This window comes from Flavobacterium sp. J372 (assembly GCF_024699965.1).
In the GTDB taxonomy this organism is placed as follows: domain Bacteria; phylum Bacteroidota; class Bacteroidia; order Flavobacteriales; family Flavobacteriaceae; genus Flavobacterium.
On the sequence record NZ_JAJOMZ010000004.1, the window covers coordinates 2,760,001 to 2,817,671 of the forward strand.

Annotated in this window: 46 protein-coding genes, 2 tRNA genes, 2 rRNA genes and 4 pseudogenes (2 of these 54 only partly in view); 22 read left to right on the top strand and 32 right to left on the bottom strand. The window is 41.8% G+C overall.

The genetic code is table 11. The features are described from left to right. From LRS05_RS13730 to LRS05_RS13755, 6 genes and pseudogenes are all read right to left on the bottom strand, one after another. Window positions 1–495, bottom strand: a 23S ribosomal RNA gene (locus LRS05_RS13730) (it extends 2,380 nt beyond the left edge of the window). A 229-nt stretch (window positions 496–724) separates the two neighbouring features. Continuing rightward, window positions 725–798 (bottom strand) — tRNA-Ala (locus tag LRS05_RS13735). Between the two features lie 202 nt (window positions 799–1,000). Then, a tRNA-Ile gene (locus LRS05_RS13740) sits at window positions 1,001–1,074 on the bottom strand. A 183-nt stretch (window positions 1,075–1,257) separates the two neighbouring features. Next, window positions 1,258–2,775: ribosomal RNA gene (locus LRS05_RS13745) — 16S ribosomal RNA — on the bottom strand. The 16S and 23S rRNA genes sit together here with 2 tRNA genes alongside, the layout of an rRNA operon. Before the next feature lie 679 nt (window positions 2,776–3,454). Then, window positions 3,455–10,543 (bottom strand): T9SS sorting signal type C domain-containing protein, encoded by a 7,089-nt coding sequence (locus LRS05_RS13750; RefSeq protein WP_257868841.1) that lies wholly within the window; start codon window positions 10,541–10,543, stop codon window positions 3,455–3,457. A gap of 276 nt (window positions 10,544–10,819) precedes the next feature. Then, a pseudogene (locus LRS05_RS13755) lies at window positions 10,820–10,894 on the bottom strand (50S ribosomal protein L20); the annotation flags it as partial. A gap of 203 nt (window positions 10,895–11,097) precedes the next feature. Here LRS05_RS13755 and LRS05_RS13760 point away from each other — a divergent pair. Both LRS05_RS13760 and LRS05_RS13765 read left to right on the top strand, forming a co-directional pair. Next, window positions 11,098–11,643, top strand: coding sequence for a DUF262 domain-containing protein (locus LRS05_RS13760; protein WP_257868842.1), 546 nt, complete (start codon window positions 11,098–11,100; stop codon window positions 11,641–11,643). Between the two features lie 396 nt (window positions 11,644–12,039). Further along, on the top strand, window positions 12,040–12,468 hold the full coding sequence (locus LRS05_RS13765; RefSeq protein ID WP_257868843.1) for an HNH endonuclease signature motif containing protein: 429 nt from the start codon (window positions 12,040–12,042) through the stop codon (window positions 12,466–12,468). An 80-nt stretch (window positions 12,469–12,548) separates the two neighbouring features. On the opposite strand, the gene rplT is transcribed toward LRS05_RS13765, so the two are convergent. From rplT to cphA, 8 genes and pseudogenes are all read right to left on the bottom strand, one after another. Further along, window positions 12,549–12,893 carry a 50S ribosomal protein L20 gene (rplT, locus tag LRS05_RS13770; protein ID WP_257868844.1) on the bottom strand — a complete coding sequence of 115 codons (345 nt, stop codon included), beginning with the start codon at window positions 12,891–12,893 and terminating at the stop codon, window positions 12,549–12,551. 95 nt (window positions 12,894–12,988) lie between these two features. After that, window positions 12,989–13,186, bottom strand: coding sequence for a 50S ribosomal protein L35 (gene rpmI, locus LRS05_RS13775; protein WP_257868845.1), 198 nt, complete (start codon window positions 13,184–13,186; stop codon window positions 12,989–12,991). A 122-nt stretch (window positions 13,187–13,308) separates the two neighbouring features. Then, a complete protein-coding gene (gene infC / locus LRS05_RS13780) occupies window positions 13,309–13,830 on the bottom strand; it encodes a translation initiation factor IF-3 (protein ID WP_257868846.1) in 522 nt (173 codons plus the stop codon). A gap of 60 nt (window positions 13,831–13,890) precedes the next feature. Next, window positions 13,891–15,839, bottom strand: a pseudogene (gene thrS, locus LRS05_RS13785) (threonine--tRNA ligase). Window positions 15,840–16,651: 812 nt separating this feature from the next. Then, window positions 16,652–17,020, bottom strand: coding sequence for a hypothetical protein (locus LRS05_RS13790; RefSeq protein ID WP_257868847.1), 369 nt, complete (start codon window positions 17,018–17,020; stop codon window positions 16,652–16,654). Between the two features lie 152 nt (window positions 17,021–17,172). Next, window positions 17,173–17,733 carry a hypothetical protein gene (locus tag LRS05_RS13795; RefSeq protein ID WP_257868848.1) on the bottom strand — a complete coding sequence of 187 codons (561 nt, stop codon included), beginning with the start codon at window positions 17,731–17,733 and terminating at the stop codon, window positions 17,173–17,175. A gap of 75 nt (window positions 17,734–17,808) precedes the next feature. Continuing rightward, window positions 17,809–17,964: a hypothetical protein gene (locus tag LRS05_RS13800; protein ID WP_257868849.1), complete on the bottom strand. Its 156-nt coding sequence runs from the start codon at window positions 17,962–17,964 to the stop codon at window positions 17,809–17,811. Between the two features lie 343 nt (window positions 17,965–18,307). Further along, on the bottom strand, window positions 18,308–20,947 hold the full coding sequence (gene cphA, locus LRS05_RS13805) for a cyanophycin synthetase (protein ID WP_257868850.1): 2,640 nt from the start codon (window positions 20,945–20,947) through the stop codon (window positions 18,308–18,310). 221 nt (window positions 20,948–21,168) lie between these two features. Between cphA and LRS05_RS13810 the strand changes: the two genes are divergently transcribed. Then, window positions 21,169–22,038, top strand: a complete 870-nt coding sequence (locus LRS05_RS13810; protein ID WP_257868851.1) for a cyanophycinase — start codon at window positions 21,169–21,171, stop codon at window positions 22,036–22,038. 107 nt (window positions 22,039–22,145) lie between these two features. Here the strand turns inward: LRS05_RS13810 and LRS05_RS13815 are convergent, their stop codons facing one another. Further along, window positions 22,146–23,411 carry an asparagine synthetase B gene (locus LRS05_RS13815; RefSeq protein WP_257868852.1) on the bottom strand — a complete coding sequence of 422 codons (1,266 nt, stop codon included), beginning with the start codon at window positions 23,409–23,411 and terminating at the stop codon, window positions 22,146–22,148. A 126-nt stretch (window positions 23,412–23,537) separates the two neighbouring features. Between LRS05_RS13815 and LRS05_RS13820 the strand changes: the two genes are divergently transcribed. The 3 genes from LRS05_RS13820 to LRS05_RS13830 all read left to right on the top strand — a co-directional run bounded on the left by LRS05_RS13820 (window position 23,538) and on the right by LRS05_RS13830 (window position 26,283). Further along, complete coding sequence (locus LRS05_RS13820) at window positions 23,538–24,305, top strand: SMEK domain-containing protein (protein WP_257868853.1); 768 nt, start codon at window positions 23,538–23,540, stop codon at window positions 24,303–24,305. Window positions 24,306–24,459: 154 nt separating this feature from the next. Then, window positions 24,460–25,356, top strand: a complete 897-nt coding sequence (locus tag LRS05_RS13825; protein WP_257868854.1) for an AraC family transcriptional regulator — start codon at window positions 24,460–24,462, stop codon at window positions 25,354–25,356. An 87-nt stretch (window positions 25,357–25,443) separates the two neighbouring features. Beyond that, complete coding sequence (locus LRS05_RS13830; RefSeq protein ID WP_257868855.1) at window positions 25,444–26,283, top strand: oxidoreductase; 840 nt, start codon at window positions 25,444–25,446, stop codon at window positions 26,281–26,283. Between the two features lie 33 nt (window positions 26,284–26,316). Here LRS05_RS13830 and LRS05_RS13835 read toward each other — a convergent pair. The 10 genes and pseudogenes from LRS05_RS13835 to LRS05_RS13880 all read right to left on the bottom strand — a co-directional run bounded on the left by LRS05_RS13835 (window position 26,317) and on the right by LRS05_RS13880 (window position 34,822). Continuing rightward, a pseudogene (locus LRS05_RS13835) lies at window positions 26,317–27,199 on the bottom strand (bifunctional 5,10-methylenetetrahydrofolate dehydrogenase/5,10-methenyltetrahydrofolate cyclohydrolase). A 113-nt stretch (window positions 27,200–27,312) separates the two neighbouring features. Beyond that, on the bottom strand, window positions 27,313–28,653 hold the full coding sequence (gene ffh / locus LRS05_RS13840; protein WP_257868856.1) for a signal recognition particle protein: 1,341 nt from the start codon (window positions 28,651–28,653) through the stop codon (window positions 27,313–27,315). A 93-nt stretch (window positions 28,654–28,746) separates the two neighbouring features. Further along, complete coding sequence (locus LRS05_RS13845; RefSeq protein ID WP_257868857.1) at window positions 28,747–29,622, bottom strand: hypothetical protein; 876 nt, start codon at window positions 29,620–29,622, stop codon at window positions 28,747–28,749. Window positions 29,623–29,929: 307 nt separating this feature from the next. Continuing rightward, window positions 29,930–30,367 carry a DUF6526 family protein gene (locus tag LRS05_RS13850; protein ID WP_257868858.1) on the bottom strand — a complete coding sequence of 146 codons (438 nt, stop codon included), beginning with the start codon at window positions 30,365–30,367 and terminating at the stop codon, window positions 29,930–29,932. A 55-nt stretch (window positions 30,368–30,422) separates the two neighbouring features. Then, window positions 30,423–30,980, bottom strand: a complete 558-nt coding sequence (locus LRS05_RS13855; protein ID WP_257868859.1) for a YdeI family protein — start codon at window positions 30,978–30,980, stop codon at window positions 30,423–30,425. Continuing rightward, window positions 30,980–31,666, bottom strand: a complete 687-nt coding sequence (locus tag LRS05_RS13860; RefSeq protein ID WP_257868860.1) for an HAD family hydrolase — start codon at window positions 31,664–31,666, stop codon at window positions 30,980–30,982. Before LRS05_RS13860 ends, LRS05_RS13855 begins: the two co-directional genes overlap by 1 nt. 5 nt (window positions 31,667–31,671) lie before the next feature. Continuing rightward, window positions 31,672–32,382: an acetolactate decarboxylase gene (locus LRS05_RS13865; protein ID WP_257868861.1), complete on the bottom strand. Its 711-nt coding sequence runs from the start codon at window positions 32,380–32,382 to the stop codon at window positions 31,672–31,674. Further along, entirely contained in the window at window positions 32,382–32,753 is a 372-nt protein-coding gene (locus tag LRS05_RS13870; protein ID WP_257868862.1) for a nuclear transport factor 2 family protein, read from the bottom strand. The genes LRS05_RS13865 and LRS05_RS13870 overlap by 1 nt, the downstream gene beginning before the upstream one ends. Before the next feature lie 35 nt (window positions 32,754–32,788). Further along, a complete protein-coding gene (locus tag LRS05_RS13875; RefSeq protein WP_257868863.1) occupies window positions 32,789–33,799 on the bottom strand; it encodes a S41 family peptidase in 1,011 nt (336 codons plus the stop codon). 57 nt (window positions 33,800–33,856) lie between these two features. Beyond that, window positions 33,857–34,822, bottom strand: a complete 966-nt coding sequence (locus LRS05_RS13880) for a hypothetical protein (protein ID WP_257868864.1) — start codon at window positions 34,820–34,822, stop codon at window positions 33,857–33,859. 154 nt (window positions 34,823–34,976) lie between these two features. Between LRS05_RS13880 and rmuC the strand changes: the two genes are divergently transcribed. The 6 genes from rmuC to LRS05_RS13910 all read left to right on the top strand — a co-directional run bounded on the left by rmuC (window position 34,977) and on the right by LRS05_RS13910 (window position 44,301). Beyond that, complete coding sequence (gene rmuC / locus LRS05_RS13885; protein ID WP_257868865.1) at window positions 34,977–36,374, top strand: DNA recombination protein RmuC; 1,398 nt, start codon at window positions 34,977–34,979, stop codon at window positions 36,372–36,374. Window position 36,375: 1 nt separating this feature from the next. After that, window positions 36,376–36,924: an acyl-CoA thioesterase gene (locus tag LRS05_RS13890; RefSeq protein WP_257868866.1), complete on the top strand. Its 549-nt coding sequence runs from the start codon at window positions 36,376–36,378 to the stop codon at window positions 36,922–36,924. 100 nt (window positions 36,925–37,024) lie between these two features. Further along, a complete protein-coding gene (locus LRS05_RS13895) occupies window positions 37,025–38,122 on the top strand; it encodes a hypothetical protein (RefSeq protein WP_257868867.1) in 1,098 nt (365 codons plus the stop codon). Window positions 38,123–38,149: 27 nt separating this feature from the next. Further along, window positions 38,150–40,132, top strand: coding sequence for an FG-GAP-like repeat-containing protein (locus tag LRS05_RS13900; RefSeq protein ID WP_257868868.1), 1,983 nt, complete (start codon window positions 38,150–38,152; stop codon window positions 40,130–40,132). Between the two features lie 101 nt (window positions 40,133–40,233). Beyond that, entirely contained in the window at window positions 40,234–42,072 is a 1,839-nt protein-coding gene (locus tag LRS05_RS13905) for a transglutaminase family protein (RefSeq protein ID WP_257868869.1), read from the top strand. 90 nt (window positions 42,073–42,162) lie between these two features. After that, the gene (locus LRS05_RS13910) at window positions 42,163–44,301 is read left to right on the top strand and encodes a DUF3857 domain-containing protein (RefSeq protein WP_257868870.1); all 2,139 of its coding nucleotides are present in this window, start codon (window positions 42,163–42,165) and stop codon (window positions 44,299–44,301) included. A gap of 44 nt (window positions 44,302–44,345) precedes the next feature. Here the strand turns inward: LRS05_RS13910 and LRS05_RS13915 are convergent, their stop codons facing one another. The 4 genes from LRS05_RS13915 to rpmH form a co-directional block, all read right to left on the bottom strand. Continuing rightward, on the bottom strand, window positions 44,346–44,924 hold the full coding sequence (locus tag LRS05_RS13915) for a T9SS type A sorting domain-containing protein (protein WP_257868871.1): 579 nt from the start codon (window positions 44,922–44,924) through the stop codon (window positions 44,346–44,348). After that, complete coding sequence (locus LRS05_RS13920) at window positions 44,851–45,966, bottom strand: ion channel (protein ID WP_257868872.1); 1,116 nt, start codon at window positions 45,964–45,966, stop codon at window positions 44,851–44,853. Before LRS05_RS13920 ends, LRS05_RS13915 begins: the two co-directional genes overlap by 74 nt. 80 nt (window positions 45,967–46,046) lie before the next feature. Beyond that, a complete protein-coding gene (gene carB, locus LRS05_RS13925) occupies window positions 46,047–48,899 on the bottom strand; it encodes a carbamoyl-phosphate synthase large subunit (RefSeq protein ID WP_257868873.1) in 2,853 nt (950 codons plus the stop codon). 154 nt (window positions 48,900–49,053) lie between these two features. Next, complete coding sequence (rpmH, locus tag LRS05_RS13930; protein ID WP_026979292.1) at window positions 49,054–49,215, bottom strand: 50S ribosomal protein L34; 162 nt, start codon at window positions 49,213–49,215, stop codon at window positions 49,054–49,056. Window positions 49,216–49,383: 168 nt separating this feature from the next. Here rpmH and LRS05_RS13935 point away from each other — a divergent pair. From LRS05_RS13935 to LRS05_RS13950, 4 genes and pseudogenes are all read left to right on the top strand, one after another. Continuing rightward, window positions 49,384–49,922: pseudogene (locus LRS05_RS13935) on the top strand (DUF2892 domain-containing protein). 75 nt (window positions 49,923–49,997) lie between these two features. Continuing rightward, window positions 49,998–50,408: a hypothetical protein gene (locus LRS05_RS13940; protein WP_257868874.1), complete on the top strand. Its 411-nt coding sequence runs from the start codon at window positions 49,998–50,000 to the stop codon at window positions 50,406–50,408. Window positions 50,409–50,410: 2 nt separating this feature from the next. Continuing rightward, window positions 50,411–51,013 carry an alpha-ketoglutarate-dependent dioxygenase AlkB gene (locus LRS05_RS13945; RefSeq protein WP_257868875.1) on the top strand — a complete coding sequence of 201 codons (603 nt, stop codon included), beginning with the start codon at window positions 50,411–50,413 and terminating at the stop codon, window positions 51,011–51,013. A gap of 105 nt (window positions 51,014–51,118) precedes the next feature. Next, a complete protein-coding gene (locus LRS05_RS13950) occupies window positions 51,119–51,817 on the top strand; it encodes a redoxin domain-containing protein (protein WP_257868876.1) in 699 nt (232 codons plus the stop codon). Here the strand turns inward: LRS05_RS13950 and LRS05_RS13955 are convergent. Beyond that, window positions 51,814–52,701 carry a lytic transglycosylase domain-containing protein gene (locus tag LRS05_RS13955; protein ID WP_257868877.1) on the bottom strand — a complete coding sequence of 296 codons (888 nt, stop codon included), beginning with the start codon at window positions 52,699–52,701 and terminating at the stop codon, window positions 51,814–51,816. The two genes, LRS05_RS13950 and LRS05_RS13955, sit on opposite strands and share 4 nt — an antisense overlap. Next, window positions 52,698–53,396 (bottom strand): alpha/beta hydrolase, encoded by a 699-nt coding sequence (locus LRS05_RS13960; protein ID WP_257868878.1) that lies wholly within the window; start codon window positions 53,394–53,396, stop codon window positions 52,698–52,700. Before LRS05_RS13960 ends, LRS05_RS13955 begins: the two co-directional genes overlap by 4 nt. Before the next feature lie 107 nt (window positions 53,397–53,503). Between LRS05_RS13960 and LRS05_RS13965 the strand changes: the two genes are divergently transcribed. The 3 genes from LRS05_RS13965 to LRS05_RS13975 are packed head-to-tail and all read left to right on the top strand — an operon-like array spanning window position 53,504 to window position 55,145. After that, on the top strand, window positions 53,504–54,226 hold the full coding sequence (locus LRS05_RS13965) for a pirin family protein (protein WP_257868879.1): 723 nt from the start codon (window positions 53,504–53,506) through the stop codon (window positions 54,224–54,226). 2 nt (window positions 54,227–54,228) lie between these two features. Beyond that, complete coding sequence (locus LRS05_RS13970) at window positions 54,229–54,513, top strand: GNAT family N-acetyltransferase (protein ID WP_257868880.1); 285 nt, start codon at window positions 54,229–54,231, stop codon at window positions 54,511–54,513. After that, a complete protein-coding gene (locus LRS05_RS13975; protein ID WP_257868881.1) occupies window positions 54,510–55,145 on the top strand; it encodes a class I SAM-dependent methyltransferase in 636 nt (211 codons plus the stop codon). Before LRS05_RS13970 ends, LRS05_RS13975 begins: the two co-directional genes overlap by 4 nt. On the opposite strand, the gene mtaB is transcribed toward LRS05_RS13975, so the two are convergent. Then, window positions 55,146–56,510 (bottom strand): tRNA (N(6)-L-threonylcarbamoyladenosine(37)-C(2))-methylthiotransferase MtaB, encoded by a 1,365-nt coding sequence (gene mtaB / locus LRS05_RS13980; protein ID WP_257868882.1) that lies wholly within the window; start codon window positions 56,508–56,510, stop codon window positions 55,146–55,148. Between the two features lie 109 nt (window positions 56,511–56,619). Between mtaB and LRS05_RS13985 the strand changes: the two genes are divergently transcribed. The 3 genes in view from LRS05_RS13985 to LRS05_RS13995 are tightly spaced (at most 1 nt apart) and all read left to right on the top strand, a layout consistent with a single transcriptional unit that may run on beyond the window. Continuing rightward, window positions 56,620–56,874 carry a hypothetical protein gene (locus LRS05_RS13985; protein WP_257868883.1) on the top strand — a complete coding sequence of 85 codons (255 nt, stop codon included), beginning with the start codon at window positions 56,620–56,622 and terminating at the stop codon, window positions 56,872–56,874. After that, on the top strand, window positions 56,858–57,151 hold the full coding sequence (locus tag LRS05_RS13990; RefSeq protein WP_257868884.1) for a type II toxin-antitoxin system RelE/ParE family toxin: 294 nt from the start codon (window positions 56,858–56,860) through the stop codon (window positions 57,149–57,151). The genes LRS05_RS13985 and LRS05_RS13990 overlap by 17 nt, the downstream gene beginning before the upstream one ends. 1 nt (window position 57,152) lies before the next feature. Further along, window positions 57,153–57,671: the 5' end (the start) of an ABC transporter substrate-binding protein gene (locus LRS05_RS13995; protein ID WP_374707777.1), read on the top strand. Its footprint extends 1,080 nt past the window's final position; 519 of the gene's 1,599 nt are visible here — the first part of the coding sequence; its start codon is at window positions 57,153–57,155; its stop codon lies off the right edge, out of view.

Here is a 57,671-nt window from a genome sequence, read left to right on the forward strand (position 1 = left end):
CCCTCACGGTACTGGTTCACTATCGGTCTCTCAGGAGTATTTAGCCTTAGCGGATGGTCCCGCCAGATTCAGACAGGGTTTCACGTGCCCCGCCCTACTCAGGATACCACTATCCTTTACATTCATTACCTGTACGGGGCTGTCACCCTGTATCGCCCAACTTTCCAGATGGTTCCAGTTCTGTTTGCAAGAAATATCGTGGTCCTACAACCCCAGCATTGCCGTAACAATCCTGGTTTGGGCTATTCCGCGTTCGCTCGCCACTACTTACGGAATCACTTTTGTTTTCTTCTCCTCCGCCTACTTAGATGTTTCAGTTCAGCGGGTTTGCTCACCTATCGGTGTGACATATCTTCAATATGCCGGGTTGCCCCATTCGGATATCTGCGGATCAACTCGTGTGTGCCAATCCCCGCAGCTTTTCGCAGCTTATCACGTCCTTCTTCGCCTCTGAGAGCCACAGGCATCCCCCATACGCCCTTATTTTGCTTATTGTGCTTTCAATTTAGTAATTAGCCACAAGGTTTTAGCCACTAGCAGAACTAGCGTACTTGTGCCTTTTGGCTTTTCACTAAAAAATATTCTTTCTATATTTTTTTCTTGTGTTTTCTTATCGCAATATGTCAATGAACTTTTATCTATTGTTAATGCGTGGATGCGGTTATTCGTGTATTCGGCAAGGCCAAATCAACAAATCAACGCATAAACGAATCAACCAGATTCGTGGAGAATATCGGAGTCGAACCGATGACCTCCTGCGTGCAAGGCAGGCGCTCTAGCCAGCTGAGCTAATCCCCCGTTTTTATAAGTCGCAGCTACCAGTCCCAGTTTGCAGTACGGTAACGTGCTCACTTTAACGTGTAATCACTCAACTTCTAAAATTTCCTTTAAGAATCAGAAAAACTTTTATTTTGTTATAATGTTGAATGTTGTAATGTTTGAATGTTCCGCTCGGAAACTTTAAAACTTTCTAACTTTCAACTTTCTAACTCAAAAGTTGTAGTCCCGGGCAGACTCGAACTGCCGACCCCTACATTATCAGTGTAGTACTCTAACCAGCTGAGCTACGAGACTATTTTTATTCTATTTTGAATTTTAAATTATGAATGTTGAATGTCGGTTGCCCTTCATTTAAAATTCATAATTCAAAATTTAAAATAATTCCTGCTCTCTTTTTCTTTAATATTTTTGAACTAACAGCGAGAGTAAACCCATCTTTCAATCTGAAGAACCTATATAAGGGCGTCATTTCTCTAGAAAGGAGGTGTTCCAGCCGCACCTTCCGGTACGGCTACCTTGTTACGACTTAGCCCCAGTTACCAGTTTTACCCTAGGCAGCTCCTTGCGGTCACCGACTTCAGGTACCCCCAGCTTCCATGGCTTGACGGGCGGTGTGTACAAGGCCCGGGAACGTATTCACCGGATCATGGCTGATATCCGATTACTAGCGATTCCAGCTTCACGGAGTCGAGTTGCAGACTCCGATCCGAACTGTGACCGGCTTTATAGATTCGCTCCTGCTCGCGCAGTGGCTGCTCTCTGTACCGGCCATTGTAGCACGTGTGTAGCCCAGGACGTAAGGGCCGTGATGATTTGACGTCATCCCCACCTTCCTCACGGTTTGCACCGGCAGTCTTGTTAGAGTTCCCGACTTGACTCGCTGGCAACTAACAACAGGGGTTGCGCTCGTTATAGGACTTAACCTGACACCTCACGGCACGAGCTGACGACAACCATGCAGCACCTTGTAAAGTGTCCGAAGAAAAAACTGTTTCCAGTCCTGTCACTCTACATTTAAGCCCTGGTAAGGTTCCTCGCGTATCATCGAATTAAACCACATGCTCCACCGCTTGTGCGGGCCCCCGTCAATTCCTTTGAGTTTCAAACTTGCGTTCGTACTCCCCAGGTGGGATACTTATCACTTTCGCTTAGCCACTCAGTCTTACGACCAAACAGCTAGTATCCATCGTTTACGGCGTGGACTACCAGGGTATCTAATCCTGTTCGCTCCCCACGCTTTCGTCCATCAGCGTCAATCAATTGTTAGTAACCTGCCTTCGCAATTGGTATTCCATGTAATATCTAAGCATTTCACCGCTACACTACATATTCTAGTTACTTCACAATAATTCAAGCCCTACAGTATCAATGGCAGTTCGACAGTTGAGCTGCCGGATTTCACCACTGACTTATAAAGCCGCCTACGGACCCCTTTAAACCCAATGATTCCGGATAACGCTTGGATCCTCCGTATTACCGCGGCTGCTGGCACGGAGTTAGCCGATCCTTATTCTTACGGTACCGTCAAGCCTCTTCACGAAGAGGTGTTTCTTCCCGTACAAAAGCAGTTTACACACCATAGATGCTTCATCCTGCACGCGGCATGGCTGGATCAGGCTTGCGCCCATTGTCCAATATTCCTCACTGCTGCCTCCCGTAGGAGTCTGGTCCGTGTCTCAGTACCAGTGTGGGGGATCTCCCTCTCAGGACCCCCTACCCATCATTGCCTTGGTATGCCGTTACCATACCAACTAGCTAATGGGACGCATGCTCATCTTACACCGATAAATCTTTAATAATCTTGTGATGCCACAAAAATATACTATAAGGTATTAATCCAAATTTCTCTGGGCTATCCCTTAGTGTAAGGCAGATTGCATACGCGTTACGCACCCGTGCGCCGGTCTCAAAGCCCGAAAGCTTCTACCCCTCGACTTGCATGTGTTAGGCCTGCCGCTAGCGTTCATCCTGAGCCAGGATCAAACTCTTCATCGTATATTTTAAATATTTTACGACGCTTGTCCTTCTACAGGTTGTTTAATTTCTTCAAACCTACCCGATTTGCTTACTCTCTCTTTAATGCTGTCAATCCAATATGTCTATGAACGTGTCTTTCTTTTTTTTTTCGCCTCAACGTTGCCGTTGTAAGCGGGTGCAAAAGTACAACTTATTTTTTACCAGGCAAGAATTTTGAAAACTTTTTTTGATTTATTTTCTCATTCCTAATTTCTCAGTAAATAGCTTTGATTTTGCGCTGGCTTCTTTCGAAACCGGACGGCAAAGATAATATCTCTTTCCCTTTCAATCCAAATCTTTTTTCTTAAAAATTTTAAGGTTTTTCCTCTCGCTTGTGGCTCGTGGCTTTTACCTTAATCCTGTCTTTCAATGAGCGCTGCACTTGTTCAATGCGGGTGCAAAAGTAGCGAGATTTTCCAGCTTTCCAAACTTTAAAGGGGTTTATTTTTTACCACGCTTCTTAACTTTTGCTTAACGTATTGAGGCATTGAAGGTTGGAAGTAAAAAAAAAAATTAAAAAATTTGACAGGACATTTGACCCAGTGAAAGATTGGTCAAAATAACCAATTAATTTTCTAAGCTGATATTCTATTAGACTTCTATATTATATAAAAGCCCGCAAAACAATGTACGGGCCTTTACCTACTAACAAATTATTTTAAAAAATTACCTTCTTGCTTACCTTTCCTTTATTTGTATTTACATTTATAATTAGCATCTGCTCTTGTACCTGTAAGCTATCAATACTGTGTGTGAAGCTATTAATACCTGATTTTTCATAAATCAGCCTTCCGCGAACATCAAATATGCTTATGCTTTCAATTGTTGCTGTGCCGGCAGTTATATTAATTGAATTATCTTTCTTATAAACAATTACATCATTAGCTGAAATTGAAGGATTATCTGTTCCCAGCGTACTATCAGGCATATACACAATTTCAAACCTGTCAGTAAACGCTCCGGTTTCTGTTGTGAAAGTGTAGGCTCCGGCTGTAAGTTCATGTACTGTACCTAAAAACTTATCTTTAATATAGATATCCTGACCTTGTGCAAACAATCCATCAACATGGTCTATAGTTATTTTGTAAGTCCCTGCTGCAGCGGTGCGGAATGTAAGCGGCACTACATCGGCGGTTGTGAATGGCAACGCACGGCCCTGTATAATAAACTCTTCGTTGTTTATAGCAGCAGCTAACACGGTCGGGCTGTCTTTTATATAGCGTGCATCTATACCGTAATCTTCACCTGCCGTAGCGCCGTCAATATAACCGGTATACATCTGTGAGAAGAATCCGCTGGTATTGGTAAGGTTGAGCCAGATACCGTGGCTTTCGGGCAATGTGACAACATCATTTGGCGCCTGCCTGAAGAACTGGTTAGCTGTGTCATTGCTGCGCATAGCATTGGTAAATGTAACATCATTGCTTGTGTTGCCTGATTTTACTTTTACTATAAAGCCCTGCCCTGTTCTTAATATACCTGCCGGATTTTCCTGCTCAGGCTCATTATTGCCCACATACTGCCCAGTGCTGTTAATAGTAACGTAAGCCGAATTGATGCTGTTAGGGTTATTTTTCTTTCTCCATATCCACACCGTGCCGTCTATTGTATTCTGGTTTGCCGTAAGGAAAGCCGGGATATTTATTGGAGACGGATAAGGGTTTCCTATCATATTATATCCTGTACTTGCGGTCGATAGTGTTCTGGTTACCGGGCCGTTGTGTGGCACACCTTCAAAAACACCTTTGAAGATGGTTGATACAGTACCATTATTGTAGCCCGGAACACTATTGATACCGTTTGGCATGCGGATAAGGTATCCTGCGCCTCTTGTAAATGTCTGCGCAGCGCTTACAGAACTGAATTGATTAGTAGCGGTATTATACGTAAAGAAACGGTCTGACATTGTTGCCGGAGAAAACTCCTGCAGTGTTTTTGTGCCTGTAACCGGGCTTGACCACATTGTATAATCAAGCCTGTAAAGCGGTGAACTCTCGCGCTCTACAATAATGTTTCCTGAGTTGGCAACATTGGTAAGCTGCAACAGGTTGGCATTGTTTTTCAGGGTGAAGCTTCCGCTATTTACGGTAATTGCACCATTAAGGGTTACTGTTGTTGCAGAAGGTATAACTACAACAGCACCATTATTTACTGTCATGCTGCAAGCTTGTATATCTGCTGTTGCAGTATAGTTACCTGTAAATATAATACCTTTTGTTGCTGTTGGCACACCGTTGCTCCAGGCTGAACCATTCCATGTTGTAGACTCTATAAGTATTTCAACAGGTTGTGTATAAACCGGCGGGCATGATCCGTTTTGTATTACCGCCCTGATGTATCTTGTAGAAGTAAGGCTGCCAATTTCTGCTGAACTTAACGTTGCCGATGTGCTATTGATAAATGTAACTGCAGTGAACTCGGTGGTTAATGCGCGTTCCCAACGTAAAATGCTTCCGGTATAGCCGCTTACAGTTATAGGGTTGGCCGGAGCGCCCGGACATATTACACTACCTGCCGAAAGCGTACCCGCGACCGCAGGGACAGAAACAATAACCTGCGCGTTGGCTGTAGCTGTCTGCCCGTTAGCGTCACGAACAGTTAAAGTATAGTTGTATGTACCTCCAGCTGAAATTGAAGGCATTGCTGTTGATGCCGTACCTAAAGAGTCTGACCACAGGTAGGTATATGGTGCAGTACCGCCCGTTACTTCGGCTGCAAACATTATAGCATCACCCTGGCAATAAGAACCTGCCCCGGCAATATTAATAACGATATTGCTACCCGCTATAGCACTGAAATATGATGTCTGGCCTGCTGTAAGCGTTGCGCCGGTTGCCGTAAGCGTATTTGCTGAAAGCGGGCTAAACTTAACCCATGGGTTTGTAACAGCATTAAATGTACCGTTCAGCTGGGCTGCAGATAATGCCGCCTCTCCCCCTACAGCATCACCTGTTATATAATTACCGGTAATTGTTGCCACTGCGTTGGTTATACCTGTCTGCGTAACATTCCAGTAGCGTGTAAAATAATTAGTTGTATTGTAATTGTTAGGGTGTGTGGCATCAACAACATTAACAGCAACAAAAGCATTATTAAATGTTCCTGAAGTAATATTTACCGCAATTGGCGAATAAGAGGTATTGCTCGTTTTCTCACCAATTGGGAAAAAGTATGAGCCTGTACCTGTATATGGCCTACGTACAACACCAGTACCATCGGCTACAATCATAGTTGATGTTGAGAATGTTCCGGCCACAGCATTAGCGCCAAGCGTAAGGTTATAATTGCCAATGTTGAATAATCCCTGGGTAAGGGTTAACGTACCTGAAATACTTGCATTTTGTGATAGCACCACTTCTCCGAAAGCTTTATTCACCGTAAGGTTACTGAATGCCGGTGCAACAGTTCCGCCTACAGTCTGGTTGTCTACAGAGCCTGCCAGCGTTATCGTAGTTGAAGAAAGGTTTACGGCCTGGTTTGTTATAAAATCACCATTTACATTTAATGCTGAAGGGAATATCGTTCCCGTACCGTTTATTATAAGGTTATCATATGCTGTGGTAACGCCGTTTGGCACAACAATAGTCTGGTTAGTACCAGTATACGCTACACTATTTTGCACTGACCCTACAATAAAGCTGCCCGTTTTGGTAAATGTACCGGCAATGCTCATATAGTTATTTGTAACCGGCCTGAGCGTGGCAAGGGCGCCCACCGTGATGTTGTTAAAAGTTGTTGTACCTGCTATGGTAACATCATTGGCGTCATCAAGCGTGGTTGAAGGGTCATCATACGTGTTTGTAAAAATCACGGCACTTGTACCTGTCCCCGGGTTGAATGTACCATTGTTGATCCACGCACCTGTATCACCATTTATTGTAAGCTGAACATCAGCCGGAGATGTAACAGTTGCACCGGCTTCAATGGTAAGTGTCCTTAACTCAACATTTGGGGCCAGTACAGGATAGTTAGGCCTTCCGCCTGGTATTATAACCTGTGTATTTGCATTTGGTACTGCATTGGGTGTCCAGTTGGCGCTGGTAACCCATGAGTCGCTTACAGACCCGTTCCACACTGAGCCTGTTACCTGCGAGTTTGCCAGCGTAAGCAGCTTATTGCCAAATACTGTATCAAAGAAAGCAATGTTAACGTTGGCAAGTTCTACAAAGTTTTCGGTTGTATCATAGTTTGTACGGCTTTGTTCCAGTACAGCCGGTGGCGATACCTGCACCACCCAGTCAACCAGCCTGTTTTCAGTATTTCCGTTAAGTTCAGAGTCAAGATAATGTGCTTTGATTATCGCTTTAGTACCTGATCCGCCTACTCGTATAAAATCATAGGTACGCAATATACCGTCACTTTTTCCTGCCGGTGCGCTTCCTAATACGGTTTTCATTGTAAGCTCGGTAGGCAATGTACCTGTTGGCGGAAAAATGATTGCTGTTTGTGGGTGACCGAATGTATACAATATATTTGATGAGATTGATATACGCTTGATAATACCGCTTACATCACCCACACCCGTATTTGTGGCATTAGCGCCCATTGTCAAAACATTGTTGCCTGTAGCAAGGCTTCCCGCTGTTGCTGATGGGTTGGCATTTGGCAGGTGCAGCACGCCATTTACTGTGAGGTTGCCTGTTGCCGTTGCTCCTGCTGCATTACTTATTGTTACATTGTTATATGTACCTGCAACCAGTGTTTGCGCAGCTGTTGCGTTAAGTATTACCGTACCGGCACTACCCCAGTTTTTTCCGGAAGTAAACGGTGTTGCCGAAGTATTCTGGCTGGTGACTGTACCGCTGTTTGAAATCGTGGTTAGGTTACCGGTAAGTGTATTTGCACCCATATTCAGCGTCTGCCCCGTATCAACGGTTAAACTTCCGTTTACCGCAAATGCGTTATCTGCCGTTACAGTATTAGCTGTTGTTGTAAGTACGCTAAAATTATTGAACAGGTTGGTTGTACCCGGAGTTGTCTGGTCAAAACTTAATGTTGGGCTAATGGCGCCATTTACAATAAGGTTTGATGATGCGCTGCCCCTAAGCCCGCCGGTTGTTGTATTGGTAACAGTACCGCTTAGCGTAAGGGTATTGGCGCCTATGCTTAGCTTGCTGCTATTCAGGAAAGAGATATTTCCTGCCACACTTACTGCACCTGAAAGATCGGCATTGCCGGCAACAACAAACGTCTCGGCATTTCCTGCAAATGATGCAAATGCTGTGGTAGGGTTTACAACAATTGAAATATCGTCAATAGCTACTTCATCAAACACGGTGCCTGATACTGTTGCACCACTCCACCTTACATAGTAGTAAGCATTTGAAGCCACGCTTAGCCCGGTAAGTGTCACAACTTTATAGTAAGCTTTCCAGCCCGGTACTGCATCTGCGGCAGCAGGCGTAGTATGGTCAAGCGCAGTTACAGCTGTATAGGTTGTATTGTTTGCCGAATGGCTGAAGTTAAGGCTGTTTGACCCTGCAGCATCATTGTACACATATACTTTATAGCCAATGCTTATGCTTGTTACGGTAGATGCTGTCTGGTTCTGGAAACGAAGGGTTACACTGCCCGGCGCAAAATTACCCGTACCCGGCTGGAAACCCAGGGCATAATTGTTGGGCTGCACTTCAAAGGCATAAACGCCGGCGTCAGTAACTCCGCCATCAGAAACTCCGTTTTCATACGAATCGGAATCTTCAATGCTTTGCCCTCCAAAATTAATATTTCCGTCTGCAAAGCCTGCAAAAGCCCAGGCGTTAGAATTAAGTTCTCCCATACCCGGCGCTGTATTCATGCCTCCGCCTGCAAATGCGCTGTTATTTACACCTTCAACAGATGCATCAAAATCAATCCTGTTTACAACGTTGGCATTATTTATCTGCAATCCTACAGGGGCATTAAGCGTAAGCCTGCTGCCGGTAGCCGGGATGGTTATCTTATAGTTTTGGGTACCTCCGCTGCCGTTAAAGCCGAAAACCGACACAAAATAAGTGGTTGCAGGTGAAAGCCCGGTTATGGTAACTGTATTGCCAGTGCCGTTATACACTACAAAATTTCCCGTGCCAATTTCTGACCCGGCCCCAAAAGTCGCTGAAGCAGTATAGCCTGTACCATCGGCCGGAGTGGCGTTTACAGCGCTTCCCGCCCGTACCAGCACAAGGTGGTTTGAGCCATTTCCGTTTGTCCACGAAGCAGTAAACGATATTGATGTAGGGTTTGAAAAGGTAAGTGCACTATCAGATGTGGTTGGCTCAGCAGCATATACAGTACCCGTAACGGCGACTGTTTTTGAAGATGCCCCGGTTGAAGCAACTGTAACGTTTCCTGAATATAATGCCGGAGCGGCAGATGCCTTTAAACGAATATAGATAGTGGCTGGTGAAGTAGCAAGTGTTGTACCGGAACGTAAAAGATTTTGTGAATCGGCAAAGCCCGTTGTGGCGCTGGTTTGCGAAATCTCAAAATTTGCCGGTGCTGTTACAACTACATCACTGGTAAGGTTACTGCCTGTAACGGTAAATGATTGTGCAGATGATGCCGTACCGGTTGTAGTAAAAAGCCTCGGGATGGTGTTTGTATTTGTAGAAACTGATGGTACAGCGGGCGGGTCTATAATAAACGTAAGCGGATCTGTCACCGAATTTCCTGTAGCTACAGTTATGGTGGCAGAACCTGCCGATGTTATATCTGTTGCCGGTATTGAAGCCGTAAGCTGTGTTGCCGATACAAAAGTTGTGGTACGGTTTGACCCGTTCCATCGCACAACTGAATTTGATGTAAAGCCGGTACCGTTCAAAGTAAGGGTAAATGCCCCGGTATTGGCAATTCTTGATGTAGGTGAAAGGGATATCAGGTCAGGCTCGGTTACAGCTACTTTAATATTATCAAATGATGCAGACTGATTTGTGCGTATGCCGGCATTCCAGAAAGCGCCCATAAGCGGGAGCGAAGTTCCGGTTGAAGCGCTGTTTACGCCCGAACCTACAAGGGTTAAAGATCCTGTATCCGGATCCTGGAAAGATGTACCATCAATCCTGGCATATACCTGCCAAAGGTTTGTACTTGGGGTATAAACAACTTTATAGCTTAGATATTCGTTACCAATATCTGATGATGCATTGATTGTGGTAAGTACGTTGGTGGATGTGCGAAGCCCTGCCGAATAACGGATGATTCGGATAGGATCTGTGCTGCCAGACTGCCCGAAGATAACCGCATAACCACTGCCGGTAGTTGCAGTTGTACTTGATGTACCCGCAAGGATAAAGGCACTGGCGTAATAGCTTGATGCGGGCCCTGAAGGGTTTGAGCGTGACTGGCGCATGTTGAACGTCCATGTTACCTGCCCAAAGTTTGCATTAAGTATAGGGTTGTACAAATTTGAAAATGCTGTAGTGGGCGTAGATGCTAATACCCAGCCCGCAAGATTTCCGGATGTTGTAGCATCGCCTGTAAGTGAGAGGATACCTGAGTTTATACGTGCCCCGAAGTCGGTGCCGCTTCTCAGCATAGTCCACGTAGGGCTGGTACCCACAGGGCCGTTTACGGTAGTGTAAGACGTACCTCTCGAAATATTGAAATCTTCACTGAAAACGGTTGTCTGGGCAGCTGCCGGTATTGTGGCAGCAGTTGTAAACAGACCGAAAAGATAAGCAGCAGATAAACGCTTTCTAAATTTACTATCAGCAACATTCTGAACAAACCCTGCAAGTTTAAAAAGTCTTTTTAAGTAGTTCATTTCCATATCATTCATCATTTAGATGATACAAAATAAGCTACCCGGGCATAGTAGTTAATGAACTTTAAGATTTACATCGATAAACTGCGCTAAATACTCGGTGAAATGCACTTCTTTAAGAAATATGCAATAAAGATAAATTTTAACATATTCAAATGTAAAATAAACTACCAATTTTTGAATTAATCGTAAAAAACTTACGTGTCATAAAACAAAAACCCGTACATTTCTGTGCGGGTTTCTCAAATAAGTAAGATAAATATATTGTTTATAAAACGTTCTTTATTTAACCTGGTTTACTATCGCAGCAAACGCTTCTGGGTGGTTCATGGCTAGGTCGGCTAGAACTTTACGGTCAAATATTGCAGGCAAAATCTTGAGAAAATCCTAATACATACTAGTTCCTTAATAATAACATTTTTATATACAACGCTCTTTAAGCTAATAATAAAAATATTTGAATGACAATTCTTAGATACTTATGTTAAAAAAATACATTTTTTTATTAGAAATAAATTTAGATTTATACATTAGTCAAAATTAACCATAACCTACCAATTATGTCAGATTTGGAACACCCTAATTTAGTTACAGAGACAATTCAAAATATTGAATCAGATCAGTTTTATGATCAAGAAGACGACTCGTTAGATATTGGAAACGTAGACAGAAAAATTGTATGGCAAGCCAAAGATTTCTCGATAAGAGAATTCCTAAGCATGAGGCAAGATAATGAACTTGCATTACAGCCAGAGTATCAAAGAAATTATGTTGCTTCAGCACAAATTGCCAGCCGTTTGATTGAATCAATTTTACTAGATGTGCCAATACCAGTAATTTATTTGGCGGAAGAGAAAGATGGATCGTATTCTGTGATTGACGGACAGCAGAGATTAACTTCATTTCTTTCGTTTCTGGATGGAAAATTTCCAAATGGGGATGAATTTAAACTAAGTGGCTTGAAAGTTTTATCAGATTTAAATCGAAAAAAATATAATGATTTAGATAAAGACCAACAGACAAAAATTAAAACAACGACTCTTCATTCAATAATAATTAAAAAGAATCAAATGAAGATATCAAGTTTGAAATATTCGAAAGACTAAACACTGGTTCAACAAAATTGAATGAGGATGAAATTAGAAATACTGTATATCGTGGAAACTATATAAAACTTTTAGCGGAGTTAAGTGAAAATTCTACCTTTAACACTCTAATTCAAAAGCCTAACTATAAGAACAGAATGATTTACAGAGGTATGATTTTACGATTTTTAGCAATATCTGAAAAATCATATCTAAATTACAAATCTTCCATGAAACAATTCTGTAACAAAGAGTTACGGGATAATAAGAACATCAGTAAAGAAAAACAGATTGAGTATAAAAATCGATTCGAACATTGCATAGGATCTTGTTAAGACAGTTTTTGGAGACAAGGCGTTTAGAAGATATTTACCCGGAACAGATGCTGAGCCAGGCAAATGGACACAACAACTTAATATGGCATTGTTCGACTTACAAATGGTTGGATTTGTCAACTTCTCTAAAAATGAAGTTCTCTCAAATGCAGATCTTATTAGAGAGGGTCTTCTCCAACTGATGATTGAAGATAATAAGTTTCAGGAAGTGATAGGTTTCAAAACCTCTGATACAGACAATGTCAAAAAGAGATTCAAAACATATATGGATATGCTCGAAAAAGTTATAGGAGACAAATCGTACCAACAAAGAACATTTCCCTATTCTATAAAAGAAGAATTATTTAATTCAAACCCATACTGTAGTATATCAAAACAAAAAATATTGGCGATAGAAGATTCAGAGGTTGACCACATAATACCATATTCTAAAGGTGGAAAAACTGAGAAAGCCAACGCTCAGTTAGTATTACGATATTTTAATCGAGCGAAGAATAATAAAGTGGAATAGTATTAAATCAAAAAACCCGCACATTGCTGTGCGGGCTCTTTTAAATAAGTAAGATAAATATATTGTTTATAAAACGTTCTTTATTTAACCTGGTTTACTATCGCAGCAAACGCTTCAGGGTGGTTCATGGCTAGGTCGGCAAGAACCTTACGGTTCAATTCGATACCTGCACCTTTTACTTTACCCATAAATTGAGAATAGCTCATTCCGTGAAGCCTTGCACCTGCATTAATACGCATAATCCAAAGTGCGCGGAAGTTTCTTTTCTTTTGTTTTCTGTCGCGGTAAGCATAAACCATTGCTTTTTCTACCGCGTTTTTGGCTACTGTCCAAACGTTTTTACGACGGCCAAAGAAACCTTTGGCCTGCTTCAATACTCTCTTTCTGCGAGCGCGTGAAGCTACTGAATTTACTGATCTTGGCATAATTTTGATGTGTTTTGTAGCAGGCGTTCCGGTTTGTGCGGAAACTTAAATTGGCCATGCTCCAGGGTTATTACTTGTTTTAACCGAACAGCGGCTTAGATTAATCTTAACTGCTGTTTTACGCTCTTCTCATCTGTTGGGTGAACCAGTGCAGCATGAGTAAGGGCAAGCTTACGCTTCTTCGATTTCTTTGTCAGGATGTGACTCTTGAAAGCGTGCTTCCTTTTGATCTTACCAGAGCCAGTCACTTTAAAGCGCTTTTTGGCACTGGATTTAGTTTTCATTTTAGGCATTTTCTTCCTGTATTTTAATTTATCTTACTTACTTATTTTTGTTGTAAAGTTTTAATGTTGATTGTTTCAAAAGTTCCGTTTGGCAACTTTCAAACATTTTAACTTTCAACATTTTAACTCAATTATTTCGCTTTCTTTTTAGGTGCGATGAACATGATCATCCTTTTCCCTTCAAGTACCGGCATGCTTTCTACCTTTCCGAATTCTTCAAGGTCCTGCGCAAGCCTCAGCAGCAATATCTGCCCCTGGTCTTTGTAGATGATTGAGCGCCCTTTAAAGAATACAAACGCTTTAAGCTTAGAGCCTTCCTTCAGGAATTTCTCTGCATTCTTGCGCTTGAACTCATAATCGTGCTCGTCTGTCTGCGGGCCGAAGCGGATTTCCTTTACAGTAATCTGCGTTGACTTGGCTTTCAGCATCTTATCACGCTTCTTCTGCTCATAAAGGAACTTCTTATAGTCCATTATTTTGCATACGGGCGGTGCGGCATTGGGAGATATCTCCACAAGGTCAAGCTCCTGCTCTTCTGCCCATTGCAGCGCCTGAGACGTCTTGTAAACGCCCGGCTCAATATTCTCGCCCACAAGCCTTACTTCCGGTACCCGGATAAGCTGGTTGATCCTGTGAGCGTCTTTCTTTTCCACGCGGGGCTGTGGCCCCCTGTTGTTTCTTATAGCTATGGCTTTAAAAATTTAAATTAAACCTTAAAATTGTTTCAGTGTTTTGTCTATTTCCTGCTGTACTACAGCCGCAAATTCTTCAACCGTCATGCTTTGGTTACTCTTGCCGGCATCACCGTGGCGGCGAACAGAAATCGTCCCGTTCTTCTCCTCTTCCTCGCCTACAATCAGCATAAACGGCAACTTCTGCACCTCGGCTTCACGTATTTTCTTGCCGATAGTCTCGTTGCGGTTGTCAATTAGGGCGCGAATGTCGTGATTTTCCAGCAATTGTAAAACTTTTTTAGCATAATTTTCATATTTCTCGCTAAGAGACAGCACGATAGCCTGCTCCGGCATAAGCCAAAGCGGGAAGTTACCGGCAGTATTCTCAAGCAAAATCGCTATGAAACGCTCCATTGAACCGAAAGGCGCACGATGTATCATTACCGGCCTATGCAGTTCATTATCAGCGCCTTTGTATGTTAAATCAAAACGTTCAGGCAGGTTATAATCTACCTGGATTGTACCCAGCTGCCATTGGCGGCCAAGGGCATCTTTCACCATAAAGTCGAGCTTAGGGCCGTAAAATGCAGCCTCACCGTACTCAACTACCGTGTTCAGGCCTTTGTCTTTCGCAGCGTTAATTATCGCATTTTCAGCCTTTTCCCAGTTTTCATCAGAGCCGATATACTTATCGCGATTCTCCTGGTCACGAAGCGAAATTTGTGCGGTAAAGTCTTCAAAACCAAGCGATCCGAAAACATAAAGCACAAGGTCGATCACATTCTTAAACTCAGCATCCAGCTGGTCCGGCGTACAGAAGATGTGCGCATCATCCTGAGTGAACCCGCGTACACGTGTAAGTCCGTGAAGCTCACCACTTTGTTCGTAACGATATACGGTTCCGAACTCGGCATAACGCTTCGGCAGGTCTTTGTAGCTCCATGGCTTGGTATTGAATATCTCGCAGTGGTGCGGACAGTTCATCGGTTTCAGCATAAACTCCTCACCCTCAGCAGGTGTAGATATCGGCTGGAAGCTGTCGGCGCCATATTTTGCGTAGTGGCCTGATGTTACATAAAGTTCCTTCGAACCGATATGCGGCGTTACAACCTGCTCATAACCAGCCTTTTTCTGCGCTTTTTTCAAGAATTGCTCCAGCCTGTCGCGAAGTGCAGCACCTTTTGGCAACCATAAAGGCAGCCCCTGCCCCACTTTGCTGCTGAACGCAAACAGGTCAAGTTCTTTACCTAACTTCCTGTGGTCGCGGCGTTTAGCCTCTTCCAAAAGCTCAAGATATTCGGTAAGGTCTTTTTGTTTCGGGAACGATATACCGTAAACGCGAGTCAGTTGCTTGTTGTTTTTTCGTCGCCGCGCCAGTAGGCCCCCGCTACGCTCATTACCTTGAAAGCCTTGATAATGCCTGTGTTAGGTATGTGTCCGCCACGGCAAAGGTCGGTAAAAGTAGAGTGGTCGCAGAAGGTAATTGTACCATCTTCGAGGTTTTCAATCAGCTCGGTTTTGTACGGGTTTTCTTCTTTTTTATACATTTCAAGCGCCTCAGCTTTTGTAGCCGAACGCATCGTAAACTCATGTTTATCACGGGCTATAGCGAGGAATTTATCTTCAATGGCTTTAAAATCTTTATCTGTAATCTGGTGGCCGTTAAAGTCAACATCATAGTAAAAACCGTTGTCAATCGCCGGGCCAATAGTAAGCTTCACACCCGGGTAAAGCTCCTGTAAAGCCTGAGCCATAACGTGAGAGCTCGAGTGCCAGAAAGCCTTCTTGCCTTCTTTGTCATTCCATGTAAAAAGTACAAGCGAACCGTCGGTCGTCAGTGGGGTTTTCGTCTCAACGGTGGTACCGTTAAATGAAGCGGAAATAACATTCCGCGCCAACCCTTCACTAATGCTCATCGCGACATCAAGCGGAGTTACGCCTGCGTCGAACTTTTTAACCGAACCGTCCGGCAATGTAATATTTATCATTTATTTAAGAATTTACAAGTGGCAAAGATAGCAGAAAGCAACTTCAATTACAATAGCTATTTCATTAGAAAATCAAAGGGATTGAGGTAAGCTGTTACAGCAAATTTTAACGTTTATAATTCACTACTTTTTACTGCTTTCAATTGCCAAAAACACTACATTTTCTCATGATACGCAGCCTTTGATTTTCAGTATGTTACATTTTATAGTTTTCTGAAAAGTAACTAACAATGAAATTTGCCTGCTCACTTCCGGTTTTGAGGTGCAGCATAACCATTTTCCTTAACAGTTTTTTATGTTAACGAAATAATCGATGAACGGTGACTTTTTGAAAGGGTTTTGTAATGATGGTTCTGATGGATGGTCGTAACTTTGCAGTCAGGTATTTGGTTTTGGGTTTTAGGTCTTGAGTCCGTTGAAAGTTTTCAAAGTTTTGCAAAAGCGTTCTTTGAAATACTGGAAAAAATTAGCAACACAGATTGAACAGATCTAACAGATGTTCAGGATTTAAAATCTGTGTCAATCGGTTAAATCTGTTTAATCCCCGGCTGTACCATTCGGGCATGTACGTTCCCGGCTTAACGGCACAACGCCGCCTTGACCTCGTCCTGCGTTTTAGCTTTCAGCACTTTGTATTGGCGTGACTTCGGCCCGAATTCGCACGTACGGCATTGCTCTACATTTTTGTCTTTGATGTATTTAATGGCTTTGTCGTCATGAACATAGGTGCGGTATTCATGCTTTTCAATACAGCCTTCACATGCAGGGCCGCCCTCTGTAAACTCGTAATTAAAGATAAGTTTTCCGTTATCTTAATAGTAGCCTTCTCTGGCATACACGTCGCCTACTGTGCCGAAATCAACCGCTACTTTCACCAGCTCGCCGTTATCATAAAAGTAGTCTACCATCATCTTTTCGTCGCACATAAACTCGTAATGCTTCTTTTCAAGATTGGCAGTGTTGATGTACTCCACGCGTTTGCGTATAGTGGCAATAGGGTCGGTTGGGGTTTCGGAAGCCTCGTCTAACACCGGACTCTCCGCTTCAGGATCGCTGTCCATTTTCGGAGGATCTTCCAATGTAACGGTATCGGCAGAATGAGACGCAGTGGTTTCAGTTTTCTTATTGTCATTGCAATGGATAAACAGCATAAGCAATGGCATCAGCAATAACTTTTTCATGGTAGGGTTTTATCTGATGCCCTAAGTTACAAATGATGTTTTGCAATGATTCTTAACGGAAAGATAAAGTTGCCCAAAATGGAACGTAGATGACGCGGGTTTGGCGGATTTTGATAGTAAGTGAGGTTAGGTTGCCCCTTGAGAGTAACTATTTAAACTGCACTTTCATCAATTCCTAGATAGAAAATAGAATGTGGGTCAACTACATATTTATCGATGTAATAGTAAATATAAAGTTCTTGGCTATATTGATATTTACCATCAACGATATATTTCATGGTTACATAAAAATCTTCTTTTTTAATCGCTGTTATTCCGAATGAAAATTCTTGACTGTTACCTACATCAGTTATTCCTCTTTTGACCAAGCTAAATTTATACCCTCGTGAATCTTCTTTTGAATATTGTGTTATCTGAGCATTAGGGTTTATATTTTTAAAGAATAAAAAATAACTACCAAAGTCTTCATGTATTCTACATTGGATTTGAAGATGAGGAATTTTACTGTCAACATAGCGTTTTTCATTAAGGACTTGTAAATCCCCTAGTTGCTTTGCGATATTAGACAAACTTTTAATTTCCGCTTCGCGTTGCCTATCACGCGCAATCAATTTATAAGCACCAATGATAGCAGCAATCATACCAATAGCAGCAATTATAACTTGTAAAAAATCTGCCCAATTAGGTAATTGGCTGTTATCTATGAGGACCATACATCAAAAAATTTTTAACGAATATAACAATTTAGCCACCTCATTTAGAAATGGCTATCAATTTTCAAAAGGACTTTAATTTAATCTTGCTTCGATTTTCTTTAGCCGCTTTGAAATACTGCTAAGATTATCCTTTATTCCACTTTCTTCAAAGAAAGTTTGAAGCTTAATTAAGGTTTCAGATATTTCCTCTAACCTCCCTAATAATTCTTTTGTGTCCGTTTCGTTCATAATTACAGAATATCATTTTTTATAAAAATAGAAAAAATCTATTAAATATCGGTAATCAATAGCTTTAATTTATAAACATATTATTAACAAATTAGAAATAAGCCCTTTATGAATAAATGATTATTATGCAAATGGAAATTAGCAAATAACTGCCCTATAAGATATCCGTCGAATCCGCGTCATCAGCGTTTCAAAAAAAATCTGTGATAATCTGTTGAATCTGTCAAATCCGTGTTCCTAAAAGAGATTTCTCGACTCCGTTGCACTTCGCTCGAAATGGAAGAACAAAAAAGCCACACTATAACAGCATGGCTTTTCCGGAATTTAGTTTGAATTTGTATTATTAAGCCGATTGCACATGGGCTTCAGCTTCTTTCTCTTCCTTTGCGAGGTGTTCTTTTATCACGCCTATAACATCGGTTATCGCTTCGGTTAGCTCCACCACAAAGTCGCCTTCGTCAGCTATGTTAAGCGCGTGATGCATTGCTTCTTTTTCGTCTTCAATCATTTCATAGGTTATCGCAGGGTTCGTCTGCTTCAGTCCGTCAAGCAGCAGGCGGTTAATATCATCACATGTGCGGCCGCGAAGGTCTTTATCCTGACGGATGATCACGTGGTCAAACATACGCGCGGCAATCACGGCACATTCTTTAATATCTTCATCGCGCCTGTCTCCCACCCCGGCAATCACGCCTATCTTCTTACGGGCCGATACGTTTTTCAGGTAATCTTCAATAGCCTCAAAACCGTGTGGGTTATGTGCATAATCAACCATTACCTTAAAGCGGCGGAACTCAAACAGGTTCATACGGCCCGGAGTTGAATCGGCGCCTGGCATAAAGGTTTTCATGGCAGCGGCAATCTGCATCGGCGTAAAGCCGCTCTTATAGGCCGCCAGCGCAGCAGTAAGCGCATTGGCAATCATGAACTTTACTTTACCACCCTGTGTAAGCGGCACATCTTCCACGTTGATAATGCGGGTGCGGTTGCCATCTTCACATATCGTGATGTAACCGTTTTCAAAAATGGCAACTGTGCGGCCTTTGGCAATAAGCGCCTGTACAATCTCGTCATCTTCATTAAGCGCGAAATACGCCTTGTTACAGTCGAGCTCACGGGCAATCCTGCGGCAATATTTATCTTCAGCATTCAAAATCGCCCAGCCATCTTTGCGCACATTCTTCACCACAATGCTTTTCACTTCGGCAAGGTCATCAAGCGTGTGTATATCGTTAAGGCCAAGGTGGTCTTCTTTAATATTTGTGATTACACCAACATCACACTGGTCATACCCAAGCCCTGAGCGCAGCATACCGCCACGTGCAGTCTCTAACACCGCAAACTCAACCGACGGGTCTCGCAAAATGTATTGGGCGCTAATCGGGCCGGTGGTGTCGCCCTTCTCCATCATCTTACCGTCAATATAGATACCGTCGGTAGTGGTGAAGCCTGTTTTAAAGCCTGAATTCTTAGCGATGTGCGCCAACAGTCGGGTTGTGGTGGTCTTACCATTGGTACCGGTAACGCCGATAACAGGTATGCGGCCGGTATTTCCGTCAGGGAAAAGCATATCAACCACTGGTGCAGCCACGTTGCGCGATTTGCCAATTGTCGGTGCCAGGTGCATGCGGAAGCCCGGTGCGGCGTTTACCTCAATCACGGCCCCGCCGGTTTCAGTAATCGGCCTGTCGAGCGATTCAGCCATCAGGTCAACCCCGCAAATGTCAAGTCCTATAATGCGTGCTACCCTCTCAGCAAGGGCAATGTTATCGGGATGCACAAGGTCGGTCACATCTTCACTATGCCCGCCGGTGCTGAGGTTTGCGGTAGATTTCAGGTAAACAATTTCACCTGAATAAGGTACTGACTCTAGGGTATAGCCATATTTAGCAAGCATGCCTTCTGTATCGTGGTCAACAGTGATCTTGGTAAGCATGTTCTCGTGGCCATTGCCGCGTTTCGGGTCTTTGTTTACCCTTGCGATAAGCTTTTCAATTGAGTCGATCCCATTGCCTTTTACATTGGCAGGTACGCGCTTGGCGGCGGCAACAAACTTATTGTCAACCACCAGCATACGGAAATCGAACCCTGAAATGTATTTCTCAACGATTACATTGTGGCTGTATTTTTGGGCAAAGGCAAGCGCCGGCAGCATCTCATCCCAACTTGTGATATTGATGGTAGCGCCTTTACCCTGGTTGCCATTTAATGGCTTTATTACCAATGGGTAACCGAATTTCTCAGCGGCTGCCATCAACTCTTCTTCGCTGCTGCAGATAGCTCCTGACGGTACAGGAACAGATGAGCGCTCCAGTATCTCCTTGGTTTTCTTTTTATTGCAGGCCAGCTCAACCGCCATTACGTTGGTTTTGCAGGTAGTTGTAGCCTGGAAACGCATTTGCTTAGCGCCGTAGCCCAACTGTATGGTACTGTCAGTCCCGACGCGTATGTGTGGTATGCCGCGCCTTGCAGCTTCAGTCACGATGCTTAGTGTACTTGGGCCAAGGCAGTTATAGTGGCATATCTTCTTTAGCTGTTCAATATCTGCATCAAGGTTATACGGCTCATCATTAATCAATGCTTCAGCAATTTTTACGGCAGCTTTGGCGGCGTAAAGTCCGGCTTCTTCATCAGTATAAGCAAAGACTACGTTGTATACCCCGGTTTCTTTCGTAGAGCGCGTACGCCCGTAACCTACTTCCATACCGGCAAGTGATTGTATCTCAAGGGCTATATGCTCAATTACATGCCCCATCCAGGTGCCAAGCTCCACACGAAGAAAGAACCCGCCGCGGTGCCCCTCGCTGCATTCATGTTCAATCATTGTAGGCAGCATAGCCTGCAGGCGTTCTCTAAATCCGGGAATCTTATCAGTCGGGTAGTTTTCCAGCTCTTCCAGGTCAAGGCGCATTTGTATCAGTTTCTTCCTGTAGCTGCTCCAGATGTTCGCCCCGCGAAGCACCTGCAATTTTAAGATTTTCATTTTGGTTATTATTTAGTTTGGATGTGTGTTGTCCTTTAATCAAAGTTCGCCTATAACAATTGTTAACGTTTTACACAATTATACCGAAACGTTGTATTGCGATATTGATATCACAAATTAACCGGGGGACACTGTTAATTCAATAAACATTAGCAAAACTTTATCAATTTCCTACAAACCACCGATGTAACTTTGATTACACAAACATCAAAATTTAAAAAATGGCTAAAGGAAAACTTGTTATTGTTGGCGGGGCTGAAGATAAGGGTGAAGACAGGCAGCGGTATGACAGTGATATTGCCGTTGATGATTACTATGAGAACGGGATTCTGCGGAGGATAGTTGACGAATCGGTTAAAAAGGAAAAGTCAAGGATTGAAATACTGACCACCGCCTCACTTGAAGCGGAAGAGCTTGGCGATGATTATAAAAAAGCTTTTGCAAGGCTTGATGCCAATAACAGTGATATCATGAATATCACTACCCGGGAGGAAGCCTATGAAGAAAAATTCCTGAAACGCCTGAAAGCAGCCGATATCGTGATGGTAACAGGCGGCGACCAGATGCGGCTTACCAGCATTCTTGGCGGCACGCCTTTCCTCAGCATGCTGCACGACAAATATGAGAAGGAAGATTTTGTCTATGCGGGAAGTTCGGCCGGTGCGGCATCAGCATCAAACAATATGGTTTTCCAGGGGACTACTGAAGCATCTCTCTTTAAAGGAAAAGTGCGTGTCACCAGCGGACTTGGCTTTATCAACAATGTAATTATAGATACTCACTTTGTAACCCGGGGGCGCATAGGGCGCCTGCTGCAGATTATTGTAGGTAACCCGCGCCTGCTGGGCATAGGGCTTGAAGAGAATGCTGCATTACTTATTCACAACCAAAAAATGGAAGCCATAGGCCCCGGCATGGTAATTATTGTAGATGGCCGCTGTATTAAAGACTCTAACTTTAACGATATTGATGATGGCGAGGCTATATCAATTGAGAATGTAACGCTGCACGTAATGAGTAAATATGACATTTACGACCTGAAGAAAGACAAGCTGAACATTGACCACCGGAATAATGATGATGAGAAATAGATTTAATTACGAATTACAAATTACAAATTTCAAATTAGAAGCACCAAATCACAAATATCAAAAGTATATCCGCGCGTAATTCGTAATTCATAATTCGTAATTGTTGACTACGTTTTCAATTTCTTCTTCCTTGCTGCCGGGAAAAGCACGTTGTTGAGGATAAGCCTGTAGCCCGGTGAGTTCGGGTGAAGGTCGAGTACGGTAGGGGCATCTCCTACCCTGTGCTGATAATCCTCAGGGTCATGGCCGCCGTAGTAGGTAAACATTCCTTTGCCTTTGGTGCCGTGTATGTAGCGCGCTTCGCCATTCAGCTTGCACTCACCCATAACGAGTACACTTGATTTTACCTTTTCCCCATCAAAAGCGGTGGTCTGGCCCATAAAGCCTTTAACCAGCTGGGTATGGTTCTGGCAAAGCATAGAAGGTATCGGGTCCCATTTAGCCGAATATTCCATCAGGGTAAAGTAATCACTATCCGGCGGGATGCTCCTTTTCTGGGTAGTGTCAATATCACTGAATTCATAAACTACAGGATTGCGCTCCAGTATATAGTCTTTAAACGCAAAAGATTTACCATAGTCTATAGCCGCCTGGTAGTTTGGCTGGCTCGGGTCTCCGTCAAACATCGGCTCGCAGATGTCGACACCCTCTGCAGCGAGGGCAATATCAAAACTGTCGGTGGCGCTGCACATGGCAAACATAAATCCGCCGCCAATAACGAAGTTGCGTATCTTAGTAGCCACTGCCAGTTTTGCCTCACTCACTTTGCTATAACCCAATTTTGCAGCCAGGGCTTCAGCATCACGCTTTTGCTCAATGTACCACGGCGAGTTACGGTACGCCCCAAAGAACTTACCATACTGCCCTGTAAAGTCTTCATGGTGAAGGTGCAGCCAGTCATACAACAGCAGCGCATCGCCCAATACTTCTTCATCATATATAGGTGTAAACGGAATTTCAGCATAGGTCAAAACCAGTGTCACAGCATCATCCCATGGCTGTTTACCTTTTGGTGTATATACGGCAATCTTTGGCGCTTTTTCAAGCACTACCGTTTCCATGTTTTGGCTCGGACTACTTATTTCGTCAAGGATAGCATTGGCAGCACCGTCGCTCAGTACCTCAAAGCTCACCCCGCGTATCTGGCACTCGCGGCGCACAGCATCAGCATCCGGCAAAAGGAACGACCCGCCTCTGTAATTGAGCAGCCAGCTTACTTTGTAGCTCTTATCAAGCGCCCAATAGGTAATGCCGTAAGCCTTAAGGTGGTTTTGCTGTGTGGACTCATCCATCGGCAGCAGTATCATCGATGCATTGGCAAGCATCGGGGTGACCAATAGTATAAGGAGTATATAAAGTTTTCGTAAAAGCATGCGTAAACAGATTTCTTCAAAGATAGCAAAATTGATGCCTGTAATGATAACTGTGGGATGGGGAAAATATTTTGGTTTCAATTTAATATATTAAGTAGCTTAGACAAATTTTAATCCTTAATAATTATGATTAGCAGCGCAAAATATATTTATTATATTGTAGAAACTATAAATATTTTACGACAAGAAATTATTAGTAAAAATGCACTTGGCTTTGTTGATGAAAATAAATTTCTAGAAGATTTTGTCGCGGAAGTTATAAATATTACGCACGGTTTCAAACTATCAAATCTAAATGAGAGAAAAGCAAATTTCCCAGGTATTGATATTGCAGATGATCAAGCAAAAGTAGGGATACAAGTGACAGCAACAAAAACTAGTACAAAAGTTAAAGAAACCATTGAAAAAGTTTGTAGTAATAAGCATAAGGTTTATGAAACATATAATAATTTAAAAATTTTCATACTTACTGAAAAACAATCAACTTATACGATAAAAGGGATTGATAATACTAAAATTAATTTTAATCCAGAAATAGATATATTGGATTTTGATGACATCTATAAAAAGGCAATGTATTTACCTGTTGGAAAACAAAAGGATTTAACCGATTTTATTTATCAACAAGCACCGATTGTAGCTGCACAAATCGGTATAGATTATTACAATCCGAGTGTTCTAAAAAGAGCCGTACATACAATTGAAACTGAGAATTGGATTTCCACAGACTATGGCGCTGAATACATATATGAACATAATTTTGGTTATATACCCACAGTTACATTAATAAGTAAAAATGGAACGGTAGTTCTAACGAGTCCAATAGTCGATGAAAAATATGTTAAGATAAGAATTGCCAGTAAAACTTTTGAAGGCAAGATATCATTGTCGTAGTAAATTCGTTCCAATGGGTATATTTAAGTTCATCTTTTTAGCTGTTCTTCGACTATATGCATAACGATGGTAATAATGTAATTGTGGCGGATTATATAATAATCATTCAACAAAAGAATTCCATATCTTTGTTTGAAATTTACAATTTAAGGATATGGAACGTGAAAGTATAGCCGACTTTTACAAACAGAAGGTAGTACAAATGCCACCCGATATGAAAGACGGCGTGGGGCATTTTAATGTTTTCCGGATGGAAGACTGTATCAGCACAGGTACCGAGATACGCTATGCCCGCCGAGATTACTACAAGATTACGCTTATACGCGGGCGCAATGTATACCACTACGCCGACAAAAGCATTGAGACCAACGGGACTACGCTGGTGTTCTTCAACCCGCAAATACCTTATACATGGGAGTCGCTTTCCGGTGACACCACCGGTTATTTCTGCATTTTTACGGCATCTTTCTTTACTGAGAAAATGCGTGGCAGCCTTAATGACCTGCCGATGTTCACACTGGGCAACAAGCCATCTTACAGCCTGAATGAAGAGCAGGAAAAGGATATAGTTTCTATTTTTGAAAAGATGCATGATGAGCTGCATTCTAATTATGCTTATAAATATGACCTGTGCCGCAGCTACCTCAACGAGCTGATACATAAAGCGCTAAAGACCGAGCCAACGGAAAGCCTGTATGACCACCCGAATGCCAACTCGCGCATTACATCCATTTTCAATGAACTACTGGAGAGGCAGTTCCCTATTGAGACACCTATGCAGCGCTTTACCCTGCGCTCTGCAAGCGACTTTGCTCAAAACCTGGCCATACATGTAAACCACCTGAACCGGGCTGTAAAAACTACGACAGGTAAGACTACTACGACGCTTATTAAAGAACGACTTGTAGCTGAAGCTGTTGCACTGCTTAAGCATACCGACTGGAATATTGCCGAGATAAGCAACAGCCTCGGGTTTGAAGAGCCGTCACATTTCAATAACTTTTTCAGGAAGCATACCAGCGCCACACCGTCACATTTCCGTAATGTTTGATTTTCGCAATCAATGGTTTGTGTCGCGTAATTTTTGAGGCCTGCCCTGCCCATAACTTTGCATTGTTAAACTTAAACAATCAAAAACATGGGAACTAAAAAAGTATGGTTTATTACCGGAGCATCAAAAGGCTTTGGCCTTGAATTCATCAATCAGTTACTGGCTAAAGGCGATGCCGTTGCAGCCACATCGCGCAGCTTATCGCAACTGCAAACGGCCGCTAACACAACCCACGAGAATTTCCTTCCGCTGGAAGTTGACCTGGTTAACGAGCAAAGCGTTGCCAAAGCGATTGAAGCTACGATTGCTAAATTCGGGCGTATTGACAATATCGTGAACAATGCCGGCTACGGGCTGCTTGGTACAATTGAAGAGCTTACTGATGCAGAGTCACGCCAGAATTTTGAAGTGAATGTATTCGGGTCGCTGAATGTTATCCGCCAGGCATTGCCGCACTTAAGGGCACAAAAGTCTGGGCACATCTTCAACATCTCATCAATCGGCGGATTTGTGGGCGACTTCCCCGGGTTCGGAATCTATTGCGCCACTAAGTTTGCAGTAAACGGTTTTTCTGAATCGCTGGCAGAAGAAGTGAAAGACTTCAACATCAACGTAACTATCGTGATGCCGGGTTATTTCAGAACAAACTTCCTTGAGAGCGATTCGCTCGTGACACCAAAAAATGTGATTGCCGATTACCAGTCAACCCGCGACTCGCAGAATTTCCATCAAAACCAGATGAACGGCAACCAGCCGGGCGACCCTGTAAAAGGTGTGTCGGCAATTATTGAAGCTGCCGGCGAAGCCAACCCGCCGCTGTATCTTTTCCTAGGAAGTGATTCGGTAACTATGGCCGAAAAGAAAATAAACATGCTTTCGAAAGAAATTGATAAGTGGAAAGCGCTAAGCACCTCAACAGATTTCTAAAAATAAAATCCCGGTTTAGGCCGGGATTTTTTATTACTTCATTTCTCGTCGCTGTTCTCTCGCCAATAGCGTATTCTTCAGAAGCATGGCAATCGTCATTGGGTCCAACACCACCCGGAACGGGAGTTATATAAGATGCTTTCTTGCTCACGTTTTCAAAATCGACATCGCCCGTAATAGTGTAGCCTTTCTCGCTGTCGTCATTCACCCGGGTAATGCCTACGTCAATAATTACGGCATCATCCTTTATCATTTCAGCTTTAAGGTAGTTGGGCACGCCAAGCGCCGTGATAATGATATCGGCCTGGCTGGTGATTTGGTTGATGTTTTTGGTATGGCTGTGCGTTAGTGTTACCGTGCTGTTACCGGGGAAACCCTTACGCCCCATCAATATACTCATGGGCCTGCCCACGATATGGCTGCGCCCGATAACCACTGTATGCTTGCCTTCAGTCTTTACATTGTAGCGCTCCAGCAATTCAAGTATTCCGAAAGGCGTAGCCGGAATAAATGTTGTCATATCCAACGCCATCTTTCCAAAATTCTCCGGGTGGAAACCGTCAACGTCCTTACTCGGGTCAACCGCCATTAGTATCTTTTGAGTGTCAATCTGCTTTGGCAAAGGCAGCTGTACGATAAAACCGTCAATATCATCATTCTCGTTGAGGTCTCGAATAACTTTAAGCAATTCGGTTTCACTGGTAGTGCTCGGCATTTTTATAAGCGTAGATTCAAAGCCTACTCTTTCGCAGGCTTTCACCTTGCTGCCAACGTAGGTGAGGCTGGCGCCGTCATTCCCCACAATCACCGCAGCAAGGTGGGGCACTTTTTCGCCGCGATCTTTCATGCGCTGCACCTGCTGCGCTATTTCATTCTTAATGTCTTCCGAAGTTTTTTTACCGTCGAGTAAAATCATTGTAGTTAGAAAGTTTAAAAGTCATAAAGTTAGAAAGTTACTTTACTGACAGGTTATAAAAGTTGTGTTGTTTTATGAATAAAAAAGGGGCGCGAAATCGCACCCCTGTATACTTAAGGCCTCATGCCTTTCATGCCGCCCATCATCCGCATCAGGTTTTTGCCGCCGCCGCCCTGCATCATCTTCATCATTTTGCTCATCTGGTCAAACTGCTTCAGCAACTGGTTTACCTGCTGTATAGAGGTTCCGCTGCCTTTAGATATCCTGTTTTTGCGCTTCGCGTCTAGTATTGCAGGCTTGCTGCGTTCCTGCGGCGTCATACTGTGTATTATAGCCTCAATATGCTTAAAGGCATCATCTTCAATCTCTACATCTTTCAGCGCTTTGCCTGCGCCGGGTATCATGCCAACAAGGTCTTTCATGTTACCCATTTTCTTCACCTGCTGTATCTGGTTCAGGAAGTCATCAAACCCGAATTCATTCTTCGCGATCTTCTTCTGTAGCTTGCGTGCTTCTTCTTCGTCGTACTGCTCCTGCGCTCTCTCTACAAGCGACACCACGTCACCCATACCAAGTATACGGTCGGCCATACGGTTAGGATAGAAAACGTCAATCGCTTCCATCTTCTCGCCTGTACCGATGAACTTGATCGGCTTGTTAACTACCGATTTAATTGAAATGGCAGCACCACCGCGTGTATCACCGTCAAGCTTGGTAAGGATAACACCATCAAAATCAAGCCTGTCGTTGAAAGCTTTTGCGGTATTCACCGCATCCTGCCCTGTCATGGCATCCACTACAAAAAGTGTTTCCTGTGGCTGAATGGCTTTGTGAACATTAGCAATCTCGTTCATCATCTCCTCATCAACAGCAAGGCGGCCTGCGGTATCCACAATTACCACGTTGAAGCCGTTTGCTTTAGCATGCTTAATTGCATTCTGAGCAATCTCAACAGGGTTACGGTTACCTTCCTCAGAATAAACCTCAACGCCTACCTGGCCGCCCACTACATGAAGCTGGTTTATTGCCGCCGGGCGGTATATATCACACGCTACCAATAGTGGCTTCTTATTCTTCTTAGTTTTAAGATAATTGGCAAGCTTGCCCGAGAACGTTGTCTTACCCGAACCCTGAAGCCCCGACATCAATATCACGCTTGGGTTGCCGCTAAGGTTTATGCCTGCAGCATCACCACCCATAAGTTCGGTAAGCTCGTCTTTTACAAGCTTCACCATAAGCTGGCCCGGCTGTAGCGTGGTGAGTACGTTTTCGCCCATCGCCTTATCTTTTACCTTTGTGGTAAACTCTTTGGCAATCTTAAAGTTAACGTCGGCATCAAGCAACGCGCGGCGTACCTCTTTAAGGGTATCGGCCACATTCACTTCGGTAATCTTACCGTGGCCTTTAAGTATATGTAACGCTTTATCGAGCTTTTCGCTTAAATTATCAAACATATCAGGTTCATTTAATGAAGCGCAAATTTAAGGATTTGATTTTGAAGTGCCGAACCTTACTGCATAAAAAAACCGGCACATGGCCGGCTGAAATTATTGTACTGGTTTAAACACAAAATCTATAAACGGCACCATTGTATAATCCGGGTCAGGGCTGCCGCCACCGCCATAGAAACGTGACTCATGTATAGTTATGCCTTCGTGTGTAAACGGCAAGTCAATAAACTTAAGCGTACCTACACCCCATCCGTTATCATAATTAGGGATAGACCTTCTAATTGTATATTCTTCACCTGCGGTAAGGTCTACATCTTCTATTGCTATATATTCTACCGCTGCACTTGAAAATGCATGTGTCTCGCTGTAAAGCGCAGTACCGTCAGGCGCGAGTATCTCAATAAGGTATTCAAGCGTATCAGTTTCGCCTTTGTAGCCAATACTGCAAATTGTGCCGTTTGTGTTAACGGTGAAGGTATACTCATGCGTCCATGTATCCATTGTAAATTCTTCAGTACCGGTCTGGCTGTCATAGGCCTGCCTGAAGAGCGTATTGGTTGCATCACATGCACCGCATGCTGCCAGCTGCACGTCAAAAGTATCCCGTAAATTCTGGTTGCCTGTAATGATAACCTCTACACCACCAGAATTGATAAGGCTAAATGGGTATTGTATGGCATAAGTTGTGGTGCCGAGCCCCTGCAAAAACGCAAGCAATGAAGCATCGCTCGTGATTTCAAATGTCTCATCTATCACAAAACCGGTGCTGTATGTAGCAAGCGTAATGGGGTAATCTATGGTAAAGCACTCTACATTTGCCTCTATGTTTTGCAGCAGGAATGTTATTGCCGATTGCTGGTTGAGCGCAAAAGGGTTTTCATTTACTGTAACGGGTGCATCATCTTCTGAACAGGAAGCCAGGAAAGCAATGGCCACTATTGCGCTTAGCGCTATATTTAATAATCTTTTCATAGCATTTGGTTTCAGATACAAATAAACAATTTTATGCTGACACCAAAAAATAAAAACCGGCTTTCGGGGGCCGGTTTTCAAGTACATAAACATCTAATGAACTAAACTTGATTATTAAACAGCTAATATAGCTTTTACCCTACCTATTAAAAAAAAAGCAGACCCACCACAAGCCTGCTCTTAGCACAGAAAAACTAAAAATTAAATCTTTTTCATAACAACCCCTTTTTCTGCAAGTGTATAACAGGCTTGAAAAGAATTACCCTACCTGTAAAATAAAATATTCAAAATAAAGGGTTATATCAGCTTAAACGCGCCTTAAGTCTGCCCGCCAGTTTTGTATGGAGCGCTTAATGGCATCAGGCGTAAGATTTTCTGCAATGGCACGCTGAGTTAATGCTTCAAGTTCATCATCAGGAGCGAAACGCAGCGCAAACAACTGCCCTTCGGTAAGATTTTCTTCAAGAGGCTCAAGTCTTTTACCGGTGGTTGCAAGATAGCGGTAACGCAACTCAGCCAACACCAGCCTGTTTTGCAATGTAAGTGCATAATGCTGCCTAAGCATGAATGCCAGCCATGTTATACAGACAAAAAGTATGGTTATTATTACCCATAACGTCCGCATTGCTTCATCAGAAAATGCTTTATATGATGAAAAAAATATAAGCCCAAGCATTAACGGATAAAATACAAAGTGATGCGGCGGGTACCAACGGATGTGGTTTTTATAACTCTGCTGTGACATAATTTATTTACATTATTTGTTAGTATGCTATTAAACTTATGGCTGTGGCTGTGGCCTACAGCCTTCTCCCCTCTTTACTGGCCTGCAGCAACTTTAAAAACCGTGATTCTTTGGTTTCGTCTTTTTTTGCCGATATAATGCCATGCAAAACTACTTTGCGGTATGACGGCGCCTGCTTCATAAAAAATTTATACGCTGCCTTTTCTTTTTTGAAACGCTTTTCCATTTCCGGCGGAAGCACAGGGTCATCTTTTTGCTCAAAAGCATACACTCGCGATTTTGATTCAGTGCGTTTTTCGTATGCGGCTTTACCCATTGGCCATACCAGCCCTTCAGCCAACAGCTTTTCCATCTTGGCAATGTTTACTGCGCTCCAAATGCTGTTGGGCCTGCGTGGGGTAAAGCGTAAATGATAACTTTCTTCATCACCCGATTTGCGTACACCATCAATCCACCCGAAACACAGCGCCTGGTCTACACTCTCGGGCCAGGTAATGCTTTGCTTACCTGTGCCTTTTTTATAGAAGCCCACAAGCAGTTCCTTCTCTGTTTCATGGTTCTTTTCAAGCCATTTCCTGAAATCGGCAGGTGTTTTAAAGAACTTTGGCTCCATTACGAAAGAAATGACGCTACTTCAGTTATCCGCTCTGCCTGCTTAAAGTTGGCGTGTTCAATCTTATGGTCTATATGCTCATGCGCCCATGTGGTGTGGAACGGAATATGGCATGCGTGCCCGCCAATCTGCAAAACCGGCAACACATCACTTTTAAGAGAGTTACCTATCATAAAGAACTCTTCCGGCCGAATATCGAGGCGCTTTACCAATTTTTGGTAGTCTTCCTGCTGCTTATCGCTCATTACCTCAATGTGGTGAAAATAATGGCCCAGGCCGCTGTCATGCAATTTTTTGTGCTGGTCTTTAAGATCGCCTTTTGTAGCAACCACCAATTTATATTTTCCTTGCAATGACTGCAATACATCTTCTACACCTTCAATCAGTTCAATAGGCTTGTCGAGCATATCTTTACCATAGTCTAATATCTTGCTGATTAACGGCGCAGGTATGGTTTCACCTGAAATGCGTATGGCAGTCTCAATCATGCTGAGTATGTAACCCTTAATACCGTAGCCATACAGCGCAAGGTTTTCAATTTCGGTCTTAAAAAGCTCTTTCGCTACCCTGCTTGCAGGAAGGTATTCTTCCATAAGCTGGCAAAACTGCTTTTCCGTATCCTGAAAATAAGGCTCATTCACCCATAGGGTATCATCTGCATCAAATGCAATTACTTTTATGTCCATATAAATTATTTTGGCAGGTACAATTGTACTGCTCCTTTTTTAAATTTCAGTTCATCAACGTGACCCATTTTAGCCTTGTCTTTTGTTATAAGGTGAAGATGCATATAGGTGTCGTGATGGGTGAATACCGACTGATGATTGCGCGAATAAAAACCCACAACAATAACCTGCTCATCATCCAGTTTATAACTTACCTGCCCTTTGTGCGCATCATCCGGATTTTTTACAACAGCGCCTTCAGGGAGGTTTACAACGTGTATTGAAGCTTCATCAGCCACACCCGTCAGCTTAAAAACAAAGGGCTTGTTGGTGCTTTTTGTTACTTCTCCAAGATAATTCTCTAGATCTTTAAGGTTAACTACATTATCCGGAAGCTTTATTTCTTTCCAATCATCAGCATATCCGTGAACAAAAAATGGCGCTTTTACCTGGTAATCTTCAACCACTTTCATTTCGGTGGAAGATTTTACATATGATGTATAGCACTTTCCGTCAATGATCATGATTTCACCCCGAAGGCCTTCTATCGGGCCCAGACCATAAAGATGTTTTTTGTTTGCTATGGTGTCAAGCTGTATTGCGCCTTTCAGCTGCCCGTTCCACATCACATTTTTCATTGCACCTGTAACAATTACAGATGATTTTGTGTTTTGTGAATAAGTGAGCGACCCAAAGAAAAGGCAGGCCATTAAAACTAAACCCGACATAAACTTCATTAGTGCAGTATTTGTGTTGAGTGTGCCGAAATTACTTTCCAGCCATCTGAAGTTTTTTGCCACACCCTTGTAAACCGGAAAATACCCACCAGCGTTTCCCCGAAAAATGATCCGCTTATTTCCTTACGCACAGATACTACAGCCACATCGCCAAATTCGGTGATATGTTGCTCGCTTATTGCAATGTCAAAAATCTCAACGTTTCCCTCTCGGTGCGCATTAAGGTCTTCTTGCTTAGTATAAAGCTGGCCGCTGTGGCTGGTAAAGATGAGGCGGTCGTCAATTAGGGCATCAAGCTCGTTTACATTGCTTGCTTTCATCGCATTGATGAAGCGCTCTTCAAGACGGATAATATCGTGCTGGTGAAACATTTTTTAAATTTTATATCTAATGTAGAAAATAAAATTTACTTTTTAAGCCATTTTATTGCCGCTTTAACCGCGTTATCTTCTGCGAGGTCATTAAAAGAATTATTTTGTACCACAAGTTCATCGGGCATTACATATTCCGGCAATGCTTTCTTATTCTTATCTCCCAGAAATGAGGTGGATATCAGGAAGTAGGACTGATTTTTATTGAAAACAAACCCATTAGTTGAGTTAGCCCTTCCGGCAGATTTTTCCCCAAAAAGTTTAGAATTACCACGTTGATGGAAAACATTAGCAACACCCTCCGCAGAACTTGCAGTACCGGGGCCTATAAGCACTGCTACTTTAGCTGCTGCGAGTGTTGTTGCCTTACTATTGATGTTAGCTTGTTTAATACCGTCAATATAAAAATCTCCGTCGAGAAATGATGACGGTTCTTCAGCCTTGCCATTACGGTCTATATAATAGGTCACAATACCATTTTTGAAAAATGGCGCTAGCCCTCCCAGCATCGGGCGTATGTTACCACCTGCATTAAGGCGGAGGTCTATTATCCAGCCTTTAGGATTGTTTTTTAAAAGTGCTGCAATTGAATTATTAACTAAATTTGCAAGCTCATCTATTTGTGCTTGTTTTTGCACACCCATAAAGGGTATGTTTATGTAAGCAACATCACCTATCATCTTATTAAGTACCCGGGGGCCTTTAGCAAGGGCAGCACGTAGTGAATCTGTAAAGCGTGCATTTAACTCTAGGTCTTCAATTTTGTACTGGTCGTTATAAGAATAGTAAGCCGCATGTTTATCTCCTACGGCATTAAATGCAATCTTAAGTGCGTCAAATATCTCTGTGTTATTTTTTGCTGTAGCTGCCTTAGCATAAATTTGTTTTTCAATTTTATTCCAGTTTACTTTTTTACTGTATAGTGAATGATTACGCAGTATTGTAAGTGAGCTGTCAATATATGTGCGTGTGGTGTCTGCAAGCTGAGCACTTGTGCTTACGCTCAGTAAGAAGATAGATATAAATGCAAAAATGTATTTATTCATTGGTAATAGCCATAACACCTACAAATATATAAGTTTTGTGCGGCACAACATATCATATCATTTAATGCTTAGCCGACCAATACGGTTGCCGTAGCTGTTTACAAGGCCTCCGCTATTGTCAATGTAAATATTGTTGTTGAACTTATCGCTCAGCATAAATTTATAGCCGTAACGGTCACTCTCTTCAAGCGAGCCCAGCAGGTAGATATTATCTTTAGTTACCTGTACAAAGTGCGCTTTTTTGGTGATGAAATAACGCCCAGTTGGGTCACCTGTAAGGCTTACCTCTCCGGCAATATACTTTTCATCAAGAGCCAGCTTTTCCTTCACCGGTTTTTGTACTGTCCGTGCAGGTGCAGTAGTACGTTTCGGTGTTGTTCTTGCTGCAACGGCCGGACGCTGTGTAATAACATCTATTGCAGATGGAGTAACACCGCCGCTACCCGCATTGGCCCATCCGGTCTCAATAGATGAAAGGCGCAGGTGCTTGGCCGGGTGCGTATGAGAACCTTTCATTGAGGCAATCAGCGACATGGCGGCCTGGGCATCTTTAAGTGATGCGCCCATCTTCCTCAGTACAAACCCACTGAATTCATCTGCCTCGAGTTCGGTGGCCGGGCGGCTGCCTTCACTGCCCAATGTGTGGCCGTTTAGGTGATGCCCTATCTCGTGGGCAAGTATGCTTATGGCGGCCCAGTTTGTCCCGGAAACGGTATTAACCGTATTCATAAACTCCGGATTGTAAAGTATGTAGCGCTTGTTTTTGATAATTACCGCAGCAGCATTGGGAACATTGGCTGCACGTAGCTCGAAGTTGGCGCGCAGGCCTATAACCGACATAATATTTTTCACTACCGCCTCCGCAGTGTTATCGGCTTCATATGCTGTAATGGTGTTTTCTATAGTTTCGCCATAATAGCTGCACATAGCATCATATTTGGCAGATGCGAACATTTTTTGTGCCGAAGCCGGCAGTATACAGCATAAAGCTGCAATAACGATACAGATTTTAATGCTTTTCATATGTTATCAGGATAATATTAAAAGCCATAGTACCTGGCTTATAAACTGATAACGCAAACGGAGTGCCAAAAAGTATTACGTTGATAAAGTGACTGCGCGTTAATTTCTATCTGTTAGAAAATTTTCTATTTTTACATTTTCAAATTAATTTCAAATGTCAGACAACATCATAATATTACTCGCCTTTATAATCGCTCTAGCCATTGGCGTCTTCATTGGCAAAGCAATTTTCGCAGCAAAAGCCGCTTCAGAGAAAAAAGTGCTCGAAGAACGCAACAACAGCCTGCTGCAGCAAATAGAGCAACAAAGGCAGCAAACCGCATCTGAAAAGCTTATTGCCGAGAGGCATTACCAGCAACAGGAAGAAGACCGCGATAACCTGCGTATTGCAAAAGAAGCGCTGGCTTTACAGTTGGCGAAGAAAGAAACTGATTTTGAAAACCTGTATGAGCGCATGCGGGAGCAGCGTGAAGAAACGGAACAGCTTCGGGAGAAATTCACTAAAGAATTTGAAAACCTGGCCAATAAGATACTTGAAGAAAAATCTAACAAGTTCACAGAGCAGAACCGTGAGAATATGAAGAACATACTTTCACCGCTTCAGGAGAAAATACACATGTTTGAGAAAAAGGTAGAAGATACCCACAAGGAAAGCATAGACTACCATGCTGCGCTGCGACAGCAGATACTCGGGCTTCGCGACATGAACGAACAGATGAGCCGTGAGACGCTAAACCTTACCAAAGCCCTAAAAGGCGATGCCAAAATGCAGGGCAATTGGGGTGAACTTGTACTGGAGCGCGTGTTAGAAAAGTCAGGGCTTGAGAAGGGCCGTGAATACTATGTGCAACAAAGCCACCAGACCGAAGAAGGAAGCCGAATTCAGCCGGACGTTGTGATAAACCTGCCCGATGGGAAGAAGATGATTGTGGACAGCAAAGTTTCGCTTGTAGCATACGAGCGCTTTGTAAATGAGGAAGATGAATTGCAAAAAGCGCTCCACCTTAAAGACCACGTATCCTCCATAAAACGCCATATAGACCAGCTTAGCGACAAGAACTACCACGACCTGTACCATATTGAAAGTCCTGATTTTGTATTGTTATTCATACCGATGGAACCTGCATTCGCCTGTGCCCTAAACGAAGATGTATCGCTGTACAATAAGGCTTTTGAGCGTAATATTGTTATTGTCACGCCAAGCACATTGCTTGCTACCCTGCGAACTATTGACAGTATGTGGAGCAACCAGAAACAGCAGGAAAATGCCTATGAGATTGCCCGCCAGGCCGGAGCACTGTATGACAAATTTGAAGGCTTTATTAACGACCTTACCAAGGTTGGCAATAAGATGCGCGATGCCCAGACAGAGTATCAAAACGCGATGGGCAAACTGGTTGACGGCCGCGGCAACATTATCACAAGCATTGAAAAATTGAAGAAGATGGGCGCTAAAGCAAAAAAAGCCCTGCCCGAAAATATACTGAACCGCGCTATGCAGATGGAAGAGGAAGATGTAGCGATGGATACTGATAAACTACTGAACCAGTAAGATGGAAGAGAAAATTTATAAGAAAGTCAGCGCATCAAAAGTTACTATAAGTGAGCTTATGCTGCCCTCACACACCAACTTCAGCGGAAAGATACACGGCGGCTACATCTTAATGCTTATGGACCAGATAGCCTTTGCATCGGCATCAAAATTCTCGGGAATGTACTGCGTAACGGCATCGGTAGATACTGTTGATTTCCTAAACCCGATTGAAGTAGGCGAAATTGTAACTATGAAAGCTTCTGTAAACTATGTAGGCAACAGCAGCATGATTGTTGGCATTCGCGTAACATCTGAAAATATCCGTACAGGTATGGTGAAACATTGCAACTCATCTTACTTCACCATGGTGGCAAAAGATGATAATGGAAAGAATGCCATGGTGCCGCGTTTGATACTTTCATCATTAAATGAAGTGCGAAGATTTTACAATGCATTAAAGCGCATAAACCTTAAAAAAGAGAAAAACCTTCACGAAGAAACATTTGACCATACCACCGGGGAAGCGCTTGAAGGCCTGAAAAATCACGACATCAGGCTAAATTTATAATACTCATTTACAGCAAAATAACTTTTTCTCTTACTTTGTAAAAGGTAGGGTGAAATATTTTATATTTGTTATCATTTCATTAAAAAGTTGCGATAACAGTATGAAACAAAACTATTTTTTAAGGAGTTTATTTATATTATTACTATTCACTGCTTTTACATCATGTAACGATGATGAAGGATATACTCCCGTACCTGAACCACCGGTACAGGTTTCGCCCGTTGATGTTAACCTTGCCAATGTGCCTTACCCCACGCTGTCACAGTACAAATTTTTTACGGGCGACATGAAAAATATGGAGCCTGCTTACAAAGTGATTCCGTATGACCTGAACAGCACGCTTTTTACAGATTATGCCCACAAGAAAAGATTTGTATGGATGCCGGCCAATACATCTGCAACCTACAACGGCGATGCCAATGTGCTTGATTTTCCTAACGGTACAGTACTCATCAAAAACTTTTATTATGATAACGTACAGCCTGAAAACACCAGGAAAATTATTGAAACGAGGCTGATGATAATGAAAAATGGCGAGTGGATATTTGCAAATTACCTGTGGAATGATGCCCAAACAGAGGCAACGCTGGATATGGCCGGTAAAAATATAGAACTGGCATGGATAGAAAACGGCGTACCAATGAACACCACTTACCGCATACCCAGTGGCAATGAATGCTTTACCTGCCATAAATCAGATGAAGTTCCTTCAGCTATTGGGCCAAAACCGCAAAATTTAAATAAATCATATACATACAGCAATGGCAGCGCCAACCAGCTGTCTCGCTGGATACAGGAGGGTTACCTCAACACTGCCCCGCAAAATATTACATCAACAATAGACTGGACAGATACTTCTAAATCTCTGGATATGAGGGTAAGGTCTTACCTTGATATAAATTGTGCCCATTGCCATAAAGAGGGGGCGCATTGTGATTACAGGCCTATAAGACTGGCATTTAATGAAACTACAGACCCTGTAAATCTTGGTGTATGTGTTGAATTCCAGCAACCCGTGGGGCAGGGCCAGTCACATATTATAGCGCGCGGCGTGTACCAGCGCTCCATGATGTACTACCGTATGAACTCAGTAGAAGATAATGAGCGCATGCCGCTTATGGGCCGCAGCGTGAAGCATACTGAAGCACTCCAGATGATGCAGCAATGGATTTCAGGCCTAGGAGAACCGTGTCCTTAATAAATAAACAACCAAACACCAAACTATATGAAAAGATTATTACTTATACTGTTTTGCCTTTGCACTGCAACAGGTTTCGCCCAAAACACATGCCAGACAGCCCTGCCTGTAACAGCAGGACTTGTAAATTCAGCCACTTTGCAGGCAGGCAGCCAGGTACCTACACCTGTATGTACAAGCGGCCAGCAAAATTCACCTAACAAAGGTTCGTGGTACACTTATACTGCCACCCAGACTGAAAGCGTTACTGTAAGCACAGATTTAGAAGGATATCCTAAAGCAGATACACGTGTACACATTTACAGCGGTACTTGTGGAGCTCTTACATGCGTGGCTGGTGATGATGACAGTGGCACGAATTTTACTTCTGTTGTAACATTTAACGTTACTCAGGGAGAAACATATTACATCGCGTTTGATAATAACTGGACAGTAACTAACTTTTATTTTAGCCTTACAACCGGCGTACAGCAGTCACTTATCCTTACAGGATCATACAAAATATGCGTTGTAGACATGAATGGTGATTTTCTTGATGACCTGGTAGGTGTTCATAACAATAAAATTCATATACTGTATCAAAATACTGACGGGACATTTACATCTGCGATGCTTGATACCCCCGGAAATATCACTAATATGCCAAGCTGGAGTATGGCTGCGGGTGATTATAATAAGGATGGCTTTAATGACTTATTACTAGGCGGCGGAAACGGGGCCACACTTTTATTGAGCAATAGTAACGGTACTGCTTTTGCAACAGCTCACAACACGCCACAATATGTTTTCTCGCAGCGAACCAATTTTATTGATATAAATAATGATGGCCATCTTGATGCTTTTGTATGCCATGACGTAGCACCAAATGTATATTTTAGAAACAACGGCTCAGGAGGGTTCACATTCCATCAAGGAGGACTGGGCGATGTTTCCAACGGAGGCAACTACGGTTCTATATGGGTAGACTATGACAATGACGGCGACCAGGATCTCTTTATAGCTAAATGCCGCGGAGGAAACAACGTAGCTGCCATAGATGAGCTGCACCGCAATAATGGCAACGGTACCTTTACAAATGTGGCTACAACAGCGGGTTTTGCAGATTATCACCAGTCATGGTCGGCTGCATGGGCAGATTTTGATAATGACGGTGATATGGATGTAATGATAGGGGCCAGCTCAACCTCGGGCGGATCACACAAACTGATGCGTAACAATGGCGACGGTACTTTTACCAATGTGACTGCGGGATCGGGATATGATACATTTACATCATTAAGCCAGGAACATTGTGCCCATGATTTTAATAATGACGGCTTTGTAGATGTTTTTGGAGGCGGAAACAAAATAATGTACAATAATGGGAATATGACATTTACTCCGGCAACATCATTTGCAGCAAATGGTGCAGTAGGAGATTTAAACAATGATGGCTTTCTCGACTTTCTTAACGGAAGTACTGTAAAATTTAATCCCGGCAATAATAATAACTGGATAAAACTTAACCTGAAAGGAACTACAAGCAACTCAAACGGTATTGGCGCACGTGTTGAAATATATGGAATATGGGGCAAACAAATACGTGATGTACGCAGTGGTGATGGCTTTGAGTTCATGAGCTCACTAAACCCACATTTTGGTATTGGCACAGCAACTGCAATTGAAAAGGTAATTGTAAAGTGGCCATCAGGTATAGTTGATACAATAATGAACCCGGGTATAAATCAGTCACTGCTTGTTACTGAAGGCGCTACGCTTGGTTTGGGTAATAATACAGGCAGCGCTTTTATGGTATATCCTAATCCTGCAAAAGATTTTATAGAGATACAAGGAAATAATACTGCAGATATTACTAAGGCACAGATTTATGACCTGAATGGTAAACTTGTATTGTCAGTTAAAGTTGATAATCCCAGAATATCTGTACAAGGCATTTCAAAGGGTAATTATATACTAGTTTTACAAGATAACACCGGTAAACAGCATACGCAGAAAATAGTAAAAGGCTAAAAAACTTCTTTCAATAGAATCCGCTGCTATAGCAGCGGATTTTTTTTCTTAATAAATTGTTAAAAAAAGTAAAATGGCATACCTTGCGCCTTTTTACACTAATGAAAATTAAGATATTAAAATTCGTTGTTGCCATACTGATAGGCTTACAACCTCTGTATGCACAAAAAGATATTGATCCTACCCCGGAAGATATCGCACTTGCAAAATCTTTACATGATAAGTATCCAAAAAATGAGGTCGCTATACTCAGCGACATTGAAATAGTTTCATTCGGATTTGATGATAAAACTCATAATGTAACGGTTAATCATACTATTAACAGCCGTTTAATGAATATAGGCCATCGCGCAGATATTCATAAATATGAATTTTACAACAGTGAATCTGAAGTGAAAGAATTGAATGTTAAGTACCGTAATGGCAAAAAAGCGAAGTTCAAACTTAACGATGAATTTCATACAACTAATGATATATTCTATAGTGACTATAGGGTAAAATATATGGAAATTGATTTTCCTGTACAGGGATACACCTATGATTATGAAATGGTTAAGCATTACAAAGATGTAAAATATTTCACTTCAGTTTTTTTTAATAAAGAGTATCCCATCGTTAAAAAAGAAATGGTAATCATAGTGCCCGACTGGCTTACAGTAGAAATTAAAGAGTTTAATTTCAGCGGTCACACTGTTGACAAAAAAGTAATTACAGATACGAAAACAAAATCTTCTAAATATATCTTTACGATTACAGATCTTCCGGCAATAGCCAAAGAAGAGTCAGCTCCAGGGCCAAGCTACACATATCCGCACCTTCTTTTAATCGCAAAATCATTTAATAAAGGTGGAAAAACAACAACCCTATTCAACTCAACAGCTGATTTATATAAATGGTACAAATCATTGGTAAACGACATTGATGAAAAACCTGAACAACTTAATGATAAGGTTAAAGAACTTACAGCCAATGCTAAAAGTGATGAAGAAAAAATTAAAAATATCTACTATTGGGTACAAGACAATATAAGATATATTGCTTTTGAAGACGGATTGGCCGGTTTCCGGCCTGATGCCTCACAAAATGTTTTCAACAAACGCTTTGGTGACTGTAAGGGTATGGCTAACTTAACAAGGCAGATGCTCAAGGCTGCCGGGTTTGATGCACGCCTTACATGGATTGGCACTAAAAGAATTGCTTATGATTACACTATTCCATCGCTATGCGTTGACAATCATATGATTTGCACAGTTATAAAAGGCGGCAAACGCTATTTTCTTGATGGAACAGAGAAATATAACTCTTTTGGGGAATATGCTGAGCGCATACAGGGCAAAGAAGTTTTGATTGAAGATGGCGACAGTTTCATAATTGATAAAGTTCCTATTGCAGCTGCATCACATAACAAAGAAATTTACAGTGCTGATTTAAAAATTAAAAATGAATCACTTACAGGTGTTGTGAGCAATTTTATGAAAGGTGAAAGCCGGGCCTCTTTTTTATATGGCTACAACAATATTAAGACTGACAAAAAAGAGAACGCACTGGAATACTATCTTTCAGGCGGTAATAAAAACTTCGTGGTATCAAATATCCGGACATCAGATTTATCAAACAGGGATAACCCTATTAAACTTGAATATGATGCCACCTTTAAAAATAAAGTGTCTTATTTTGACGATGAAATTTACGTAAATCTTGATTATAGAAGAGAGTACAGCAGCCTTGACTTTAAAGAACGTAAAAGCGATTATGAGTTTGATTATAAGGAAGATTATGAATCTATAATAACACTTGAAATACCTGAAGGCTATAAAGTTACACAGTTACCACAACCTTACGTTGCAGATAATGGCAATTACTATATAAAAACTTCTTACGAGGAAAAAGGCAAGGCCATTGTTTATAAAAAGAATTTGTATTTAAAACCGGGGCTATAAAGGTTAAAGAATTTAAAGCGTGGGGAGAATCACTTAACAACCTTAAAAAAAACTATAACGAACAAATTACCCTAACAAAGATATAACCTGATGAAAAATAATTTTATAACGTTGCTACTACTTTTAAGCAACATTATACAAGCGCAAACAAAAGAAGAAGTTGAAGCCAGTGTTTGGCCGAAGAATGATCCATATAGTTCAGTCGTAAAAATACCTGAAAAGTGGAAAAAAGAATCGGCAGTTATTATAATTAAAGATGAAAGGTACAGCTTTGACACATCTATGATGATTAATAACAGTTATATGTCTGTAAGAAAAAGGGTTATGCTTCTTGATCAGGCTGCAGTTAAAGAGTTTTCAGAATTTTCAATTACTGAACGTATTAAATACAAGGTTGTAATCATGTTTGGGTCACATGAAAAGAAAGAGCGCGACCTTATGGGCATAAAGGTGATTAAGCCTGATGGTACAGAAAAACGGATAAATGTAGATGAAGTATCAGTTAAAGCTGATGATAAGATAAAGATTGCTGTTCCAAATCTTGAGCCAGGTGACATTATTGACTATTACTATTATACAAATGTGCCTCCTGTTGCTATAGAAGAGAGATTACTTGCTGATGAATATCCTATAATGAATGCAAAAATTACTTTAGATACTGAAGATAATTTTTTCATAAACTTTAATTCTTATAATGGCGCACCAAAAATTAAATCAGTTCCTGAAAAAGGTAAAAAGCTCAAATATGAACTTGTAGCATCAGATATTGAAAAATATGAGCCTAAAAGATGGTATTATCCGTTTGCTGAGTTACCGGCATATAAATTTCATGCTGTACAAAAACAAACAGGAAATTATGCAAAGCTTGCTGATGCATTTGTTGATAATGTAAAAGAATTAAAGAAAACTGTGTCTAAAGAGGATGTTTTAAAATTCTATGATAATAAATTATGGGCATTGGGTAATATAGGAGAAGTAAAAAAATATATAAAACAAAAAGGATACACTTCAACGGAAGAAAAAGTTGTACAAGCATACTATTTTTACAGGCACATGTACTTTACGAGATATATGGAAGCATTGCTGGCATCTGAAGCAAAAATATTTGATGGTACTGAGCTTTATGGAAACGCACCTATATTTCTTGATGATGAATACAAATTTGGGCGCCATATGATGGCTTTTCTGAAAGAAAACAAAATAAAATATGAAATAATTGTAGCAACTGGCAGAGAGAATGGAGACATTAAAGATCTTTTAATACAACCAAATGTTTTAGTTGGTATAAAAGTGTTGACAGACCAGCCAATTTACTTGCAATACTTTGGTATGTATAATACGCCTGGTACAATTAATTACAGTATTGAAGGTACAGATGGCTATGCATTACAGACTCCGAATTTTGTAAAGGGAACAGCCGTTAAAGACACTAAACTGCCTGTATCTTCGTATAAAGATAATAAGATTACTAATATTGCAACTGTTAAACTTAATGATGATTTTAACGGATTTCATTTTCAAAAAGAATCACTCGTTTACGGGCAATTTAAAGAAGGTGAACAAAAGGAAAAATTAAATTTCACAGATTTTATGGATCAGGACAATGAGAGATATGGCACAAAACCTTTAAAAGACCTAATAAGTAATAATAAGAAAAAAGAACAATTTATTAGGGAATATAATGCGCTTAAAACAAAAATTAAAGATAAGCAGAAGAAAGAATTTGAAGAATCAACCGAAGCTGAATATGGTTTCGATATTGACAACCATTCATTTACATTTGTTGATTTTGGCAGGTATGATAAACTACAGCCATTTGCGTATAACGAAAACTTTACAGTAAATAATAACCTGATTAAATCTGCAGGTTCAAATTACGTAATTGAGATAGGAAAATTTATTGGTGAACAGCTTAAGCTTGATGAAAAAGAAATGAATCGTAAAGAAAACATATATTCCATTTTTCCTCGCTCTTATGATGAACAGGTAATACTTACAATTCCTGATGGATACACTGTATCAGGCATTGATAAGCTTAACAAAAAGGTTGAAAATAATACCGGAGGATTTATAAGCACAGCATCGATAGAAGGAAACCAGCTTAAAATTAAAGCATACAAATATTATGCAAACTACTTTGAACCTACTTCAAACTGGAAAGATATGACTGCTTTCTTAGAGGCTGCATACCAATTTACACAGGAAAAGATTTTATTAAAAAAGATTTAACTGCTAAATGAAGAGCCCCTCAATGAGGGGCTTCTTTATTTTAATTATTTCTTCACAATATTCAAATCTTCCTGCTTTCCACCTGAAGTCACCTTTAATAAGTAAGTACCCTGTGCAAGCCCGTCAATATAAAGCTTTGCATCTGCATTACCTGCATTTGAAGCGTCCATTATTTTTCTGCCGTTTACATCAAACATTTCAATTTTATCGATCACCGCTTCTGCCGAAATATTAATAACATCAGTTGCAGGATTAGGCCATGCACTAAAGGCATTTTTGTTATTTCTTTGAGTAGACGCATTTGCATCTACAGTTATAACGCCTGCCATACCTGCATGAAAAATACATACATATGGGTTTGTACCTACAACATTAAACGTCTTAGAATAAGACAGCCCTATACCCTGCAATGTACCGCTGTCAAAATTTTCCGCGCTTCCGGGTTGTGAAGTTACAGTATGCGGGTGTGCTGTTGTCCACATCCACATTACAGTGTCACCTGGTGCAATTGTTTTACTAAATTGGGCAACACCCGCGGTTGTACCCCAGTTAATGTGATGTGTTTGTTGGGCAAAACCAAATGCAGAAAGCATAAGAGCTGCAATAAGTAATGTTCTTTTCATAATTCAATTTTTTAAAATTAATAGCAATATCAAAGTTAAAAAATTTTAACATACTTATAACATTTCCAAAAAAAATGTACTTAATGAAAATTCCTGTAATAAAAGAATTTATTTTATCGAGATGAAGGATGGTTTTTGTATTATCAGCATTTTCGGTATACATTAATTCGAATTTTGCATCATAAACAATTTCATCAAATGTATACGAAGTGCTTATGCCCACAGTATTGCTAAATAAATCATCAAAGGCTTTAATGTATACCATTACCTCACCTTCTACCGATTTAAAATCTTCGGCAGTAAAGCCGTAAAGCGGGCTTTTCTCGTCAATCGGGTGTACAAGTGTCCAGCTAAGAGTTAAGGATCCTATTTTTTGCATCTGCAGCGGCAAGTTGTAGAACTTATTAACAGCAATATCATTTTCAGTAATGTTCATCCCAAGGGTAAGGCGGGCTTCGGCATCAATAAGGTTTGTATTTTTGTGAGGCGCTGTCCTTAACATTAGCGCTGTACCATCTTTATATGGAGATATTAGCGCATTTTCAGAAAATATAAGGTAAGCCTTCGGCCTGCTGAATCTTCCGTAGAATAAACCTGTAGCTATTGCAAAACATAAGAGTCCGGTCAATGCCTCAGTTGCTGCAAGAGCACTGGTAAGAAATCCGTTGGGACTTATATGCCCGTAACCAACCGTTGTAAAAGTCTGGGCACTGAAAAAATATGCTTTGCCAAATTTTAATAATTCAGAGCCTGAATCATCAATACCATTAAGATATTCAACCCCAATTGCATAATACATCAATGCAAAGACAAAGTTTACAGCTGCATAAAATCCTAACAGTACAGATATAAACTTCCAACCAGGCATGGTAAGCATGGTGTGGTACCAGCTTATCCGGCTGAAGAAGGGCATACCGCGTTTCTCTATATTGGCGCTGCCGTCTTTATTAATAAAGCGTCCGCCATAATTTGACGGATTGGTACCGAAACCAGTTGTATCGCTGGTAGCGGCGTTACTATTTATCTTTTTAAAAAATCCCATGATCCTTATTATGACAAACCAAATGTAGGGGAAATTTTTACCTAAAAATAAGCCCCGCAATTGCGGGGCTTAAGCTATAATTATCTGCTCAGATACATTTTACGTCTTGAGTAAAGTTCATAGAACTGGTCATCCTTCAAGTCGTCGATAAAGAGGATGCTCTCACCTGTCGATTTCATTTCCGGACCGAGTTTTTTATTTACACCCGGGAACTTGTTGAACGAGAACACAGGCTGCTTTATAGCATATCCTTTTAGCTGTGGATTGAAAGTAAAGTCGGTAACTTTATTATGGCCTAACATTATTTTAGTAGCATAATTTACATAAGGCTCTCCGTAGGCCTTTGCGATGAAAGGCACTGTACGTGATGCCCTTGGGTTAGCCTCAATGATATAAACCGTATCATCTTTAATGGCAAACTGTATATTGATAAGCCCTACTGTTTTAAGTGCCAGCGCAATTTTTTTTGTATGGTCTTTAATTTGCTGCATTACAAACTCACCAAGGTTAAACGGTGGCAGCGTAGCATTACTGTCGCCCGAATGCACCCCACAAGGCTCAATGTGCTCCATTATACCAATTATATATACATTCTCGCCATCGCAAATAGCATCAGCCTCTGCTTCAATGGCGCCATCAAGGTAATGGTCCAGCAACAGCTTATTGCCAGGAATATTCTTCAGCAGGTCAATCACATGCTCTTCAAGTTCTTGCTTGTTGATAACGATTTTCATTCCCTGCCCGCCAAGCACGTATGAAGGGCGCACTAGCAACGGGAAGTCAAGTTCATCAGCCAGCTTTACAGCTTCGTCAGCGCTTTCTGCCACACCAAACTTAGGGAACGGAATATTAAGCTCTCTAAGCAGCTCTGAAAAACGCCCGCGGTCTTCGGCAAGATCAAGTGCGTCAAAGCTCGTTCCGAGTATTTTTATACCATAACGGTCAAGCTTCTCAGCTAGTTTCAGGGCCGTTTGACCACCAAGCTGCACAATTACGCCTTCAGGCTTTTCATGGCGGATGATATCATAGATATGCTCCCAGAATACCGGCTCAAAATATAGCTTATCTGCTGTGTCAAAATCCGTTGAAACAGTCTCCGGGTTACAGTTTATCATTATGGTCTCATACCCGCATTCAGATGCTGCCAATACTCCGTGCACACACGAGTAATCAAACTCAATGCCCTGCCCTATCCTGTTCGGGCCGGAGCCCAATACCACCACTTTTTTCCTGTCGCTTACAATGCTTTCATTGTGAACGTATCGTGTACCGTCAGCCTTTTCTATTTCTGCTTCAAAGGTTGAATAATAGTATGGCGTTTTTGCTTCAAACTCGGCAGCGCAGGTATCCACAAGTTTGTAAACACGCTTTATGCCCATTTCTTCACGCAGGTTGTATACCTGGCTTTCCAGGCAGCCCATCATGTGTGCAATCTGCCTGTCAGCAAAACCTTTCTGCTTCGCTTCAAGCAACAATTCTTTCGGGAGATTGTCAACTCTATACGTAGATATCTCTTTCTCAAGCAGGTGCAGCTCTTCATACTGGCGCAGGAACCACATGTCAATCCTTGTAATCTCGTGTATGCGGCTTAGCGGAATACCCATTTGTATCGCATCATAAATCACAAATACCCTGTCCCAACTGGCGTGTGTAAGCTTATCTATTATCTGTTCATAATTTTTGTAGCCCTTACCGTCAGCGCCAAGGCCGTTACGCTTGATTTCTAGCGATTGTGTAGCCTTGTGCAGCGCTTCCTGGAAAGACCGGCCTATACCCATCACCTCGCCTACAGATTTCATCTGGAGGCCAAGGGTACGGTCAGCGCCTTCAAACTTATCAAAGTTCCAGCGTGGTATTTTTACAATTACATAATCAAGCGTTGGCTCAAATAACGCAGAGGTTGATTTTGTAATCTGGTTCTGCAGTTCATCAAGATGGTAGCCAAGCGCCAGTTTTGATGCTATCTTGGCAATTGGGTAGCCTGTAGCCTTTGATGCCAGTGCCGACGAGCGTGACACCCGTGGGTTGATTTCAATGGCAACGATGTCTTCCTTCTCATCAGGGCTTACAGCAAACTGCACGTTACATCCTCCGGCAAAGTTGCCTATGCTGCGCATCATTTTGATGGCCATGTCACGCATCTTCTGGAAGGTAACATCACTTAGTGTCATTGCCGGTGCAACCGTGATACTGTCGCCGGTATGAATACCCATCGGGTCCATGTTCTCTATAGAACATATAATCACCACGTTGTCATTCTTGTCACGAAGCAGCTCAAGTTCATATTCCTTCCACCCGAAAAGTGCTTTGTCTATAAGCACCTCGTGTATGGGTGAAGCTTCAAGGCCGCGGGTAAGAAGCTCATCAAAATCTTCTTTATGATGCACAAAAGCTGCGCCTGTACCGCCCAATGTGAAAGACGGGCGTATAACCAGCGGGAAGCCGAATTCCTGCGCTATCTCTTTGCCTTTCAGAAAAGAGTTGGCTGTTTTTGCAGGTGCTGCAGGTATGCCAATCTTTTCAAGCAGCTGCTTGAACTGTTCCCTGTCTTCAGTAATATTTATAGCGTTGATATCAACACCTATAAGCTTTACGTTAAAGTCGGCCCAGATTCCTTTTTCATCTGCCTCAAGGCATAGGTTAAGAGCAGTCTGCCCGCCCATTGTGGGCAATACTGCATCAATTTCAGGATGGTCTTTAAGTATTTCAATTATAGATTTTGTGGTGAGCGGCTTCAGGTAAATATGATCGGCCATAGATGGGTCGGTCATGATTGTGGCAGGGTTTGAATTGATAAGTATCACTTTTATCCCCTCTTCACGAATAGAGCGCGCCGCCTGAGAGCCGGCATAGTCAAACTCACAGGCCTGGCCTATAACAATCGGCCCCGAACCTATGATAAGAACGCATTTAATAGTGTTGTCTTTCGGCATTGTGTTGTAGTTGTTGTGTAGTTTAGTGTGTTGTATGCAAATTTATTGTTTTAAAAAAGATGCGCTTTGAGGGCGCATAAGTTGTTATCAACAAGATATAAAAAAAGGCGTTACTGAATGAGTAACACCTTTTATATGTTGTAAATACAAAGCATTATTTTTTATGCCTTGGTTCGCTAGACACAGTTAGTTTATGCCTTCCTTTAGCCCTGCGGCGAGCAAGCACTTTCCTACCATTGGCAGAAGCCATTCTTTCCATAAAACCGTGCTTATTTCTTCTTTTTCTTTTCGATGGTTGAAACGTTCTCTTACTCATTACTTTGTATCTTTAAATCTTATTGAAATATCTATTCCTGAATAGCTTTGAAACGGCATTTCCAAAACCGAGTGCAAATATACAAAGCTTTTTTTTGTCTGCAAGTGGTTTTGCAAAAATATTTTTAATTGATTTTGTTACCTTTGCAGTCTCAAAATTACAACCTTTATGTTCAATAAAAATATAAAACTGGTGCTTTTTGTACTGGTTATTGCAACAGCAGTATGGCAGTTTACCGAAGATAACATTGGCAACGGCATATTCCTGATACTTTTTTCACTGATATTCGTACTGCTTTACTTTAAGAATGAAGTCATCATACTTGCTTTCCTTAAGTTGCGGAAACAGGATTTTGAAGGCGCAAAAGCATGGCTTGATAAGATTAAAAATCCTGAGGCAGCACTGGTACGCAAGCAGCAGGGGTACTACAATTACCTGAACGGGCTTATGGTGTCTCAAACTAACCTTAATGCTGCCGAAAAGTACTTTAAGAAAGCGGTGGAGCTTGGCCTTAATATGACCAGGACATGGCCATGGCTAAACTCAACCTTGCAGGCATAGCGATGACAAAGAACCGTAAAATTGAGGCGGAGAAACTATTGAGCGAAGCCAAGAAGCTTGACAAGCAGGGAATGCTGAAAGAGCAGATAGCCATGATGAAGGCGCAGATGAAGAAAGGCCCTCAGGTACAAATGAGAAGATATTAATAAAGACCGCCGCAATGGCGGTTTTTTTGCACTATAATAACCCGAATGTTTATGCGTTATTAAAAAAACTGACCCATGAACAATTTTACCAAATTAATTTACTTACTGTCATTAACCATAATAGCATCATGTGATAAGCCGAAGTGCAAAAACACTAATCCTGTATTTAACTATAATCTTCCGGAAAGTAAAGCATATCAAAAGGAACTGGCAAAACAGTTAACTGTCAGTGATCGGGACAACATTTCCTATTGGCTTGACGGCTATATTGAAGCAAACGGACAAACCTATTTAGTGATAGGAATTGTTGGTGATGATATTTGTGCGCAAGGACATATGCTGGTAACAAATTGGGATAACAGCATTAGCGATATACACCGCACAAAAGGAATAGGTTACATAGGTGCGGAATTTAGCGGTCTTGATTATTCAATTACAAAAGATGGCAGGCTGGTATATAAAAGTCTTGAAAGGATTTTAGATTAACGATGAATCTCTTTTATTCTGATACAAACCCAAACCTACTTCCCTATGACGGTACTGTAATATATTATGGGCCAGTTATCCCGAACGCTGAAGCTAACCGTTATCTCGAGTATCTTCTGAACGACATTGCGTGGGAAAATGACAAAGCCATTATTTACGGAAAACTGATAATCACGAAACGTAAAGCTGCCTGGTATGGCGACAGGCCGTTTGAATATACCTATTCTAAAACTACAAAAACTGCTTTACCCTGGACACCTGAACTACTGGAATTAAAAGATATTGCCGAGAAAACCACTGGCGAAACCTATAACTCCTGCCTGCTGAATTTATATCATGATGGCAGCGAAGGCATGGCGTGGCACAGTGATGCCGAAAAAGACCTTATTAAAGACGGGGCTATAGCCTCACTTAGCTTTGGTGCTGCACGGAAATTTTCTTTTAAACATAAGCAAACTAAAGAAACTGTTTCGGTAATACTTGAGCATGGAAGCGCACTTGTAATGAAAGGTACTACGCAGACTCACTGGCTGCACAGCATCGCAAAAAGTACTAAAGTAAAATTGCCGCGGGTTAATCTTACCTTCCGTACAATTAACATTTAAAATGGAGTGCATTACATACTAATTTTCATATTTGAAAATTAGCGCATTATTCATTAGTTATTAACAAAAAACATTGTACTTTTACTTTGTAAATTAGTTAATAACATGAAACATTTATTACTAATTCTGTTTTTCTTTACATTACCTCTATCATCTTACAGTCAGGGTGACACAATTTTGTTTTCTGAAGCCATCAAGATTAAATTCAAGAAATACAAAAAAGACACTGCCCTCGCCTACCGTAAAGGTGATATTGAAAGAGGTAAATTCCTCTTTGACTCATTAGTACAGCACAGGCTGGCAGGCACCAGGTTTGATGATTTCCAGTTAAAAAAATCAGGCGGGGGCACGCTTAAGCTCAGTAAAGTGCAAAAGCCAATTGTATTGATTACATACGCTTCATGGTGCGTGACTTCAAAATGTGAAATCCAGGCTATAAACCGTCTCGCAAGGGAATACGGCAAAAATGTAAAGTTTGTAGTGCTGTACTGGGACAAAAAGCACAATATGAAAAAGAACTCCCGCAAGTTTAACCGCCATGTTACGGTATGCTATGCTCATGAGAGCTATAAAAATGATGCTCCTGTTGTTGCTGCCTTAAAACATACGCTGGGCCTGCCAACCTCTTATTATATTGACGACCAGATGCGGCTTGTTACAGTCAGGCGGTGCGGATTGCAGCAATACGCAAAAAAAGTGCCCACCAATAATGATGTTGCCATGAATTACAACAGCTATATTGACGGGCTCTCTACTATTTTAATTGACAGGAAGCTTGAAAAAGCGGCTGTTGCTTCAAATTAATAGCCCTGCAGCGGAATTTCAACGGTATATTTTTTTCCGGGTGCTACATTAAGTTTACGGTCTCGCATCCAGGGGTTGTGTATTTTCAGGATTTTGTAGTTGATACCCTGGTCTTTCGCAAAAACAGCAAGGTCTTCTACTGTTGTATCTACATCAACTTTTTTTGTAGGGATAAGCGGGTACATTTCATTAGGCTGTACTGTAAAATTGTATTTGGCAGGATTTTGCATGATTTCTTTCAATGCCAGAATACGGAAAACATAACGTGATGTCTCTTCTGTAAGCAGCAGGTCATAATAGTTCGTTACTCCCTGAAATGTAATCTGCTTGTTTACTCCGCCTGAACCGCCATTATAAGCCGCCGCTGCCAGTGTCCACGACCCGAATTTATTTTTAGCTTCTATGAGGTACTTACACGCGGCCTCTGTTGATTTCTCAAGGTGGTAGCGTTCATCAACAATATCATTAACCTCGAGGCCCATCTGCTTACCGGTTTCGGGCATAAACTGCCATACGCCGCGTGCCCCGGCAGGTGATACTACATTTACAAGTCCGCTTTCAATAACGGCCAGGTATTTAAAGTCGTCAGGCACACCGTTCTTTTTCAGTATCGGTTCGATGATTGGGAAAGCGCGGTTAGCCCGCTTCAGGATAAGTAATGTTGTAGCATGAAGGTTGGCATTTACCAGCAGTTCACGGTCAAAACGCTCCTGTACATCTGCAATATGCAATGGCGCTTTTTCACCTGCAAAATCAATTTCTATCGGGTATTTATATTCAATGCCGGGCGTGGTCGGGTCTGTTTTTACAGCATGTATCAATATCCCGCTTGCGAGAACTATTGAGGCTATCACTCCTACCCTTTTGATAGTGTTAAGTGTCATAATTTCTTTATTTTAAGTTTTTCAATATCTGTTTCTCCTGTAATGATTCCCGGTAAATGCTCATTAAGCCAGCTAAAACGGTTGATGATCATTATATGCGTACCCTTTTTCACAGGTATATAATTTTCTATATACTTAGCAGGGAAAACACCATCATCCGTTCCGTGTATATGTATTACATCCGGGTCAGGCTCGGCCCTGTCCCACTCTATAATCTTTTCAAACGACCAGTCAAGGTATTTCTTATCCCTGAATCCTAAAAATTTTTCATAAAGCTGCAGCCTTCGTTTCACCACGTTATTGCCCGGAAAAAGTTTATTTACCTTCTCAACATTCTGCATTATTCGCGTGGGGAAAAACCTGTACAGCCTTGTTTTCTTCGCAAACCGCATCCGTCTGGGGAACTCCCTGTTTGACTTTACGCTTGAGATGATTATCACCTTTTGTACCTTTATCACTTTACACATTTCCTGCACTACTAATCCTCCCATGGAAACCCCTATCAAAACGGGATTTTCGTGCACAATATACTTCTCGGCAAGGCGCAGGCTATAGTCGCGCAAGGATTCCCCCTTTTCAGGAAGTATCCAATCCATTATCACCACTTCAAATCTATCTTCGGGAAGCTTTATGTATTCAAATATAAGTTTGCTTGAAGCCAGGCCGGGTACAAAATATACAGGTATCTTCTGCATTACAGGTGTTTTAACGCTATGATGTAAGCGATGTCAATTTTTATTCCGAAATTTGTATAAAGTTAGAATTTTTTACCGGAAACCGTTCTTTACCACTAAAAGATAAAATGCGTTCAAGACTATTCCCAAAAAGCGGGCGCGGCACAGCCGACCATGGCTGGCTGCAGGCTAATTTCTCTTTTTCATTCGGGCAGTACTATAATCCTGATATGGTGCAGTTTGGTATGCTGCGCGTACTGAACGATGATACTATTGCAGCAGGCATGGGCTTCGGCACACACCCGCACGATAATATGGAAATCATTACCATACCGCTTGAGGGCGGCCTTACCCATCGCGACAGCATGGGGAGCCATGCCACAGTGCGCTTTGGTGAAGTACAGGTTATGAGTGCGGGCACCGGAATCACGCACAGCGAGATGAACGCCAGCCAGACGGAGAGAGCCAAAACATTACAGCTATGGATTTTTCCCGATAAGCAGGATGTTATTCCACGATACGACCAAAAAGGTTTTGACCTGGAAAGCCATAAAAATACCCTTGTAAATATTGTAGCGCCTGAAGGGAAAGCTGAAAACGGCGCACTGTGGATTCACCAGGATGCTTACCTGCACCTTGGCGTTTTTGATGAAAGCCGGGCTGTGGATTATCAGCTTAAAAGTGAAGGTAATGGCGTTTATTTGTTTTTAATTGAAGGCCAGATTGAAATTAATGGCGAAACGGTAAATGAACGCGATGCCTTCGGAATTGTTGAGTTTGACACCCTCACCTTTACTACAAAAGCGCCTTCAAAAGTTTTGATTATAGAAGTACCAATGCAATACAAATAGCTATGGAAATTAAAGATAATGAGTTTTCACGGAAATTTGAAACGTCTGTTGATGGCAAGCCGCTTTCAATAGAATATGCCATACAGGAACGGAAACTATTCCTTACAAAGATTATTGTACCGGAAGGAGAAACACTTGACAATGAGGTATCAGACTTTATTCGTGAAGTACTGAAGATTGCCACAGAAAAACGCCTGAAAGTTGTGCCGGTACACCCAAAAGCCGCGGCCTTTTTCAGGAAAAATCCGTCATTTAAAGAGATGCTGCCGCCGGGGATACGCTTATGAGTTCATTCCCCTGCCCATTATGCAGTGCTGAGTCACAACCTTATTTCACTGAAAAGGAACGCCTTTTCCTGAAATGTCCGGTTTGCAAAGCAGTTATTACGCATCCTGACAACTTTCTTACGGCTGAAGCTGAAAAAGCACGCTACGAATTGCATGAGAATGACCCTGAGAATGTAGGCTATCAAAAGTTTGTAAGTCCGATAACTTCAGGAATACTCAATGATTTTAGTCATGACCAAAAAGGCTTGGATTTCGGTTCAGGCACGGGTTCGCCTATCATGAAAGTACTGAAAGACAATGATTATGATATTGTGGAATATGACCTTTTCTTTCACAACTATCCTGAATTACTGCGACAGCAATATGACTACATAGCCTGTTGTGAAGTGGCCGAGCATTTTAAAGAGCCTCACAAAGAATTTGCCCTTCTGCGGAACCTTTTAAAGCCCAATGGCAAATTATACCTGATGACAGAGATGATTGACGACAGCAAAGATTTTGCCGTCTGGTATTATAAAAAAGACCCGACGCATGTGTTTCTTTTCCACCCTGAAACTTTTGAATGGATAAAAGAGGAATTCGGTTTTAGAGATTTGAAAATCGACAAGCGGCTCGCTGTACTATCGCTATAGTTACGCGTAGTTCAGCATATCTGCTATAGATGGCTCTGTAGCTGCCTCTCTCACAAATTCAATACGCACAGCACCATCATCGTCAATTGATGTAAGCTTTACTTCATGTAGTGTATTTACCAGTTCAGGATTCCATGGCGCTTTTACTTTTACATAATTCTCTGTAAACCCGTAGATATAGCCTTCCTTATTTTCACCTTCAAAAAGTACAGTACGGGTATTACCTATCTGGCTTTCGTAAAAAGCACGGCGCTTTTTTACTGATAGCCCACGAAGCATTTTGCTGCGTTTTGCACGAACGTTGGCAGGTACTTCGCCCGGCATTTCGGCAGCAGGTGTATTGTCGCGCTCGCTGTAGGTAAACACGTGAAGGTAGGATATATCAAGGCTGTTGAGGTAGTTATAGGTTTCAAGGAAATGCTCATCAGTCTCACCCGGGAAGCCCACAATCACGTCAACACCAATGCAGGCATGCGGCATTACTTCGCGTATTTTAGATACACGCTCGGTATAAACTTCACGCAGGTACCGGCGCCGCATCAGTTTCAGGATATCATTGCTGCCCGATTGCAGAGGGATATGAAAATGAGGAACGAAAGTACGGCTCTGCGATACGAATTCGATTGTCTCGTTTTTCAACAAATTCGGTTCTATGGATGAGATGCGCAGACGCTCAATCCCTTCAACTTTATCCAGCTCCTGAACAAGTTCATAAAAGGTATGTTCATGTTTCTTATTGCCGAACTCACCCTTGCCATAATCACCGATATTAACTCCGGTAAGTACTATCTCCTTAATGTTTTGTGCTGAAATTTCTTTGGCGTTCCTTAGAACATTCTCCAGCGTATCGCTACGGGAAATACCTCGTGCTAATGGGATCGTGCAGTAGGTACATTTATAATCGCAACCATCCTGCACCTTTAAAAAAGCGCGGGTACGGTCGCCAATGGAATAACTACCAACATAAAAATCCGCTTCAGCAATTTCGCAAGAGTGCACCTCGCCCATGTCGTTCTTGCTCAGGTCGTTGATGTAGTCTGTAATTTTGAATTTCTCAGTAGCGCCCAATACAAGGTCAACGCCGTCAACAGCTGCAAGCTCTTCCGGCTTCAGCTGGGCGTAGCAGCCAACAGCTGCAACAAATGCTTTATCGTTGTTCTTCAGCGCTTTCTTCACCACCTGCTTAAACTGCTTGTCGGCATTTTCGGTAACCGAGCAGGTGTTTATAACATAAATATCCGCAACCTCTTCAAACTCCACACGGTCAAACCCCTCATCCTGAAAGCTCCTTGCAATTGTAGAAGTTTCAGAGAAGTTGAGTTTGCAACCCAATGTATAAAACGCGACTTTTTTCCTGTTTTCCATGAATCATCTGGCTGTAAAGCCGAAATTAGCCTGCAAATTTACATACAATCCGGCAGTAAATAAAATGCGCAATTCATTATCTTTGTAAAACACAGAAAACTTATATGTTATGCAACAGCTTCAAATGCAAAAAGATAAGCTAGATATAATCGAGTGGATAAAACATTTAGAAGATTCACATATCGTTGAGTATTTAAAGCAACTTATGTCATCGAATGACAGTGATAGCTATGTCTTGACTGAAGAGCAAAAAGCTGAAGTAAGAGAGAGTCATGAAAAATATTTATCGGGAGAAGATAAAGGCTTTACATGGGAAGAAGTTAAGGAACGTGCAAGAAAGAGATTTGATGAGCAGAAACCATAACATTGTCCTTACATCAAAAGCAGATGTTGAAATATCTGATGCATACATTTATTACGAATCTAAAAAACTTAAATTAGGAGAGCGATTTCTAAAACACTTAGATAAGTGCTTCACCTCAATTGACAGCAATCCACTTTCTTACCGTGTAGAATTTGACGATTTCAGGCAGGCTAAAATCGAGAAGTTTCCATACGTGGTAATTTACAAAATCGAAGGAAATGCCATTGTTGTACAATCAGTTTTTAATACCTACCAGAACCCGAAAAAGAAATTATAATTTGTCTCGTATAATCTTACTTTGCACAACAGTGCTGCTAATATCTCTCACTTCCTGTTCAAAAAAGCAGGACTCAACACGTGACAATCTGGTTTTCAGGTATAATGAAAATGCCGCAGTAAACTCACTTGACCCGGCATTTGCTAAAATACGTCCGTCAATATGGGTTTGTAACCAGTTGTTTAACGGGTTGGTTCAGCTTGATGATAGCCTGGCTATTAAACCCGACATTGCGAAGTCATGGACCATGTCTGAAGATGGGAAAACCTACACGTTCAACCTGCGGAAAGATGTGTATTTCCACAAGAGTGCATTGTTTGGTAAAGATAGCACACGTGGGGTAACTGCGGCCGATTTTGAGTTTAGCCTGAACCGGCTTCTTGATGAAAAAGTGGCTTCACCCGGACGATGGATATTACAGAATGTTGAAAGCTTTAAAGCACAAAATGACAGCACTTTCGAAATAAAACTTTCCAAAAATTTCCCTGCATTTCTTGGCCTGCTTACCATGAAATACGCT

Excerpts from the sequence above, each read along its gene's own strand:
- LRS05_RS13750 (WP_257868841.1), bottom strand. The coding sequence starts at position 10,543 with ATGGAAATGAACTACTTAAAAAGACTTTTTAAACTTGCAGGGTTTGTT.
- LRS05_RS13760 (WP_257868842.1), top strand. The coding sequence starts at position 11,098 with ATGTCAGATTTGGAACACCCTAATTTAGTTACAGAGACAATTCAAAAT.
- LRS05_RS13765 (WP_257868843.1), top strand. The coding sequence starts at position 12,040 with ATGGCATTGTTCGACTTACAAATGGTTGGATTTGTCAACTTCTCTAAA.
- rplT (WP_257868844.1), bottom strand. The coding sequence starts at position 12,893 with ATGCCAAGATCAGTAAATTCAGTAGCTTCACGCGCTCGCAGAAAGAGA.
- rpmI (WP_257868845.1), bottom strand. The coding sequence starts at position 13,186 with ATGCCTAAAATGAAAACTAAATCCAGTGCCAAAAAGCGCTTTAAAGTG.
- LRS05_RS13790 (WP_257868847.1), bottom strand. The coding sequence starts at position 17,020 with ATGAAAAAGTTATTGCTGATGCCATTGCTTATGCTGTTTATCCATTGC.
- LRS05_RS13795 (WP_257868848.1), bottom strand. The coding sequence starts at position 17,733 with ATGGTCCTCATAGATAACAGCCAATTACCTAATTGGGCAGATTTTTTA.
- LRS05_RS13800 (WP_257868849.1), bottom strand. The coding sequence starts at position 17,964 with ATGAACGAAACGGACACAAAAGAATTATTAGGGAGGTTAGAGGAAATA.
- cphA (WP_257868850.1), bottom strand. The coding sequence starts at position 20,947 with ATGAAAATCTTAAAATTGCAGGTGCTTCGCGGGGCGAACATCTGGAGC.
- LRS05_RS13810 (WP_257868851.1), top strand. The coding sequence starts at position 21,169 with ATGGCTAAAGGAAAACTTGTTATTGTTGGCGGGGCTGAAGATAAGGGT.
- LRS05_RS13815 (WP_257868852.1), bottom strand. The coding sequence starts at position 23,411 with ATGCTTTTACGAAAACTTTATATACTCCTTATACTATTGGTCACCCCG.
- LRS05_RS13820 (WP_257868853.1), top strand. The coding sequence starts at position 23,538 with ATGATTAGCAGCGCAAAATATATTTATTATATTGTAGAAACTATAAAT.
- LRS05_RS13825 (WP_257868854.1), top strand. The coding sequence starts at position 24,460 with ATGGAACGTGAAAGTATAGCCGACTTTTACAAACAGAAGGTAGTACAA.
- LRS05_RS13830 (WP_257868855.1), top strand. The coding sequence starts at position 25,444 with ATGGGAACTAAAAAAGTATGGTTTATTACCGGAGCATCAAAAGGCTTT.
- ffh (WP_257868856.1), bottom strand. The coding sequence starts at position 28,653 with ATGTTTGATAATTTAAGCGAAAAGCTCGATAAAGCGTTACATATACTT.
- LRS05_RS13845 (WP_257868857.1), bottom strand. The coding sequence starts at position 29,622 with ATGAAAAGATTATTAAATATAGCGCTAAGCGCAATAGTGGCCATTGCT.
- LRS05_RS13850 (WP_257868858.1), bottom strand. The coding sequence starts at position 30,367 with ATGTCACAGCAGAGTTATAAAAACCACATCCGTTGGTACCCGCCGCAT.
- LRS05_RS13855 (WP_257868859.1), bottom strand. The coding sequence starts at position 30,980 with ATGGAGCCAAAGTTCTTTAAAACACCTGCCGATTTCAGGAAATGGCTT.
- LRS05_RS13860 (WP_257868860.1), bottom strand. The coding sequence starts at position 31,666 with ATGGACATAAAAGTAATTGCATTTGATGCAGATGATACCCTATGGGTG.
- LRS05_RS13865 (WP_257868861.1), bottom strand. The coding sequence starts at position 32,382 with ATGAAGTTTATGTCGGGTTTAGTTTTAATGGCCTGCCTTTTCTTTGGG.
- LRS05_RS13870 (WP_257868862.1), bottom strand. The coding sequence starts at position 32,753 with ATGTTTCACCAGCACGATATTATCCGTCTTGAAGAGCGCTTCATCAAT.
- LRS05_RS13875 (WP_257868863.1), bottom strand. The coding sequence starts at position 33,799 with ATGAATAAATACATTTTTGCATTTATATCTATCTTCTTACTGAGCGTA.
- LRS05_RS13880 (WP_257868864.1), bottom strand. The coding sequence starts at position 34,822 with ATGAAAAGCATTAAAATCTGTATCGTTATTGCAGCTTTATGCTGTATA.
- rmuC (WP_257868865.1), top strand. The coding sequence starts at position 34,977 with ATGTCAGACAACATCATAATATTACTCGCCTTTATAATCGCTCTAGCC.
- LRS05_RS13890 (WP_257868866.1), top strand. The coding sequence starts at position 36,376 with ATGGAAGAGAAAATTTATAAGAAAGTCAGCGCATCAAAAGTTACTATA.
- LRS05_RS13895 (WP_257868867.1), top strand. The coding sequence starts at position 37,025 with ATGAAACAAAACTATTTTTTAAGGAGTTTATTTATATTATTACTATTC.
- LRS05_RS13900 (WP_257868868.1), top strand. The coding sequence starts at position 38,150 with ATGAAAAGATTATTACTTATACTGTTTTGCCTTTGCACTGCAACAGGT.
- LRS05_RS13905 (WP_257868869.1), top strand. The coding sequence starts at position 40,234 with ATGAAAATTAAGATATTAAAATTCGTTGTTGCCATACTGATAGGCTTA.
- LRS05_RS13910 (WP_257868870.1), top strand. The coding sequence starts at position 42,163 with ATGAAAAATAATTTTATAACGTTGCTACTACTTTTAAGCAACATTATA.
- LRS05_RS13915 (WP_257868871.1), bottom strand. The coding sequence starts at position 44,924 with ATGAAAAGAACATTACTTATTGCAGCTCTTATGCTTTCTGCATTTGGT.
- LRS05_RS13920 (WP_257868872.1), bottom strand. The coding sequence starts at position 45,966 with ATGGGATTTTTTAAAAAGATAAATAGTAACGCCGCTACCAGCGATACA.
- carB (WP_257868873.1), bottom strand. The coding sequence starts at position 48,899 with ATGCCGAAAGACAACACTATTAAATGCGTTCTTATCATAGGTTCGGGG.
- rpmH (WP_026979292.1), bottom strand. The coding sequence starts at position 49,215 with ATGAGTAAGAGAACGTTTCAACCATCGAAAAGAAAAAGAAGAAATAAG.
- LRS05_RS13940 (WP_257868874.1), top strand. The coding sequence starts at position 49,998 with ATGAACAATTTTACCAAATTAATTTACTTACTGTCATTAACCATAATA.
- LRS05_RS13945 (WP_257868875.1), top strand. The coding sequence starts at position 50,411 with ATGAATCTCTTTTATTCTGATACAAACCCAAACCTACTTCCCTATGAC.
- LRS05_RS13950 (WP_257868876.1), top strand. The coding sequence starts at position 51,119 with ATGAAACATTTATTACTAATTCTGTTTTTCTTTACATTACCTCTATCA.
- LRS05_RS13955 (WP_257868877.1), bottom strand. The coding sequence starts at position 52,701 with ATGACACTTAACACTATCAAAAGGGTAGGAGTGATAGCCTCAATAGTT.
- LRS05_RS13960 (WP_257868878.1), bottom strand. The coding sequence starts at position 53,396 with ATGCAGAAGATACCTGTATATTTTGTACCCGGCCTGGCTTCAAGCAAA.
- LRS05_RS13965 (WP_257868879.1), top strand. The coding sequence starts at position 53,504 with ATGCGTTCAAGACTATTCCCAAAAAGCGGGCGCGGCACAGCCGACCAT.
- LRS05_RS13970 (WP_257868880.1), top strand. The coding sequence starts at position 54,229 with ATGGAAATTAAAGATAATGAGTTTTCACGGAAATTTGAAACGTCTGTT.
- LRS05_RS13975 (WP_257868881.1), top strand. The coding sequence starts at position 54,510 with ATGAGTTCATTCCCCTGCCCATTATGCAGTGCTGAGTCACAACCTTAT.
- mtaB (WP_257868882.1), bottom strand. The coding sequence starts at position 56,510 with ATGGAAAACAGGAAAAAAGTCGCGTTTTATACATTGGGTTGCAAACTC.
- LRS05_RS13985 (WP_257868883.1), top strand. The coding sequence starts at position 56,620 with ATGCAACAGCTTCAAATGCAAAAAGATAAGCTAGATATAATCGAGTGG.
- LRS05_RS13990 (WP_257868884.1), top strand. The coding sequence starts at position 56,858 with ATGAGCAGAAACCATAACATTGTCCTTACATCAAAAGCAGATGTTGAA.